Annotated in this window: 61 protein-coding genes and 1 pseudogene (2 of these 62 only partly in view); 52 read left to right on the top strand and 10 right to left on the bottom strand. The window is 45.0% G+C overall.

Annotated elements, in window-relative coordinates:
• From FQV28_RS12970 to FQV28_RS12955, 4 genes are all read left to right on the top strand, one after another.
• Positions 1-980 carry the 3' portion of an acetyl-CoA hydrolase/transferase family protein gene (locus tag FQV28_RS12970; protein ID WP_146496919.1) on the top strand. The gene continues 289 nt to the left of window position 1, outside the view, so 980 of the gene's 1,269 nt are visible here — the last part of the coding sequence; its start codon lies off the left edge, out of view; its stop codon occupies positions 978-980.
• A 336-nt stretch (positions 981-1,316) separates the two neighbouring features.
• The gene (locus FQV28_RS12965; RefSeq protein ID WP_146496918.1) at positions 1,317-1,748 is read left to right on the top strand and encodes a MarR family winged helix-turn-helix transcriptional regulator; all 432 of its coding nucleotides are present in this window, start codon (positions 1,317-1,319) and stop codon (positions 1,746-1,748) included.
• On the top strand, positions 1,741-2,919 hold the full coding sequence (locus FQV28_RS12960) for an MFS transporter (protein WP_146496917.1): 1,179 nt from the start codon (positions 1,741-1,743) through the stop codon (positions 2,917-2,919). The genes FQV28_RS12965 and FQV28_RS12960 overlap by 8 nt, the downstream gene beginning before the upstream one ends.
• A 111-nt stretch (positions 2,920-3,030) precedes the next feature.
• Positions 3,031-3,867 carry an STAS domain-containing protein gene (locus FQV28_RS12955; RefSeq protein WP_146496916.1) on the top strand — a complete coding sequence of 279 codons (837 nt, stop codon included), beginning with the start codon at positions 3,031-3,033 and terminating at the stop codon, positions 3,865-3,867.
• Positions 3,868-3,985: 118 nt separating this feature from the next.
• Here FQV28_RS12955 and trhA read toward each other — a convergent pair whose 3' ends face one another.
• The gene (trhA, locus tag FQV28_RS12950) at positions 3,986-4,633 is read right to left on the bottom strand and encodes a PAQR family membrane homeostasis protein TrhA (RefSeq protein ID WP_146496915.1); all 648 of its coding nucleotides are present in this window, start codon (positions 4,631-4,633) and stop codon (positions 3,986-3,988) included.
• 138 nt (positions 4,634-4,771) lie between these two features.
• Here trhA and FQV28_RS12945 point away from each other — a divergent pair, with 138 nt between their 5' ends.
• The 8 genes from FQV28_RS12945 (at position 4,772) to FQV28_RS12910 (ending at position 11,060) form a co-directional block, all read left to right on the top strand.
• On the top strand, positions 4,772-5,344 hold the full coding sequence (locus tag FQV28_RS12945; RefSeq protein ID WP_146496914.1) for a DUF1836 domain-containing protein: 573 nt from the start codon (positions 4,772-4,774) through the stop codon (positions 5,342-5,344).
• Positions 5,344-5,796 (top strand): YaiI/YqxD family protein, encoded by a 453-nt coding sequence (locus FQV28_RS12940; protein WP_146496913.1) that lies wholly within the window; start codon positions 5,344-5,346, stop codon positions 5,794-5,796. Before FQV28_RS12945 ends, FQV28_RS12940 begins: the two co-directional genes overlap by 1 nt.
• A gap of 134 nt (positions 5,797-5,930) precedes the next feature.
• On the top strand, positions 5,931-6,623 hold the full coding sequence (locus FQV28_RS12935; protein ID WP_146496912.1) for a type 1 glutamine amidotransferase domain-containing protein: 693 nt from the start codon (positions 5,931-5,933) through the stop codon (positions 6,621-6,623).
• 138 nt (positions 6,624-6,761) lie between these two features.
• Positions 6,762-7,832, top strand: coding sequence for a type III polyketide synthase (locus FQV28_RS12930; RefSeq protein ID WP_146496911.1), 1,071 nt, complete (start codon positions 6,762-6,764; stop codon positions 7,830-7,832).
• Positions 7,829-8,341 (top strand): isoprenylcysteine carboxyl methyltransferase family protein, encoded by a 513-nt coding sequence (locus FQV28_RS12925; RefSeq protein ID WP_146496910.1) that lies wholly within the window; start codon positions 7,829-7,831, stop codon positions 8,339-8,341. The genes FQV28_RS12930 and FQV28_RS12925 overlap by 4 nt, the downstream gene beginning before the upstream one ends.
• Before the next feature lie 99 nt (positions 8,342-8,440).
• Entirely contained in the window at positions 8,441-8,722 is a 282-nt protein-coding gene (locus FQV28_RS12920) for a hypothetical protein (RefSeq protein ID WP_146496909.1), read from the top strand.
• A gap of 91 nt (positions 8,723-8,813) precedes the next feature.
• A complete protein-coding gene (locus tag FQV28_RS12915; protein WP_146496908.1) occupies positions 8,814-9,911 on the top strand; it encodes an AI-2E family transporter in 1,098 nt (365 codons plus the stop codon).
• Positions 9,912-10,232: 321 nt separating this feature from the next.
• Positions 10,233-11,060, top strand: a complete 828-nt coding sequence (locus FQV28_RS12910) for a transporter substrate-binding domain-containing protein (RefSeq protein WP_146496907.1) — start codon at positions 10,233-10,235, stop codon at positions 11,058-11,060.
• A 171-nt stretch (positions 11,061-11,231) separates the two neighbouring features.
• Here the strand turns inward: FQV28_RS12910 and FQV28_RS12905 are convergent, their stop codons facing one another.
• Both FQV28_RS12905 and FQV28_RS12900 read right to left on the bottom strand, forming a co-directional pair.
• Entirely contained in the window at positions 11,232-11,672 is a 441-nt protein-coding gene (locus FQV28_RS12905; RefSeq protein ID WP_146496906.1) for a peptidylprolyl isomerase, read from the bottom strand.
• 74 nt (positions 11,673-11,746) lie between these two features.
• On the bottom strand, positions 11,747-12,538 hold the full coding sequence (locus FQV28_RS12900) for an SDR family oxidoreductase (RefSeq protein WP_146497118.1): 792 nt from the start codon (positions 12,536-12,538) through the stop codon (positions 11,747-11,749).
• Between the two features lie 178 nt (positions 12,539-12,716).
• Here FQV28_RS12900 and FQV28_RS12895 point away from each other — a divergent pair, with 178 nt between their 5' ends.
• Together FQV28_RS12895 and FQV28_RS12890 are read left to right on the top strand one after the other, a co-directional pair.
• Positions 12,717-13,703 (top strand): NAD(P)/FAD-dependent oxidoreductase, encoded by a 987-nt coding sequence (locus FQV28_RS12895; RefSeq protein WP_146496905.1) that lies wholly within the window; start codon positions 12,717-12,719, stop codon positions 13,701-13,703.
• A gap of 282 nt (positions 13,704-13,985) precedes the next feature.
• Complete coding sequence (locus FQV28_RS12890; RefSeq protein ID WP_146496904.1) at positions 13,986-14,786, top strand: LysM peptidoglycan-binding and 3D domain-containing protein; 801 nt, start codon at positions 13,986-13,988, stop codon at positions 14,784-14,786.
• Positions 14,787-14,892: 106 nt separating this feature from the next.
• On the opposite strand, the gene FQV28_RS12885 is transcribed toward FQV28_RS12890, so the two are convergent.
• Positions 14,893-15,498, bottom strand: coding sequence for a hypothetical protein (locus FQV28_RS12885; protein WP_146496903.1), 606 nt, complete (start codon positions 15,496-15,498; stop codon positions 14,893-14,895).
• Positions 15,499-15,620: 122 nt separating this feature from the next.
• On the opposite strand from FQV28_RS12885, the gene FQV28_RS12880 reads away from it, so the two are divergent.
• From FQV28_RS12880 to FQV28_RS12835, 12 genes are all read left to right on the top strand, one after another.
• A complete protein-coding gene (locus tag FQV28_RS12880; RefSeq protein ID WP_146496902.1) occupies positions 15,621-16,373 on the top strand; it encodes a gluconate 2-dehydrogenase subunit 3 family protein in 753 nt (250 codons plus the stop codon).
• Positions 16,374-16,397: 24 nt separating this feature from the next.
• Entirely contained in the window at positions 16,398-18,110 is a 1,713-nt protein-coding gene (locus FQV28_RS12875; protein WP_146496901.1) for a GMC family oxidoreductase, read from the top strand.
• Positions 18,111-18,127: 17 nt separating this feature from the next.
• Positions 18,128-18,388 (top strand): twin-arginine translocase TatA/TatE family subunit, encoded by a 261-nt coding sequence (gene tatA, locus FQV28_RS19575; RefSeq protein WP_255472939.1) that lies wholly within the window; start codon positions 18,128-18,130, stop codon positions 18,386-18,388.
• Between the two features lie 10 nt (positions 18,389-18,398).
• Positions 18,399-19,259: a twin-arginine translocase subunit TatC gene (gene tatC, locus FQV28_RS12865; protein WP_146496900.1), complete on the top strand. Its 861-nt coding sequence runs from the start codon at positions 18,399-18,401 to the stop codon at positions 19,257-19,259.
• A 156-nt stretch (positions 19,260-19,415) separates the two neighbouring features.
• Entirely contained in the window at positions 19,416-19,889 is a 474-nt protein-coding gene (locus FQV28_RS12860; protein ID WP_146496899.1) for a GNAT family N-acetyltransferase, read from the top strand.
• A 527-nt stretch (positions 19,890-20,416) separates the two neighbouring features.
• Positions 20,417-20,923: a GrpB family protein gene (locus FQV28_RS12855; protein ID WP_146496898.1), complete on the top strand. Its 507-nt coding sequence runs from the start codon at positions 20,417-20,419 to the stop codon at positions 20,921-20,923.
• 5 nt (positions 20,924-20,928) lie between these two features.
• Positions 20,929-21,336, top strand: a complete 408-nt coding sequence (locus FQV28_RS12850; protein ID WP_146497117.1) for an NUDIX hydrolase — start codon at positions 20,929-20,931, stop codon at positions 21,334-21,336.
• An 88-nt stretch (positions 21,337-21,424) separates the two neighbouring features.
• On the top strand, positions 21,425-21,601 hold the full coding sequence (locus FQV28_RS19270; RefSeq protein ID WP_186763872.1) for a hypothetical protein: 177 nt from the start codon (positions 21,425-21,427) through the stop codon (positions 21,599-21,601).
• 63 nt (positions 21,602-21,664) lie between these two features.
• Positions 21,665-22,618: a magnesium transporter CorA family protein gene (locus FQV28_RS12845; RefSeq protein WP_146496897.1), complete on the top strand. Its 954-nt coding sequence runs from the start codon at positions 21,665-21,667 to the stop codon at positions 22,616-22,618.
• Between the two features lie 112 nt (positions 22,619-22,730).
• The gene (locus tag FQV28_RS19265; RefSeq protein ID WP_186763871.1) at positions 22,731-22,868 is read left to right on the top strand and encodes a hypothetical protein; all 138 of its coding nucleotides are present in this window, start codon (positions 22,731-22,733) and stop codon (positions 22,866-22,868) included.
• Between the two features lie 96 nt (positions 22,869-22,964).
• On the top strand, positions 22,965-24,599 hold the full coding sequence (gene abc-f / locus FQV28_RS12840) for a ribosomal protection-like ABC-F family protein (protein ID WP_146496896.1): 1,635 nt from the start codon (positions 22,965-22,967) through the stop codon (positions 24,597-24,599).
• Between the two features lie 157 nt (positions 24,600-24,756).
• Positions 24,757-25,533: a PAS domain-containing protein gene (locus FQV28_RS12835; protein ID WP_146496895.1), complete on the top strand. Its 777-nt coding sequence runs from the start codon at positions 24,757-24,759 to the stop codon at positions 25,531-25,533.
• A 13-nt stretch (positions 25,534-25,546) separates the two neighbouring features.
• On the opposite strand, the gene FQV28_RS12830 is transcribed toward FQV28_RS12835, so the two are convergent.
• Positions 25,547-25,870 (bottom strand): winged helix-turn-helix transcriptional regulator, encoded by a 324-nt coding sequence (locus FQV28_RS12830; protein ID WP_146496894.1) that lies wholly within the window; start codon positions 25,868-25,870, stop codon positions 25,547-25,549.
• A 127-nt stretch (positions 25,871-25,997) separates the two neighbouring features.
• Between FQV28_RS12830 and FQV28_RS12825 the strand changes: the two genes are divergently transcribed.
• A complete protein-coding gene (locus tag FQV28_RS12825) occupies positions 25,998-26,849 on the top strand; it encodes a VOC family protein (RefSeq protein ID WP_146496893.1) in 852 nt (283 codons plus the stop codon).
• A 175-nt stretch (positions 26,850-27,024) separates the two neighbouring features.
• Here the strand turns inward: FQV28_RS12825 and FQV28_RS12820 are convergent, their stop codons facing one another.
• Positions 27,025-27,267 carry a hypothetical protein gene (locus FQV28_RS12820; protein WP_255472938.1) on the bottom strand — a complete coding sequence of 81 codons (243 nt, stop codon included), beginning with the start codon at positions 27,265-27,267 and terminating at the stop codon, positions 27,025-27,027.
• A gap of 153 nt (positions 27,268-27,420) precedes the next feature.
• Here FQV28_RS12820 and FQV28_RS12815 point away from each other — a divergent pair, with 153 nt between their 5' ends.
• From FQV28_RS12815 to FQV28_RS12770, 10 genes are all read left to right on the top strand, one after another.
• Positions 27,421-28,497 carry an NAD(P)H-dependent flavin oxidoreductase gene (locus FQV28_RS12815; RefSeq protein WP_146496891.1) on the top strand — a complete coding sequence of 359 codons (1,077 nt, stop codon included), beginning with the start codon at positions 27,421-27,423 and terminating at the stop codon, positions 28,495-28,497.
• Positions 28,498-28,657: 160 nt separating this feature from the next.
• Positions 28,658-30,349: a hypothetical protein gene (locus tag FQV28_RS12810; RefSeq protein WP_146496890.1), complete on the top strand. Its 1,692-nt coding sequence runs from the start codon at positions 28,658-28,660 to the stop codon at positions 30,347-30,349.
• 114 nt (positions 30,350-30,463) lie between these two features.
• The gene (locus FQV28_RS12805) at positions 30,464-31,591 is read left to right on the top strand and encodes a CAP domain-containing protein (RefSeq protein WP_146496889.1); all 1,128 of its coding nucleotides are present in this window, start codon (positions 30,464-30,466) and stop codon (positions 31,589-31,591) included.
• A gap of 146 nt (positions 31,592-31,737) precedes the next feature.
• Positions 31,738-32,820 (top strand): AI-2E family transporter, encoded by a 1,083-nt coding sequence (locus tag FQV28_RS12800; protein WP_146496888.1) that lies wholly within the window; start codon positions 31,738-31,740, stop codon positions 32,818-32,820.
• Positions 32,821-32,927: 107 nt separating this feature from the next.
• Positions 32,928-33,371: a MarR family winged helix-turn-helix transcriptional regulator gene (locus tag FQV28_RS12795; protein WP_146496887.1), complete on the top strand. Its 444-nt coding sequence runs from the start codon at positions 32,928-32,930 to the stop codon at positions 33,369-33,371.
• 3 nt (positions 33,372-33,374) lie between these two features.
• On the top strand, positions 33,375-36,002 hold the full coding sequence (locus FQV28_RS12790; RefSeq protein WP_146496886.1) for an MMPL family transporter: 2,628 nt from the start codon (positions 33,375-33,377) through the stop codon (positions 36,000-36,002).
• 240 nt (positions 36,003-36,242) lie between these two features.
• Positions 36,243-36,695, top strand: coding sequence for a hypothetical protein (locus FQV28_RS12785; protein WP_146496885.1), 453 nt, complete (start codon positions 36,243-36,245; stop codon positions 36,693-36,695).
• Positions 36,695-37,162: a GNAT family N-acetyltransferase gene (locus FQV28_RS12780; RefSeq protein ID WP_146496884.1), complete on the top strand. Its 468-nt coding sequence runs from the start codon at positions 36,695-36,697 to the stop codon at positions 37,160-37,162. The genes FQV28_RS12785 and FQV28_RS12780 overlap by 1 nt, the downstream gene beginning before the upstream one ends.
• A 107-nt stretch (positions 37,163-37,269) precedes the next feature.
• Positions 37,270-38,298, top strand: coding sequence for a F0F1 ATP synthase subunit beta (locus tag FQV28_RS12775; protein ID WP_146496883.1), 1,029 nt, complete (start codon positions 37,270-37,272; stop codon positions 38,296-38,298).
• A gap of 87 nt (positions 38,299-38,385) precedes the next feature.
• Complete coding sequence (locus FQV28_RS12770) at positions 38,386-40,044, top strand: serine hydrolase (RefSeq protein ID WP_146496882.1); 1,659 nt, start codon at positions 38,386-38,388, stop codon at positions 40,042-40,044.
• A 251-nt stretch (positions 40,045-40,295) separates the two neighbouring features.
• On the opposite strand, the gene FQV28_RS12765 is transcribed toward FQV28_RS12770, so the two are convergent.
• Entirely contained in the window at positions 40,296-40,496 is a 201-nt protein-coding gene (locus FQV28_RS12765) for a cold-shock protein (protein ID WP_106533237.1), read from the bottom strand.
• Positions 40,497-40,733: 237 nt separating this feature from the next.
• Between FQV28_RS12765 and FQV28_RS12760 the strand changes: the two genes are divergently transcribed.
• The 12 genes and pseudogenes from FQV28_RS12760 (at position 40,734) to FQV28_RS12710 (ending at position 52,464) form a co-directional block, all read left to right on the top strand.
• On the top strand, positions 40,734-41,243 hold the full coding sequence (locus FQV28_RS12760) for a P-loop NTPase family protein (protein WP_146496881.1): 510 nt from the start codon (positions 40,734-40,736) through the stop codon (positions 41,241-41,243).
• A 218-nt stretch (positions 41,244-41,461) separates the two neighbouring features.
• On the top strand, positions 41,462-42,175 hold the full coding sequence (locus FQV28_RS12755) for a hypothetical protein (protein ID WP_146496880.1): 714 nt from the start codon (positions 41,462-41,464) through the stop codon (positions 42,173-42,175).
• 249 nt (positions 42,176-42,424) lie between these two features.
• Positions 42,425-42,964 (top strand): NfeD family membrane protein, encoded by a 540-nt coding sequence (locus tag FQV28_RS12750; RefSeq protein ID WP_146496879.1) that lies wholly within the window; start codon positions 42,425-42,427, stop codon positions 42,962-42,964.
• Positions 42,965-42,972: 8 nt separating this feature from the next.
• Positions 42,973-44,499: a flotillin lipid rafts scaffold protein FloT gene (locus FQV28_RS12745; protein WP_146497116.1), complete on the top strand. Its 1,527-nt coding sequence runs from the start codon at positions 42,973-42,975 to the stop codon at positions 44,497-44,499.
• A gap of 316 nt (positions 44,500-44,815) precedes the next feature.
• The gene (locus tag FQV28_RS12740) at positions 44,816-46,306 is read left to right on the top strand and encodes a UDP-N-acetylmuramoyl-L-alanyl-D-glutamate--2,6-diaminopimelate ligase (protein WP_146496878.1); all 1,491 of its coding nucleotides are present in this window, start codon (positions 44,816-44,818) and stop codon (positions 46,304-46,306) included.
• A gap of 94 nt (positions 46,307-46,400) precedes the next feature.
• Positions 46,401-47,783, top strand: a complete 1,383-nt coding sequence (gene fumC, locus FQV28_RS12735) for a class II fumarate hydratase (protein WP_146496877.1) — start codon at positions 46,401-46,403, stop codon at positions 47,781-47,783.
• Positions 47,784-47,982: 199 nt separating this feature from the next.
• On the top strand, positions 47,983-48,645 hold the full coding sequence (locus FQV28_RS12730; RefSeq protein WP_146496876.1) for a Dph6-related ATP pyrophosphatase: 663 nt from the start codon (positions 47,983-47,985) through the stop codon (positions 48,643-48,645).
• Positions 48,646-48,651: 6 nt separating this feature from the next.
• Entirely contained in the window at positions 48,652-49,647 is a 996-nt protein-coding gene (locus tag FQV28_RS12725) for a GNAT family N-acetyltransferase (RefSeq protein ID WP_146496875.1), read from the top strand.
• A gap of 121 nt (positions 49,648-49,768) precedes the next feature.
• Positions 49,769-50,220 (top strand): annotated as a pseudogene (locus tag FQV28_RS12720) (MFS transporter); the annotation flags it as partial.
• Positions 50,210-50,365 carry a hypothetical protein gene (locus tag FQV28_RS19260; RefSeq protein ID WP_186763870.1) on the top strand — a complete coding sequence of 52 codons (156 nt, stop codon included), beginning with the start codon at positions 50,210-50,212 and terminating at the stop codon, positions 50,363-50,365. The pseudogene FQV28_RS12720 and the gene FQV28_RS19260, both read left to right, overlap by 11 nt.
• Positions 50,366-50,504: 139 nt before the next feature.
• Positions 50,505-51,203 carry an ABC transporter ATP-binding protein gene (locus FQV28_RS12715; RefSeq protein WP_146496874.1) on the top strand — a complete coding sequence of 233 codons (699 nt, stop codon included), beginning with the start codon at positions 50,505-50,507 and terminating at the stop codon, positions 51,201-51,203.
• Complete coding sequence (locus tag FQV28_RS12710) at positions 51,193-52,464, top strand: ABC transporter permease (RefSeq protein ID WP_146496873.1); 1,272 nt, start codon at positions 51,193-51,195, stop codon at positions 52,462-52,464. Before FQV28_RS12715 ends, FQV28_RS12710 begins: the two co-directional genes overlap by 11 nt.
• Positions 52,465-52,551: 87 nt before the next feature.
• Here FQV28_RS12710 and FQV28_RS12705 read toward each other — a convergent pair whose 3' ends face one another.
• A complete protein-coding gene (locus FQV28_RS12705; protein WP_146496872.1) occupies positions 52,552-53,106 on the bottom strand; it encodes a M15 family metallopeptidase in 555 nt (184 codons plus the stop codon).
• A gap of 106 nt (positions 53,107-53,212) precedes the next feature.
• On the opposite strand from FQV28_RS12705, the gene nfsA reads away from it, so the two are divergent.
• From nfsA to FQV28_RS12690, 3 genes are all read left to right on the top strand, one after another.
• Complete coding sequence (nfsA, locus tag FQV28_RS12700) at positions 53,213-53,944, top strand: oxygen-insensitive NADPH nitroreductase (RefSeq protein ID WP_146496871.1); 732 nt, start codon at positions 53,213-53,215, stop codon at positions 53,942-53,944.
• A gap of 191 nt (positions 53,945-54,135) precedes the next feature.
• Entirely contained in the window at positions 54,136-54,750 is a 615-nt protein-coding gene (locus FQV28_RS12695) for an NAD(P)-dependent oxidoreductase (protein ID WP_146496870.1), read from the top strand.
• A gap of 27 nt (positions 54,751-54,777) precedes the next feature.
• Positions 54,778-55,500, top strand: coding sequence for an alpha/beta hydrolase (locus FQV28_RS12690; RefSeq protein WP_146496869.1), 723 nt, complete (start codon positions 54,778-54,780; stop codon positions 55,498-55,500).
• Positions 55,501-55,542: 42 nt separating this feature from the next.
• Here FQV28_RS12690 and FQV28_RS12685 read toward each other — a convergent pair whose 3' ends face one another.
• Both FQV28_RS12685 and FQV28_RS12680 read right to left on the bottom strand, forming a co-directional pair.
• Positions 55,543-56,496: an ABC transporter permease subunit gene (locus FQV28_RS12685; RefSeq protein ID WP_255472936.1), complete on the bottom strand. Its 954-nt coding sequence runs from the start codon at positions 56,494-56,496 to the stop codon at positions 55,543-55,545.
• A protein-coding gene (locus tag FQV28_RS12680; protein WP_146496867.1) for an ABC transporter ATP-binding protein crosses the window boundary here: on the bottom strand, positions 56,465-56,802 show its 3' portion. Its footprint extends 586 nt past the window's final position; only the last 338 of its 924 coding nucleotides appear in the window; the start codon falls outside the window, past its right edge — the gene reads right to left on this strand; its stop codon occupies positions 56,465-56,467. Before FQV28_RS12680 ends, FQV28_RS12685 begins: the two co-directional genes overlap by 32 nt.

Below are 56,802 nucleotides of genomic sequence, written 5' to 3'. Positions count from 1 at the left end.
TCCCGAGAATGCTAAAGAAAATAACGAAAATGTCGATGATCATGACTGTCGCTTCCCCGATGGATGAGCATGGCTATTTCACGTTGGGGACACAGGCGGATTACGTAGCGGAATTTATCGGCAAAGTTCCCTTTGTGCTGGAAGTGAACAACCAAATGCCAAAAACCTATGGCCGCAACCAAATTCATGTCAGCCAAGTTGCGGGCTTTGTTGAACACAATGCGACGCTAATCGAAGAGAAATCCTCTGAAATTGGAGAAAAGGACATCCGTATTGCATCTTCCGTGACCGCAGATATTGAAAATGGCGATACGCTGCAAATCGGCATCGGTTCAGTGCCGAATGCAGTCATTAGCATGTTGAAAGACCATCGCCATTTAGGGATACACACGGAAATGCTGCCGGATGGCATTGTCGATCTGGTAAATGCCGGGGCAGTGGATGGAACGCGTAAATTTACGCATCCTGGGAAGATTATTGCGACATTCGCTTATGGAACGAAAAAATTATACGTTTTTATCGATAACAACCCAGGGGTCGAATTTCTGCCGGTCAGCCTAGTCAATGATCCGCGCGAAATTGCTAAAGAAAAAAATATCGTGTCAATCAATGCGACAACAGAAGTGGATTTGTTTGGCCAGTGCGCTTCAGAAACAGTAGGCGGCAAATACTATTCATCAAGCGGCGGCCAAATCGATTTCGCAAGAGGCGTCCGGTTTGCTGAAAACGGCAAAGGATATATTTGCTTGCAGTCGACCGCAAAAAATGATTCCATCTCGCGCATCAAACTCGATTTGGCTCCGGGCTCAGTCGTTACAACGGGAAAGAATGATGTCGACAATATTGTGACGGAATACGGCATTGCGCGTCTTCACGGTGTATCGCTTTCTGAGCGCGCAAAACGTTTAATCGGTATTGCGCATCCAAACTTTCGTGAAGAACTGCTGTTTGAAGCGAAAAAACGCGGCATCCTGATTTAGCAATAAAATTTGTGTGCTTCTCCAAGTAGCCGTAGAGGACGCTTTCGGTCTCACAGCATGGAAAGTGTGACGCAGCTTAGTGGAAGGCTTTTCTATTTATACGGAAAAGCCTTTCAGCTTGTTAAGGATTATTATCGCCAATCGCCTTGGACTTATGTCGCCCGATTGGATTTCGGCAATTCAATATCCCGCAAGCGTTCGCCTGAAACCAAATGAAAAAAAGCTTTCGAGAGTTTCTCGAAAGCTTTTTTATTTTATCTATCAAAATAATATCTTTACTTGCCTATTGCCAGACGATATACTTACTTAGGTAAATAATTTGAGGGTAGGATATTTATGCGGAATTTATTGTTTCATGAGATCCATCAAACATCGCGGTTGTCTGTAAAAGAAGTGAATGAAGTATTAAAGGAGTTCGACTTGTACAGCTCGCAATGGTCGGTTCTTTTTTGTTTAAAGCAATTCGGGGCTATGACGCAAAAAGAGATTTGGCAGTATTTGAATGTCGAAGCGCCGACAGTAACGCGCACTATTGCCCGGCTTGAAGAAAGCAGATGGGTGATGCGGCGGGAAGGGGAAGACAAGCGGGCACGAATTGTCGTCTTGTCGGACCGGGCGGAACGGCTGATGCCGCAAATCGAACAACGGATTACGGAACTAGAAGAGCGGCTGCTGGCTCGCCTGACAGATGAAGAGCAGCGGCAACTGATTGAGTTATTGCGGAAAATTGGAGTAGAACCAGAAGAAAAGGATGTAAGGAATGACTGAAAAAAGACCGATTTGGACAAAGAGTTTTATCAATATATCAATTAGTACATTTTTTATTTTTGCCGTATTTTATGCATTGCTGACATTGGTGCCGATTTATGTATTGGACAAAGACGGATTGGGCGGCACAGCGGCAGAGAGCGGAATTGCTGTTTCGATATTCCTGGTATCTGCAATCATCATGCGGTTTTTTGCCGGATTGATTTTAGAGAAGTTTGGCAAGCGAAAAATCTTGGTGCTCAGTGTCTTGCTATTTGCTATCAGTACCTTTTTGTATATGTTTGCGACAGGATTGCCGGCGCTTTTAATGCTGCGCTTTTTTCAAGGCATTTGGTTTAGTTTGGTGACGACTGTCGCCGGAGCTATTGCGGCTGATCTGGTTCCGCCCGAACGGCGGGGGGAAGGGCTTGGCTATTACGGTATTGCAATGAACTTGGCTGTCGTTGCGGGGCCATTCCTTGCCTTGACGCTTCAGCCTTTTGTGGCGTATCGGACAATTTTCCTGATTTTTGGAATTATCATGGCCGTCGGCTTCTTGTGTGCCTTGTCCGTTCGAGTAGAGGAAAAACCTGCCATCAAATCGGAAAAACGCAGATTGGCATTCAGTGATTTTATAGAAATCAAGTCATTGCCAGTTGCCAGTGTCGGTTTCTTAATTTCCTTTGTTTATGCCAGCATCATCACGTTTATCTCGGTTTATGCCGAATCGCTCGGGCTGCTTCAGACAGCAAGCTTTTTCTTTGTGGTTTACGCGGTGGCAATGTTGTTGGTACGGCCGTTTACCGGCCGGTTGTTTGATATGAGAGGACCGGACATTGTAATCATCCCATCGTGTATTATTTTTGCAATCGGGCTTCTCTCGTTAAGTTTTACTCATACCTGGTGGATGCTTTTATTGTCCGGTGCATTGGTGGGATTGGGATATGGAACGCTTTTGCCGAGTTTCCAAACATTAGCGATTCAAGCGGCCGATAAACATAGAAGCGGTTATGCGACTGGCACATTTTTCGCTTTATTCGATAGCGGAATGGCGGTAGGCGCGGTTTCGCTTGGCGTTATTGCCGGGTTTTTAGGATATTCGAACCTTTATCTGGCACTTGCAGCTGCCTTGGTTGCTATCATTTTTTATTACAAATGGATAATGACTAAGCATAAGAATTCCGTAAATTAAATGAGAGAAAATGTCTTCTGTTAATGCAGAAGGCTTTTTTTAGTAATAAGTGGCTAATCGCCCTCTTTTCTTATAATATGAAAGTACAATGAAAAAGGGGATTTACAAACAATGAGCCAAATCAGCAAAGATTTATACGAATTTATAATTCAAAATGAATGCAGTCTGACGGATGAGTGGCTCAGCAAGCGCATAAAAGTGGATGGCTCCACTTATTCGAAAAATGCGGCGCTTGAAATCGAAAAGCAGCTGAGGTTGCAGAACACGAAATTCATCGAAGCGGTTTCTTTGGTTTTTATACAAGAACGGGGAGAATACGGCAACTTTATTGAAGATTGGGTGGCAACAGTCGCCAAGGAGCGCGTTCAACAAGCCGTCCCGCTTCATGAAGTGATCACACAGCTGCGGATCTTCAGAGAAATTTATTGGGGATTTGTCCGGAAGTTTTTTGAGGAAAACCCCGATGCTACGAGTGAAGACGCACTGCGCTGGAGTGAGGCGATCAACCATGCTTTTGACTATATCATTGAAAGATTTGCTATCCATCATCATGAAGCGACCCAGAGAATTTTGGCCAGCCAGCAAGCAGTGATCAACGAACTGAGCAGTCCGGTCATTCCTATAAAAAAGGGGGTAGGGATTTTGCCGCTTGTCGGCGATATTGATACCCACCGGGCTAAAGTCATTTTGGAGACGGCGCTTGAGCAAAGCGTCAAACGGCAGTTGCATACCCTATATATCGACTTGTCAGCAGTGGCAATTATCGATACGATGGTTGCCCAGCAATTGTTCCAATTAATGGCATCATTAAAAATAATTGGAGTCCAGTCGGTGCTTTCTGGCATCCGCCCAGAAATTGCTCAAACGGCCGTAACACTTGGCATCAATTTCAAAGACATTAAAATTCAAGCCAATCTAATGAGGGCGTTGGAAACATACGAAAGCTAACAACCAAAAAAGCCTGTTCTTCTTTGAATGAGAAGAACAGGCTTTTTTATATTAAATGTCTATTTGCTGAAAAGCATAGATCCTGTCTCCGCCAAAGCATGCGGAAAATGCACTTGATTTATAAAACATAAAAATAAACCGAAATGAAGTGGCATAAGCTCCCGAACAAAATGAAAATGTGGAAAATTTCATGGAAACCCAAGTGTTTGGTTGATAAAAAATCAGGTTTCAAACCATATATTATTCCGCCCACTGTATAGAAGAGCCCGCCGGCGACCAGCCACAGCAATCCGCTAAGCGACATGCTGTCAATAAGCGGCACAATGGCAAAAATGATGATCCAACCCATAGCAATATAGAGAGCAGTTGAAAGCCAGCGCGGAGAATGGAACCAGACCATTTTAAACAAGATCCCGCTGATGCCAATGACCGCCACAAAGAAAAACAACACCCAGCCAAGTTTTCCAGAAAGAGCAATCAAGCAAAACGGTGCATATGACCCTGCAATAAGCGCAAAAATCATGGAATGGTCAAGCTTCCGGAGAAAAGCAATGGTCTTGGGTGTGGCTATCGCTGAATGGTAAATGGCTGATGCAGAGTAAAGGCACATCAAACTAATGCCGAAAATCATAACAGCAGCGACGTGCAGACCTGGCGCATTGGCATAGGCTGCTTTTAATACCATGGCGCAAAATGCAATAAACGAAAGGGCCGCCCCTGCTAAATGAGACAATGCATTGAAAGGTTCCCGTATGTAAGGGGTCATATAATACGCTCCTCTTCTTATGTAGTTTTTAAAACTACTTTTAATGATATACGCATTAATTTCACTAGTCAAGCTTGGAGAATGCTTAATGATAAGGTAATATAATGACTAACAAGCAACAGGCAAGGAGGCAGGCAGTTGGAAAATCCAAAAAAACTAATTGATAAGCGGGATTTTTTAAATCAAATTCAAGTGGAGGATATCCCGAAAATTGATTTATACATCGATCAAGTGATCCAATTGTTTGAAACGGGCTTTGCTGATTCGAAGCGAAACGACGAAGAAAAAATCCTGACCAAGACCATGATCAACAATTATGCCAAAGGAAAACTTTTCTACCCGCTGCACAATAAAAAATATTCCCGCAACCACATCATGTTAATCTCTTTGATCTACCAAATGAAAAGTGTGCTGTCGATCAATGACATCAAACATGTACTCGATGGCATTAATGAAAAAGCCATACAGCAGGATTTGAATCTGCAGCCTTTCTACGAGAGTTACTTGCATCTTCAAAAGGGCAATATCGAGAGTTTTGCAGGAGAGATGGATCGCCAGGAAAAAGAAGTGGACAAGCAAATGAAAGAAGCTGGAGAAATGGCGGAATTTGAGCGTGTGCTGCTGATTGCTTCATTGGTGCATACAAGTAATTTGTATAAGCGGGCAGCGGAAAAGCTATTGGACGAGATGAATGAAAGGGTGGACAGCTAATGGCGAAAATACTTATTGATGCTGATGGATGCCCTGTAGTGGATCTGACTATTGCGGCGGCGAAACGCTATCAGCTGCCTGTCCTGTTATTATGTGATACTGCCCATAATATGCAGCGGGAAGGGGCAGAAACGATTACGGTATCGAAAGGGGCAGACGCAGTCGACTTTGTTTTGGTCAACCGAGTCCATAAAGGGGATGTGGTGGTCACTCAAGATTACGGATTAGCGGCGATGGTTTTAGCGAAACAAGGCTATCCCATCGATCAAAACGGGCGCATCTATTCAGCGGAAAATATTGACCAGCTGCTCTACGGGCGCCATGTAGCCAAGAAAATACGCCAAGCGGGAGGGCGCATGAAAGGGCCGAAAAAACGCCGTCCGGAAGACAACGAGAAATTTGAAAAAAATCTAGTGGATTTGCTGGAAGAAATCACCGCATTCGAAAGATAGAGTCGGCATTAGCCCATCGACTCTATCTTTTTTCTTTGAAGCAATCTTTCATCAGGATTAGGCGGATAATGACTAAACTCCGTTTTAAGGGGAATACGAAGGGAAAAGATGACTTCGGCTGAAAGGGGATTCGCATGAAGAAAATTTTAATAGTGGCAACAAATAATGCCTCATTAGGAGTGCCAGGAAAAATGACCGGGCTATGGCTAAGGGAACTGACTGATTTTTACCATGAAGTAAAAAATGATTTCGCTGTCGATATCGTCAGCACGGCCCCGACACGGGTACCGATCGATCCAAGAAGCCTCTTGGCTGTTTTGACCAATAAAAAAACCCGTCATTATTACATGGATGATAGTTTGATGGACAAGTTGAAAAAGCCCATGGTGCCAAGCCAAGTCGATGGCAATGACTATGAGGCTATTTACTTTACCGGCGGCCACGGCACCATGTGGGATTTTCCGGGTCATAAAGGCTTGCAGGACTTGACTAGAACCATTTTCAAAAAAGGCGGAATTGTATCGGCGGTCTGCCACGGGCCAAGCGGCTTGCTGAATGTCTATTTAACAGAGGAACACCATCTTCTTTCCGGGCATGTTGTTACCGGATTTACCGATCGAGAAGAAAAAGTGATGGGGTTATACAACTACATTCCTTTCTCGCTCGAGCAAGCAATGAAAGCACAAGGAGTGCTTTTTAAGCAAGCGTCGCTTCCTTTGACAGAATGTGTCGTAGTATCCGGAAAAATCATCACCGGCCAAAATCCTGCATCGGTTAGAGGGGTTGCCCTTAAACTGATTGAACAGCTTAAAACCGAAACGGCCTAAGCGTTTAGCTCTCCTAAGAGTAGGGTATTTTTGGGGTAACTCATTCATGCGGGGAAGCTGTCTTGATAAAGTGAACCGGCAAGCTGTCCTTCTTGAGAGGATGGCTTTTTATACCGAAAAGAAAAAGGAGGAAAGCTGATGTCATTTATCCGGAATGTAGTCATTGAAAACGCACCTTATTATGTCGACCAAAAAGAGATTGTCGGGGTCGTACGGAACCTTTTTGGCGGGCATTATGATGACATTGAAAGGCTGCTGCGGGTATTTGGCAACGGTCAGATCGAGGGCCGGTATTTTGCGGCTCCGCTCGATTGGTTTGAGAAAGAGCATGGACTTGAGGAAAAAAATCAGCGTTATGTTGAAGAAGCGGTGCGAATGGGCAGCCGCGCCGTTGCTCGCTGCCTGGAAGAATCGGGCGTGGAAAAAGAAGAGATTGATGCTTTTGTCTTTGTATCGAGTTCCGGCATGTCGACGCCGACCATTGATGCACGGATCATGAACGAACTGCGGCTGCCACCTCATATTAAACGGATTCCATTATGGGGGCTAGGCTGTGCTGGCGGGGCATCCGGAATCAGCCGTGCCCATGATTACTGCCGCGCTTATCCTGAAGCGAAAGTTCTCGTGCTGTGCATCGAATTATGCAGTTTGACATTTCAGCGTACCGATACCTCGAAAAGCAACTTGATCGGAACTTCGCTATTCGCCGACGGTGCAGCATGCGCTCTTGTAACTGGCGAGAAGGCACAAGTTGCAGGAGCCGGTTTTTTCATCAAAGACACCCAGTCAACGCTGATGCAGGATTCGGAAGACGTTATGGGATGGGATGTAAAGGACCAAGGCCTGCATGTTGTTTTTTCCAGGGATATCCCCAAAATAATCGAGAAATGGCTCAAACCGAATGTGGAGCTCTTCTTGGAAAAGCTCGGCAAGACTTCTTCGGATATTATCCATTTCGTTGCTCATCCCGGCGGCAAAAAAGTGCTCACTGCTTATGAAAAGTCACTTGGCATTTCCAACGAAAAAACGGATATCTCCAGAAACGTGTTAGTGAATTATGGAAATATGTCTTCGCCCACGGTACTTTATGTCTTAAAAGAATTTATAGAAACACAGCCGAAACGAGGGGAAGAAGGGCTGTTGACCGCTCTTGGGCCCGGGTTCAGCTCTGAAATGCTGTGGCTTGAATGGGGAGAAGTGGGCCGATGACTTTTTTTTGGATCGTATTCGGCTTTGTCATAGTCCAGCGCTTGCTAGAAATCATGTATGCGAAATCCAATGAACGGCGGATGAAGCAGCAAGGCGCCATTGAAGCGGGAGCTTCCCATTATAAGTGGATCGTCTTGCTTCACGTCCTTTTTTTCGTTTCGTTGCTTCTGGAAGTCCTGTATATGGAAGTTATTAGAGACGGTGCTTGGTTCTTTTTCTTGCTTCTCTTCATCGTGGCGCAAATTTTGCGTGTGTGGGCTTTGGCTTCCTTGGGGCAGTTCTGGAACACCAAAATCCTAGTCTTGCCAGGAGCAGAAAAAGTGAAAAGCGGTCCTTATCGATGGATCCCCCACCCGAATTATGTGGTTGTCGCGTTGGAAATCGCTTCATTGCCCATGATTTTCGGGGCTTGGCGAACTGCATTAGTTTTCACGATAGCCAATGCTTTGCTGCTGCTATTGGTCCGGATTCCAGCGGAAAAAAAAGCGTTGCAGCAATTGAAAGGGTGACGAAAAACGAAAATCTTTTGTTTTCGTAATTAAGAACGAACTTTTAGGGTATACAAATAACAGAAGAGCTATTAAGTTTCTATACGTGGAGGGATTCTGATGAAAAATTCAACAATGAATACAGTAATAGGAAGTACATTAGCTGCAGCAGCCGGCTTTTTTGTTTTTCGGGCTGTCCAATCAAAAAAACAAGTGCAGGTTGAAGAAGACGTAGACATGCGCAACAGCCAAGAAGTCGATAAGCGTGAAAGCCCTGATGCGGATGTGGATCCTGCAGAACAAGGATTGACAGAATTGGACAGTGCTTACCGCGACGAATGGCAAGCGAACGGTTTTCCTCAAACGCACCGGGAAATGCGCGAACTAGAAGAAGACAAATAAGCAAAGTCAAAAGAGCGGAAGCGAGGATACCTTGCTTCCGCTCTTTTTTGTGAATTTTAAAAATCAAGCCAGACAAAAAGGGGCAGACGGAATGTGGATTAGAAAACCTTTCTTTGAATACGCAACAGGAATTCTACTTGCAGTTATTATCTTATTTTTTCTTGGGCGAATTGATTATGTATGGATGCCCTTCAAAATTATCATTGCGACAATCTTTGCTCCGATTTTGATTGCCGGCCTTTTATATTATATGATTCGGCCATTTCTCAAGTTATTAATGCGTTATATGCCGAAAAACGCAGGAATCACCGTGTTATTCTTGCTGATTGTGCTTGTCTTTGCAACATTGGTTTATTATTTTGGACCGTTAATAAAGAGCCAGATTGAAGGGTTAGCGGAACTTGCGCCGGAACGGGTGGAGGAAGTGACGGAGGAATCGGGAGCAGCCCTTTCAGAAATTCAATTTGGCGGAGTTTCAGGAATAGAGTTGAAAAATCAGGCACTTGGCCACATTGAAAACTTATCAGACGGATTAATGGAAAATGTTATGGGAATCTTTGCAATGGTCATGAATGTGGCTCTGATTTTAATCATAGTCCCATTTATCTTGTTCTTCCTATTAAGAGATGACGAGAAGCTGGTTCCTCATTTAATGAAATATCTTTCGGAAGACCGGAGGCCAGAAGGCAGGAAAGTTTTAAAAGATGCTGACCACGCGCTTTCTGCTTATATTGTCAGCCAAGTTATTGTAGCGGTTGTGGTAGGTGTATTAATGTATATAGGTTATGTGATCATTGGGCTTGATTATGCCTTAACATTGGCGGTATTTGCGATGTTTCTTAACATTGTCCCGTTTCTTGGACCAATGATCGGCGTCGTGCCGGCTCTTTTCGTCGCATTGATCAGCCCGGAACCTTTCATGGCTCTAAAGGTGCTTTTCGTGCTCTTTATTGTGCAACAGCTTGAAGGGAATTTGGTGACGCCTAATATCATGGGCAGCCGCTTGAACATCCATCCGTTGACTATTATTTTCTTATTGTTGGTATCGGCGGCTCTTTATGGATTTATCGGTATCTTAATCGCGATTCCATCCTATGCAGTGCTGAAAACGCTGGTCCATAATTTTCGGATCTTTATGAGGCTTCGGAGAAAAAGGGAAATTGCAAATGGGGTAAATTCAAAGAGTTAGATTTGTTTCGAACTTATTGATTAAAAACCAGCCATATGGCAATTGGTTTAAAGGAAATATTCAATCCGAGAAATGCCCGCATCACTAAGGCACTGTAAAAAAAAAAAGCCGCAGGTGCTCTATGGCATCGGGCTGAAGGCAATATATGTTATTGGAATGCGTATTTTTCTTATTGAAACAGATGACGGTCAAGAAGTAAAAAATTAATAGCAAACTTACAATTTATAGAACCTAATATAATTATTTAGGTCAAAAGAATAACAAAATCTAAATATTGTGTTATATTTAATAGAGGTAATTTAACTACAAGGGGTGAGAAAGGTGAAAAAGTTCAGTTTCTTATTGCTGCTTTTGACCTTGATTCTAATTGTAGTTGCGTGCGGACCAGAGAGTGGACAGACCCAACAAGAAGGAGGTGAAAACAAAGCAAGCGAAGGCACTGGAGAAAGCGGAGGCGGCAATGGTGGAGGAGCATATTTGGTAGGGATTGATACGACTTATCCACCATTTGAATTTCAAGTAGGAGGCGAATATACAGGTATTGATATTGATATCATCAATGCTATTGCTGAAAGCCAAGACTTGGATATCGAACTGCGGCCAATGGATTTCGTTGGAATTATTCCAGCACTAGAGAATGGCGAATTGGATTTGGCTATTGCCGGAATGAGCATTACGGATGAAAGGAAAGAAATTCTGGATTTCTCTGAACCGTATTTCGATGCAGGTTTGACGCTGGTAGTCAACGCGGATAACACAGAAGTGACTTCTTTGGAGGATTTGGATGGAAAAGTTGTCGCTGTCAAAAACGGAACTACAGGATCAAAATTTGCTCGTGACAATCAAGAAGAATACGGCTACAGAATTGCTGATTTCGATGATAGCCCGTCGATGTTCCTGGATGTTGCAAACGGTCATGCGGATGTTTTATTGGAAGATTATCCGGTAATTGCTTACGCAATTACCCGAAGAGACCTTGAGTTGAAAACGGTAGGAGAGCGTTTGACGAATGATCAATACGGTATCGCAGTGTTAAAAGGGCAAAATAGCGATTTGCTTGAGAAAATCAATACAGGACTTCAGGAGCTGCAGGATAGTGGCGAATACGATGAAATCTTGCGTAAGTACATTGATGACTCAGGCTTATGACAGCTGGTTTGGTTCCTTTATGAAGTTGCTTCAGATAAGCAACTGAGACCATTTTCTCTAGGACTTTTCAGTTTAAAACCGAATTCCAGCCTTAACTATGCTCATACTCCCTTGCCTTAAAAATCACTATAAAAAAACCAGCTTGGAAAAACCAAGCTGGTTTTTTTATTCTTATTCTTCGTCAAAAACGTGGACTTTCGTCATTTTGTCGCCATTTTTCATAGCTTTAGCTGTTTCAAGTCCAGAAGTCACTTGTCCGAACACTGTATGCACGCCGTTGAGGTGCGGTTGTGGTTCATGGACGATAAAGAATTGGCTTGAGCCAGTGTCTTTTCCAGCATGAGCCATTGATAGGCTGCCTGCTTGGTGTTTATGCGGGTTGCCTTGGGTTTCACATTTGATGGTTTTGCCGCTGCCGCCAGCTCCAGTTCCAGTTGGGTCGCCGCCTTGGGAAACGAAACCAGGAATAACACGGTGGAACGTAACACCGTCATAGAAACCAGAGTTTGCAAGCTCCTCAAAGTTCTTTACTGTGTTTGGTGCTTCGTTCGGGAAAAGTTCAAATTCGATCTTTTCGCCATTTTCCATATGAATGTGGCCTTTTTTCGCCATTTACAACATCTCCTTTTTAATTGGTTCATTTTCAGTATATCGATTTTTCGCTTTTGTGTATAATCTTACGTTTACTACAGCGCTTTAAGCAGGCCGCCGTCAACAACAAGTGATTGCCCCGTCAAATATGAATTCGCGGAAGAGGCGAGGAAAACCACAATTTTGGCGAATTCTTCAGGATCACCGAATCGGCCGGCCGGTATTTCAGATTCGCTTTTTTGAATGATTTTTTCAATCGGCACTTGCTGCTTGTCTGCCGCAATTTGGTTTAGCTCCGCTACACGATCCGTGGCAATGCGTCCAGGGCCAACCGTATTGACCATGATATTATCGCCTGCAACTTCACGCGCCAGTGTTTTTGAGAAGCCAACCATTCCTGCCCGAAATGTATTGGATAAGATCAATCCATCAATCACTTCTTTTGTAGAAGAAGAAGAGATATTGATGATGCGCCCGAATCGCTGCTTTTTCATATGAGGAAGCACGGCGCGGGCGGTTCGGATATAGCTTAGGAGATTCCGGTCGAATGCGTTGTACCAATCGGCATCGTCCACCGCACTGAACCCGCCGGCTTTCGGCCCGCCGGTGTTATTGATCAGCACATCAACCCGGCCAAACTTTTGAATGACGAATTCGAACAACGAAGTGATATCGTGTTCTTTAGACATATCGCAAACGCGCAGGTGAATCTCACTATTGCCGGTTCGCTCCTGGATTTCCTTTTTTGTCTCTTCAAGTGCCACTTGGCTGCGGCTTGAGATGATGACGGTCGCCTGCTCTTTCGCAAATTCCATCGCTGACGCTTTCCCCAACCCTTTACTAGAAGCCATGACCACTACTATTTTTCCTTTCAACCCTAAGTCCATCCTGCTCATCCTTCCCTTCCTTCTATTACTATTAGTGTACCGAAAGCCAGCGCAACTTGCAGACATAAGATGGCCATATAAATTTTTAATTTTCCGCTTTCCGCCATAAGTCCAATAGCGAGAAATAGGGGGAATTGTGATAGGATATAGGTATTGATTAAAAATAGGAGTGTTATAAATGGAAGAACGTGAAATTTTCGATATTACAATTATCGGGGGCGGACCAACCGGCTTGTTTGCCTCCTTTTACGGCGGTATGCGCAAAATGAAAGTGAAAATTTTGGATAGCTTGCCACAGCTTGGCGGCCAATTGTCGGAGTTATACCCTGATAAGTTCATTTACGACATCGGCGGGTTTCAAAAGATTTTAGCGAAAGACCTTGTTGATAATTTAGTGGCTCAGGCAAACTACGGGGATCCTGCTATTTGCCTGGAAGAAACAGTGTCTAACGTTGAGCGCAACGACGATATTTTCGTTATTGAAACAGACAAAGGGCTGCACTATACAAAATCGATTCTCCTTACGGCTGGAGTCGGTGCATTTCAACCGCGTAAACTCGGTGTTGACGGATCTGAGCAGTTTGAGGGCAAGACTCTCCATTACGGCGTAAAGGACTTGACATTGTTCCACGGCAAGAAAGTTGTTGTTTTAGGCGGAGGAGATTCTGCTGTAGACTGGGCGATGATGTTAGAGGATGTAGCAGAGCATGTAACACTTAGCCACCGCCGTGACAAGATGACGGCACACGAAGCGAACATTGATGTGCTAATGCAGTCAAAAGTAGAAATTAAAAAACCTTACGGGGTAAAAGAGCTGGTCGGTGAAAATGGCCAAGTCCGTGAATTGGTCCTCATTGACAAAGAAGGCAACGAAGAGCGCCTAGAAGTGGATCACGTTATCGTCAATTATGGCAACATTACCTCTCTCGGCCCAATCAAAGACTGGGGCCTTGAAATGGAAAAGAACTCGGTAGTGGTGAATTCCAAAATGGAAACAAGCATTGAAGGCATTTACGCAGCTGGTGATATTGCAACATATGAAGGGAAAGTTAAGTTGATCGCTGTCGGCTTTGGCGAAGCGCCAACTGCTATCAATAACGCGAAAGCTTATCTGGATCCGAAGTCTAAACTTCAGCCCCTTCACAGCACAAGCGTGTTCAAATAACCTCAAATTTGAAGCTCCCTCATTTTCAGAAGGGAGCTTTTTTATTTTGCTGCTTTTTGTTTTGACCATCTTTTCAAGAGAAATTAGTTCTATATGTTTATTGAAAAATAAAAAAGGATTTTATTAAATTATAAAGCAAGTATTTCCAACTATATTACAAAACGTAATATATGCTACTTTCACGTAACGTAATTGATAACTTTAAACCGTCGTTCTGTCATCTTCTTGCAATGTCTGGATGTTATGATGCTTTCAGACAGTGAGAAGGAGGAATTTCATTTTATGAAAAAACAAATTATCACGTTCACGGCAGTAGCGGCATTAAGTGTAGGACTAGCGAGTCAAGCTAGCGCTAATTCATCTTATACAGTTGAATCCGGGGACACGCTTTGGAGCATCTCCCAGGAGCAGAACGTTTCAGTAGATCAGTTAAAAGGATGGAATGGATTGTCATCGGACATCATCTATCCAAAGCAAGAGATTCAAGTGGAAGTGAAAGAACAGAAAGAACAACCATCAGCGGAAAAGTCCATGTACATAGTACAAAGTGGAGATACGCTATTTAAAATTGCTCAAGCCCATGGTATTTCATTGGACGCGATAATGAGCTGGAACGGCATTACGGGCCACTGGATTTATCCTGGAGACAAGTTGGTAGTTAAAGGCGGATCGCCAATTTCAGTACCAAAACCAGTTGAATCAGCAAAAGCGGCACCGGAAAAAGTAGAAAAAGCATCAGCAGAACCGGCTAAAACAGAAGCAGTAGAAAAAGCGTCAGCAGAACCTGTATCAGGTAAAGAAATGACCGTATCAGCTACAGCTTACACAGCATTCTGTGCAGGATGTTCAGGAGTTACAGCAACAGGGCAAGATCTTCGTTCAAATCCGAACCAAAAAGTAATCGCAGTAGACCCTACTGTTATCCCGCTCGGCTCTAGAGTTTGGGTAGAAGGATATGGAGAAGCGATTGCAGGCGATACAGGCGGAGCAATCAAAGGAAACAAAATTGATGTATTTATCCCATCACAAGATGCTGCCATGAGCTGGGGCCGCAAAAACATCACTATTAAAATCCTAAATTAAGCAAACTATGCTACAAAGCCGAGGTGTCCATTCCCTTGGCCTTTTTTTATGGGAAAAAAGAGGCAGCCTTTACTACGGTCGCCTCTTTTTCTGGTATTTCTAATTTTTATTGGATATACGGTGTAATGGAGTTATCCTCTAGGTGAAAGCGTATAACGTTTTCACCGTTTTTTTTGTAATTGGACGTAGTAATGGGGGCGATCCCATTTTTTGTGACGGTTGCTGAATTTCCTCGAACGGTCAGTTCATCTGCACGGAAAGGAATGGCGGCTTTTTGGACTCTTTCCTCTAGGGCAATTTCATCCTTCAATTGTTTCTGGAATTTATTTAGATAGGCTTGGTTAAAGCATTCCACAAGAAAAAACATTAAAAGGGAAAAAAGAATGCCGAACACTAAAGCCGTTAAGCTGTCCAAAAAAAAGTACACGGCAATGCTTGGAAGTAAAATAAATAATACCAAAAACATAATGTTCGCTATCCGGTAAAAATACACATTGCGCTGAGCGTTTTCAATTTCAGTTGAATAATGTTTTTTTGCGGCCTGCACGTCCATAATGCCATAGCGTTCCAAATCTTCTTCGATTTGAGGATCAAACAAACGGGTTAACGTATAGTCCGCTGTATCCGAATCAAAACGATACCGCAAATCCAAGAGAGAATCTTTCCATTTTAAATAGGAAGGAATTTCCTTGACTGATAATTTTGTTTCCATAGTAACCATCCTTTCTTTTGGCATTAAAATTCCCTAAATTTTTAGGATTAAACCAATTTGAATAGGGTATACAGGTTAATATTCTCAATATTTTATCAAAATAGAATGAGGGGGTCAGAAAGATGGCAAAAAAAGAAAAGAATTTCTCCCGGCGGGACTTTTTAAAAACGTCAGGGATTGCTACTGGAGCCTTGATCGGCGGAGGCTTGATCGGTGGGTTAATCGGATCAAATGCTGGTGGAAATGGCACTGGAACTACAACCGCACCTCCTGCTGCAACTGATGGAGAAAGAGGGGAGACTGGCGGTGTCCTTGGGCTTCAATTTTTTAAAAATGACGCGGAATTTCAAATTCTGGCACAGGCTACGGAACGGATTTTCCCTGAAGATGATTTAGGACCAGGGGCAATCGGGTTGAATGTTCCTTATTTTATTGACCGCCAATTAGCGGGGGCTTATGGTGAAAATTCGAAAGAATACATGCAGCCTCCTTTCTATGAAGGAGAAAGCACCCAAGGTTACCAAAGCCGATTAAGAAGGAACGAAATGTTCCGACAAGGGCTTCAATTAATGCAAAGCGAAGCGCAAAGCCGGTTTAACGCCAATTTTGTGGACCTTGAAGGAGCACAGATGGATGAGATTTTAACTGCTTTCCAAGAAGACGAAATCGAAATGAAAGGTGTTTCCTCTTTGTTTTTCTTCAGGCTATTACGGCAGGCGACTCTAGAAGGAGCTTATGCAGACCCAATCTATAACGGCAATGCCAATATGGAAGGCTGGAAAATGAAAGGTTTTCCTGGCCACCAAGCAGCTTACATCAACCAAATTGAGAGCGAAGAATTCCAGGAAATCGAACCGCACTCGCTTGGTATGTAACACAACATATATGGGGGGATTTTAATGGCGACAACTTTAGATAAAGTTGATGTAGTAACAGTAGGAGTTGGCTGGACGGGTGGCATCATTGCCGCTGAATGCGCCAAAGAAGGGCTTAAAGTGGTAGGTTTGGAACGTGGACGCGAACGGAGTACAGGAGATTATTCAATCATCCATGATGAATACCGCTATGCTATCCGATATGAACTGATGCAGGATTTATCAAGGGAAACCGTCACGTTCCGCAATAATCGGCAGCAGCGCGCATTGCCGATGCGGCAAATGGGCTCTTTTTTGCTGGGTGAAGGATTAGGCGGTTCGGGCACTCACTGGAACGGCCAGAACTGGCGTTTTTTGCCGTATGATTTCCAAATTAAAACAATGACGGAAGAAAAATATGGAAACAACAAGCTTTCAGCCGATTATACCATTCAGGATTGGGGCATCACTTATGATGAGCTGGAACCATACTTCACAAGATTTGAAAAAACTGCAGGAATTTCAGGTGAAGACACGAACCCGTTCTGGGGGCAGCGGTCGGAAGATTATCCTACTCCGCCGATGAAGAAAACTCCCATTCTGCAGAAGTTTGAAACTGCTTCTACTAACTTGGGGCTTTCGCCGTTCATGATGCCATCGGCAAACTTATCGGAAGCATACGAGAATCCAGATGGTGCAAGGATCAATGCCTGCCAGTATTGCGGATTCTGCGAACGCTTCGGCTGTGAATACGGGGCAAAATCTTCGCCGGAAGTTACAGTTGTCCCGACGGCTCTCGATACAGGAAACTATGAGATCAAATTCAATGCAAACGTAGTGGAAATATTAAAAGAAGGCGATAAAGTCACGGGAGTTCGGTATGTCGATACAGTGACATTCGAAGAATTCATTCAACCGGCAGAAGTAGTTGTTTTGACGAGTTATATGATGAATAACGCGAAGCTGCTAATGGTTTCGGAAATTGGCGAACAATACGACCCGGAAACCGGGCGCGGCACTCTTGGGAAAAACTACGCTTACCAGATTCTTCCTTCAGCTTCTGGTTTCTTTGATGAACAGATGAATGTCTTTATGGGTGCGGGAGCGCTCGGGATGACTGTCGATGATTTTAATGGCGATAACTTTGACCATAGCGATCTGGACTTTATCCACGGAGCGAGTTTGTCCATCACCCAAACAGGGCAACGGCCAATCCTTCATAACCCGATTCCGCCAGACACGCCTTCTTGGGGAGCGGATTTCAAAAAAGCATCTATTCACAATTATACAAGATCTTTGAATATTGGCGGACAAGGGGCTTCAATGCCTTATAAAGAAAATTACATGTCGCTTGACGGCACGTACAAAGACATTTACGGCGTACCTTTGCTGCAGTTGACTTATAACTTTACCGACCAAGATAAAGCATTGCATGCGTATTTAACAGAACGCGCTGGAGAAATTATGCAAGAGATGGGCGCGAAAACTGTTGTCGGCGGGAATCCGATTTCCGATTATGACATTGTACCTTACCAAACAACGCACAATACCGGCGGAACGATGATGGGCAGCAGCCGGGAAGATAGTGTGGTCAACAATTATTTACAGCATTGGGATGCTGAAAACTTGTTTGTAGTAGGAGCTGGGAATTTCCCTCATAACGGCGGATACAACCCTACTGGAACAGTAGGAGCACTGGCTTACCGCTGCGCAGAAGGCATCATCAGATACAGCAGAGATGGTGGATCGCTCGTTTAAAAAAGGAGGCAACACGTATGTTTTCATCAATTGGTGTTCCAGGATTGATCATTATTTTAGTTATTGTCCTTATCTTGTTTGGGCCAAAAAAATTGCCTGAAATTGGAGGAGCCGTCGGAAAGACGTTATCAGAATTCAAACGTTCCACAAAAGGAATTATGGATGACGAAGATACACAGACGCCGCCTCAAACACCGGCACAGACAACTCTGCAACCGCCGTCGCCAACCCCTTTGCAAGCAACAGCAACAGAAGAGAAAAAATCTGAAAAATTATGAAGGTGGTTAAATGGATCCGTATGGAGAGCGAAAATTAGTAAGTCCGTTGCATAAAAAAGCGGCGCCACCAGAAAGCTCTGCAGAAAAAACACAGGCTAAGCCTCCTGATCAAGCCGAAGCGCCCACCCCGCCAAACGGGCCAGAGAAAGAACCGGATACTCATGTAGAAACACTGGTAGACCATTTAGGCGATTTGCGGAAGCAGCTGATAAAAAGTGCTATCGTTTTTCTCATCTTTTTGGTTGTGGTTTTTTCCACAATAAATTACTGGTTTCCTCATGTGGTGAAAGGGCATGACCTAGTGATTCTTGGTCCGTTGGAAGTCATTAAATTTTACACTTCCATTTCGATGACACTGGCACTTGGACTTTCTTTGCCTTTCCTTTGTTATTTCTTATGGCAATTTGTGAAACCTGGATTAAAAGAAGAAGAGACGAAATTCATTGGCCTGTACTCACCGGTCATGCTTCTTCTGTTTATTTTAGGTGTGGCATTCGGTTATTTTATAGTCAACCCATTAAGCTACCAATTTTTAGTTGGCATGGGAGCGGTCAATTTTGCAGTGATGATATCAGCGAGTGAATATATTCACTTTTTGATCATGACAACCGTCCCATTAGGCCTTTTGTTTGAATTGCCGATTGTCGCCTTATTTCTGTCTTCAATCGGATTGCTGACATCAAATTCGATGAAAAAGGTCCGTAAATACTCGTATATCGTCATTGCCATCGTATCAGCGCTTATCACGCCGCCAGACTTCATCAGCCAACTGATTGTCTTGGTTCCGATGGTCGTTTTATATGAAGCAAGCATTTACGTGATTAAAAAACTTGAAGTGAAAAAAGCAAATGTAGAATCACCTACTGTTTAATAGCCAAAGAGAAACTGTGCAACCGCTCAGTTTCTCTTTTTAGTTGATAGAAAATTCTGATTGTGCAGTGGAATTCACAAAGAAACTCCTATACACTGAATAAGAACGCGAAAGAACATGGCGAAACCATGCACACCATAATGAGGAGGCTACAATATGACCGTAAAACTAAAAAAAATTGATGATTTAACAGCGGTGGATGTCTCGAAATTAGTGGAAGAAAGCGAAGCTGAAGGGTATCGTTTTCTTAAGCGATTGGTCAGCCAGTATGAAGATGGCACCAATACATTTAACAAAGCGGGTGAAGTGCTTTATGGTGTATGGGATGGGCGGGATGAGCTTGTGGCTATCGGCGGTTTAAATCGCGACCCCTATTCGACTAAGGGGGGTGTCGGTAGGCTGCGACGGTTTTATATCTCTCAGCACGTACGGAGGCAGGGGATTGGCACAATGCTGCTAAAAGAAATTATCAATCATGGCCGTGGCCATTTTAACGAAATTGTGGTGCGGACGGATTCTGCAAATGCGGATGCTTTCTACCGGGCAAATGGATTTTCGGCAGACCTTGGACTGCCGGATGCAACCCACGGTTTAAGATTAGACGATGCTTACAGCAAAGCAGCAGAGTAAGTAAATATAGAAAAGCGGCTTGCAGCGGCAAGCCGCTTTTCAGGCTGTCGAGAAACTCTTGTTGCTCTTTTCACATTGCGCTCCAGACGGACGCTTTCCGCGGGGTGCGGCCTGAGCCTCCTCGCTCGCTGGCGCTCCCTGCGGGGTCTCAGGACTCGCACCATTCCCGCAGGAGTCGCCGCCTTCCGCTGCATGTCGCTTCTTTTCATTCGCTTTGGAGATGCTCTACACTCCTGATTGTTTGGGCTAATTTGCGACAAAGCTAGCGTAGCGATGCAGGAGCACAAGGTTTTCGAAGCGGTGGAGGAGGCTTGGCGCGCTCGCCCGCGGCATTTAAAACATATGCTCCTGCGCAAGCTCGTCGCAAAGCTATTGGCCAAAATAACTTCGGCCAATAGCTTCGCAGCTGTTTGGCGAACTATCGGTTAAGGAATGCTCGCTCATACAACGTTAACTTTTTCAACAAGCTGAAAAGCGACTTGCACTGCAAGCCGCTTTTTCTCGTAAATGCTCATAGGAGGAGAAAAATGAGAAGAGTTGTAGTCACTGAATACAACCCGGAATGGAAATGGCAATTTGACTTGGCAGCGAGCGAAATCCAAAAAGTTCTTGCTGAGGAATGCCTTGCTGTTCATCATATCGGCAGCACCTCGATTCAAGGGATGGCGGCAAAACCGGTGATAGATTTGATGCCGGTGGTAAGGGATATTGAACAAATCGATCGATTTAATAACGAACTGGAGAAATTGGGCTATGTCGCCAAGGGAGAAAATGGCTTGCCCGGCAGACGTTATTTTCAAAGGGGCGGAGATGAACGCACTCACCATGTCCATGTCTATCAAGAAGGGAGTGTGGAAATCATGCGCCACTTGGCTTTTCGTGATTATCTTCGGGAAAATCCCCGCATTGCAGAAGAATATGGTACGTTAAAAAAGAAGCTGGCAAAAGAAAATCCCTGCAATATTGAAAAATACATTGAAGGAAAAGAAGCTTTGGTACTTCAAATTGAAAAACGAGCAATGGGAGCGATTTGATGGAAATGTCGAACTGGAAAGGCGCAGCAGGAGTTTGCGTCAATGAAAAAAATGAAGTATTGCTGGTACTGCAAGGACCTCCTGGAGAAGAGAAAAAATGGGGTGTGCCATCAGGAGGCCAAGAAACCGGGGAAACGCTCCAAGAAAGCTGCGAACGGGAGTTTCTCGAGGGAACTGGTTTAAGGGTCCGGGCCATTGAAGAGTTGAAGGTGAAAAGCGGTACTTATGAAAATGCCGCGGTTTCATTTGAACTCCATTATTTCAGAGCCGAGCTAATTGGCGGGGAAATCGTTCTTCTTGATGGAGATGAATGGATTGCAGATGTTGCATGGAAACCGATCGCCGAGCTCAGGGAATTGGATTTAGCATACCCCGATGATATTCCGTTGATTGAATCGCTAGTGAACAACTAACGGCGAAAACGCACGATGCGATTATCGAGATTACTTTGATTGTAAAATGGGTATTTGGAAGATAATCATAATCTTAGGAGGAGCAACGATGAAAAAGGACGACCACGAAGGCGAAGAACTGATCCCAAGAGTTGAGCCGCACCGGGATGTTCCCCCTGCGCCTGAAAAGGATTTTGAGTTGTTGCCGGATAAAGACTTGGAGTATAAAGAAAATTCGAACGAAAAATATAGAGACACCGATCAAAACAACCAAATCGATAAGTAAAGCAAGCCTGCGGCGGCTTGCTTTTTCAATCGGATGAATAGTAGAGACAAGGAGGGATCCGTGATGCCGCAGCATTCATTTGAAAATGGGATTTGGCAAGAAGGAGATGTGGAAAACGAAAATTTCCAGAAGTTTATGCCGGAAAATACGAGGATGCATTCTTGGATACGGGAATCCAAAGACATAGCGGTCAACGTTTTACATACGGAAACCTCAATCCCAGGGCACGAGGCAATTTGGGGTTCATTGGTGTTCAGGCAAAGCCAGCAGCAAAGAAGCGCGCGCGACGTTTTTCATTTTTATCTATCCAAAGAAGCTTTAGTGACGAACGATATTGCTTTTGAAACGGATGAAGACTTGAACGAAGAAGCCATTCTCCGGCAAATGCAGAACGCATCGACTTCAATTGAACTCATGATGATTTTGCTTGGGAAAATGGCCAATGCCATCCTCCGGAAAATTGACCTTTTTGAAGAGCGCCTCCACAATCTATTATGGGCTATCGAAGAAAAAAATGATAAGAAGACATTCGAGGAAATCCAAAGTGTCCGCCATGAGATTTTTTTATGGAAACACCTTGTTATTGGCTTTTTGGAAATCAAAATGGTCATCCCTGAAGTATTTGGAAAAGCGGTGCTAGAAGAACCGGAATTTTACCGCACGTCTATGCGGATTGACCGCTGTGCCATGCTAGTGGATTCTTATGAAGATGAAATCAATAACTTGGTTGACATGGAAAACGTCATTGCTAGCTACCGTGGAAATGAAATCGCTAAAACCTTGACGGTCTTGGCAACACTGTTCACCCCGCTTATGGCTTTTGGTGGGCTGTGGGGCATGAACTTCGATAATATGCCGGAGCTGCACTGGTCATTTGGCTACCCGATGGCACTTGCACTCATTATCTTCACTACCTTAGTTTTGTATCTTTATTTGAAACGGCGCGGCTGGATAGGTGACGTTTTAAAACAGCCAGTCCGCAATCAAAATACAACGGATGATAGAACGGGAGTATAAATTCCTGTTCTTTTCTTTTTGCATAAAAATCAAAAAAGAATATTCTGATTTCTATTGACGGGTTTCTTCGCTTCGCCTATTATAAAAGAAATGAACGAAGGAGGTGGGTAAGATGAATCATACTGGTAAGCGCATGTCGGAATGTGAACAATATTTATACATCCTTCATGCCGTTTTTTTCACTGGAGTAGCTGCAAGGGACAAGTCTGTCCTTTTTCAGACAACTGCATTGAGTGGAAATAACCAGTAAGAGACATCTGCCTGCGAACGGTTTTATTCGAAAAGGCATGCGTCTGTGCATGCCTTTTTTGTATGGCTGCGTCTCTTCAACGAAAGGGAGAGAACAATGATTATTAGCCAATTTCAACAAATTATGTGCCATTTTGCGACACAAAAATTATTTAATCATATAAAAGGCGAAGTTGCAGAGGGGCAGCGAATCGGCTTGGTCGGCCGTAACGGTGAAGGGAAAACAACGCTGTTGAATGTGTTGTCCGGTAACTTACAGCCGACCGAAGGAATGGTGACGTGGAAGAAAGGGTGTGCTGTGGGGCTACTGAAGCAATCTTCGGATGAAGACGGGAAACTGACGGTTTATCAGCTGCTATCGTCTGTGTTTTCGGAATTGGCGGCGGTTCAACTGCAATTAGCCGCGATGGAAACTTCGATGGCAACAGCTTCTCCAGAAGAAATGGAACGGTTGCTGTCTCGCTACGGCAAGCTGCAAGATGACTTTATTCAACGGGGCGGCTATGAAATTGATGTCCGGATCGACCAAGTGCTGAACGGCTTGAAAATCAAGCACTTGAAGTTGGAAAAGTGGGGCCATCTTAGCGGAGGCGAACGGACAAAAGTGGGGCTTGCGAAGCTGCTGCTGCAAGAACCCGACCTGCTGCTGCTCGATGAACCGACCAACCACTTGGATCTGGAAGCCATTGAGTGGCTTGCAGGGTTTATTGCCCATTACAAAGGGACAATCGTGTTGGTTTCGCATGACCGTTATTTCCTTGATGAAACGGTAACCCATATTTGGGAACTGGATCAAGGCGATTTGACCCAGTACAAAGGGAATTATTCGGCTTATGTAAAAGAACGGGAAGCCCGGCTATTGATCGAATTCCAGCAGTACCAAGACCAGCAAAAGAAAATCCAAAAGATGAAAGAAACGATCAAGCGGTTGAAAGAGTGGGCAAACCGGGCCAATCCGCCAAATGCCGGCATGCATAGAAGAGCCAAGAGCATGGAGAAGGCATTAGCCCGAATTGACGTTTTAGAGCGTCCGGTCTTATCGAAAAAACAAATGGCGCTTGATTTTCAGGCGAAAGACCGCAGCGGGAAAGATGTGGTCCGGATGGAAGAGGTTTGGAAAGAGTTCGGCGACCGGACCCTATTCCAAGATGTTTCCATGCATGTCCGTTATGGAGAACGCGTAGCGATTGTCGGTTCCAATGGAACAGGGAAAACCACACTGCTGAATATGATTTTGGGGAAGGAGTCCGTGGATGCCGGAGAGATCCGGCTTGGCAGCGGACTGTCGATCGGCTATTTGTCCCAGCATACATTGGAAATGGACAATGACCGGACAATCATCCAGGAATTCCGTGATGTGGTGCCGGTTTCAGAATATGATGCCCGTCCGCTGTTGGCGAAATTTCTGTTTTTCGGCAATATGGTATTCCAGCCAGTCCGTCAATTGAGCGGTGGGGAGCGCATGCGGCTCCGACTGGCCCAGTTAATGCACATGAACCACAACTTGCTTGTTTTAGATGAGCCGACCAATCATTTGGACTTGGAGGCGAAAGAAGTGATGGAAGAAGCGCTCGCTGATTTTCCAGGAACCATCATTTCGGTCTCACACGACCGGTATTTCCTGGACAAGCTTTTTCCGGTCACGTATTGGCTCCGTGACGAAACAATTGAACGCTATGATGGAAACTACACCTTTGCAAGAGAAAAGAAAAAGGCGGTAGCCGTGAAGTGACGGCAGAGCCAGTCAGGTGAATTCCAGTAATCAGAAGAAGTGCACTTTTATGGTGTGCTTCTTTCTTTATTTAAATGTATAAAGCGGGCGGCAAGAATAGTCTTATGCGATAATGGGTATACAGTAAACATTAAAATGAATAATAAGGTGGAACACTATGCCAGCTATAGGAAAAATACCGGAAACGATTTCGTTATTACACGCCTTGGATTACATTGGCGAAACCATTATGATCGCTGATGATACATATACAATAAGATGGATGAACTCAGAGGCATGCAGATTGCTGACGGAGGTTGTGCCCTTATTTGGCCTGGATAATTGCCAGGAGCTGATCGGCATGAATATGGACGATTTCCATAGGCAGCCTGAACGCCAAAGACGGATCATGGAACAGTTGGATGAAACTCACCGGTCTCGAGTTGCTATCCGCAATGAGTTTGTAACGGATATTATCATCACGCCAATTAAAAATAACGAAGAAGCAATTGAAGGTTACATTGTTATGCTGATGGATGTAACGACGCAGGCAGAAGAGCAGAAACGAAGTGAAAAATTAATCAAGGAACTGTCCATTCCCATTCTTAGCATCTGGGAGAAGACAATCGCACTGCCGTTGATCGGCCAGTTTGATAAAGACCGTTCGGATCAGCTGCTGGCCACAGTCTTGGCGGAGTGTTCGAAAAAAGGTATTGAGCATGTTCTAGTCGATCTGAGCGGAACCACGGAATTTGAAAACCAGATTCGCTACCAAATCCAAATGCTGACAGATAGTCTGAAGCTTATCGGAACCGATTGCATCTTGGTTGGCATCAGCCCTAAACTGGCGATGTCTATTGTCCACCTGGGGAGCAAGACGAAAACGTTCAGCACAGCCTATGAAGGGCTAAAGTATATTATCGATCGTCAAGAAAAAAACAGCTTATCCTATTAACGGATAAGCTGTTTTATTTGGTTTCAATCGGTTCTACCCAAGTTTGGGACCAACTTTGGATTTCATCCATAACTGGTTTTAACGCGATGCCTTTTTCGGTCAACCGGTATTCAATTCGCACAGGTGTTTCCGGATAGACGGAGCGGATCACCAGTCCGTTTGCTTCCAGGTTTTTCAAACGTTCAGACAAGAGGCGGCCGCTTATTCCGATGGCTTCAGTGAGCTGGCTAAAGCGCTGCGGCCCTGCTAATAATTGATATATGATCAAGCCGGTCCAACGCTGGCTTAAAATTGAGATGGCATTTTCAAAACGCGGGCAAATAAGAGATGTATCCATGGTTCTTCACTCCTTTCTACTATAATAACAAAAAAAACTGTAAATTAAAAGAATAGGGTTACTTGACAACTCATTGTTATTAAAATAACATTAGTTACATAAAGTAACTAAATGGAGGAGGGAAAGGATGAATTTTCATCAAAAACCAGTTACCCATGTGGCTGAAGTGGGTTTAAAGGTATTGGATTTAACGGAAATGATTCGATTCTATACAGAAACGATAGGGTTGAGTGTACTGTCCCGCACAGAAAAAAAGGCAGTGCTTGGAGTGGCGGGACGGGAGTTATTAGTTTTAGAGGCGACTGAGGGGTTAACGCCGAAGCGCGGGCGCTATGCAGGCCTTTATCATTTTGCAATTTTACTTCCAAACCGCAAAGAGCTCGGGAAAATTTTGCTTCACCTTCATTACCGGGGCATTGAACTTGGATCATCGGACCATTTGGTAAGTGAAGCGCTGTATTTATCTGACCCAGAAGGAAATGGAATTGAGATTTACCGTGACCGGGACGCGTCGGAATGGAATTGGAACAATGGTGAAATTGCTATGGCTGTCGATCCGCTTGATGCGGAAGAAATCGTCAAAGTTGCAGAGGAATCTGGAGAAACGTGGCAAGGAATGCCGGCTGGCACCGTAATGGGGCACATTCACCTGCATGTGTCAGATCTTTCGCAGGCAAAAGATTTCTATGTGGATGGCCTCGGCTTTGGAGTTGTTGCTTCAATGGGGCGGCAAGCCTTATTTATCGCAGATCAGAGTTACCATCACCATATCGGCTTGAACGTTTGGAACGGCATGGGCGTCCCAATGCTTCCTGAGAAAACGGCTGGATTAGGTTATTACACCTTGAACTTTGATACCGAGGAAACACGAAGCGCTATAGCAGCTCAGCTTCGTGAAATTGGTGCAGATGTCGTAGAGCGCGAAAACTACTTGGAAACAAGAGATCCAGCCGGAAATGCGATTCGTTTAGCTGTTTGATTACCGCGTAAAACGCGGCGAGTGCTGGTAAGAAAGTCGATTCGCCCGTTTGATCGTGAAAAGTCCATATAAGAGCCCAGAAATTCATATGGAAAATTGCTGAAAAAAATTGACTGACAAAGAAGATAGGCGGCCAGGAAATCGTTAAGGAACGATGCCTGGTCGCCTATTTATATTAATCGCGGTAAGGGTTCTCGCAACTGTTATCCAAATTCATGTAAAAATTCGTTATTTTATGTGCTGTAGCAACTAGCGGCTCTAAAGAGAATTCATTTTGTGTGGCTATTTCGGCAGAATGGTGTTGGCGCGTTTCGATGTAAGCCCGCATTCTTTCGTCGCTTTTCCATTCTTCAAGAGGGTTGCCGATAAAAATCATAAGAATCAATCCAAATGCACCGACGATTAAGGTGATGCCCAAAAGTGAAAGGAACCCCTTCATAGTAATAATCCCGCCTTTTTATGTCTGCTTTTTAATAAGAACGACAAGGATTGCGAAAAAGTTCCCGTTTGAAGAAAATTGCCAGTTGCGGGATACTGAGGAAAGATGGCAAAGAATGATAGGAGGAAGGAAATGGTTTCATTAAAAACACCGATTTGTGAATTGTTTGGCATTGAATATCCGATTATCCAGGCGGGTATGGCAGGGGGGGCGACTACGGTAGAGTTGGTTTCTTCAGTCAGCGGCGCAGGAGGGCTTGGCACGCTTGGAGCCGCGTACATGGCACCCTATGAGCTCCGGACGGCAATCAATGAGATAAATTCCCGGACATCAAAGCCGTTTGGCGTCAATTTGTTTGCAGCGGAAGCGGTGGATGATTTTTCGCGGCTTGAAGACGTTCAGGAAATCTTAAATTCTTTTCGGATGGAATTAGGGATTTCCGATCCGTCTGCCCCTTTGTCATCTCCCGACTGGAACAAAGAACAATTCGAGATTTGCTTGGAATTGGGTGTTCCAATCATTAGTACAGCTTTTGGGCTTTTGTCAGCCGGACAGATGGCGCGCGCAAAAAGCAAGAACATCAAAGTTGTGGCGATGGTAACGACTGTAGCAGAAGCGGAGGCAGCGGAAAGTGCGGGTGTGGATGCCATCGTTGCGCAAGGCAGTGAAGCTGGAGGGCATCGCGGTACATTTACGCTTGATAAACATCCATTTGGGGCGCAAATTGGGACGATGTCGCTTGTGCCTCAAGTAGTGGATGCAGTCAGGGTTCCGGTGATTGCAGCAGGCGGAATTGTGGACGGCCGCGGACTTGCAGCTTCGCTTGTTCTTGGCGCCCAAGCGGTTCAGATTGGAACGCGTTTTCTTTCTTCCAAAGAATCTGGCGCACATAAAGTGTACAAACAGGCATTGTTCGATAGCACGGAGGAAAGCACCGTCATCACTAAAAGTTTTTCCGGCCGGCCGGCGCGCGGCATCAAGAACCGTTTTATCGAAGAGTTTGAGCTGGCAAAAGTTGAGCCGCTGCCCTTTCCTTCGCAAAATACCCTCACCAAAGATATCCGTGCAGCGGCAGGGAAGGCGGCGAACCCTGAATTTATGTCCCTGTGGGCAGGCCAGACGACGCGCATGCTGACGCACGAAATGCCAGCCGCCGATATCGTGCGTACAATTAAGCAAGAAGCGGACCGGCTGTTCAAAGGGGGATGAGTTTGAAAAGGTGGGCTCCGAGCTTCTTCGGAGCCTGCTTTTTATGTATCAGTGTAAGGCGGCTCAGCGAATCGGCAGGAGATCAAGATGAAACTTCTCTCTCCTTTATCCGTATATAGTAAGTGTAGAGAATCATTCGGAAATAGAGGGGAATTTAATTATGGGAAGTATTATCTTGTTCGCGGCTATTGCCGCTTTAGCCGCTGCGCTTGTCGCTTCGCCGTTGACAGAAGGCAAACCGTCAAAGCGCGGTAAAGAAAAAGGCACTCTAGCGGCACGGCTTGTAGGGGTTGTGGTTATGTTGGTGTTTTTCACGGCATTGATTACAGCGTACTATTATTTTACGAATCTGGACCTCAATTTATTGTCGCTATGGCCATTGTTTATAGTGGTGGCAGCGCTCGGATTTTTCGCTTCCAGCGGCATTGAACAAAAAGTGAAAGGTCTGCTGTTTGTGGCTTCGCTGGTTTTAGGCGCCTATGTCTTATCCGCTCCATTGTTCAATGCGACGGAAAAGTTCAACGCGGTCGAAATGGATGAGGAAATGGAAATTACAGCGTTTGACGAAACGCAAACGCCGGCAAGTGTGCCGCCTCAATTTGCCCGCAATAAAATGAAAAAAGCATTCGGGCAAGTACCTGACACAAGCTATTATGAATTGGGAAATCTACAGATCCAAAAAGTGGACGGGGAATATGTTTATATCGCGCCAGTTGAATTCTCTGGATTTTTCAAATGGCGAAACGCGGATGTTACGCCGGGTTATTTTACGATGAGCGCAACCGATGCAGCAGCCAACCCAAAATTCATGGCTGCTGAAATGGCGTATACGCCTTCTTCTTATTTCAATAAAAACATCGAACGCCATATGCGCATAGAAAACCCGGAAGCGGTTTTCTATGGAGATCCGCAGCTTGAAATAGATGATAGCGGCAAACCGTTTTACATCCGGTCGTATGGGGAATTCATTTCAGCTCGCAATGGATTTAAAGTAAAAGGGATCGTCGCGGTCGACCCAGCTTCCGGAGCGGTTGAAACATATCCATTAGCTGAAGTGCCAGCGTTTATCGATGGAGCCGTTTCTCCTGAATCGGTCAGTTTGGAGAATGATTATTACGGGGAATATGTCCACGGATTCTGGAACAGTGTTTTTGGCAAGAAAGACGTAAAACTGCCTTCAAATGAAGGAACGGAGGCTAACGTCAGCCCGATATTTGACGCAGCAGGAGACATGTTCTATTTTACGGACTTTACCAGCCCGAAAGAAGGCGTAGATTCGATGCTAGGCTATTCCTTAACGAATGCACGGACAGGCGAATCGACATACTTCACCGGCAATATGGAAGATTCTTATATGGATTCTCGAGGCAATTTGCAAATTATTGAAAAGCAGTTTATCGAGAAAGAATGGTCTGGAGCCATGCCGGTGCTATATAACTTTTACGGTGAAACAAGCTGGTTGACGCCGGTGCTTGATTCTAATGGCTTCTTGCAAAACTATTTCATTGTTTCTGCGGCGAATCCGGAGATATCGGTTTACGCAGCTACGCCAAATGATGCATTGCGTTCATATAAAACGGCTCTTCAGCGTGGCGGAAGCACAGTCAACGGAACCTCGGATTCGGAAGACGCGAAAACTACGGGTATTGTCGAACGTGTCTTTAAGGAAAAAGCGGGAGACTTTACAGTGGTGTCATTCTTGCTTAAGGATGGAACCAATTACATTGTCTCTTCTGAAAATGCGCCTTTGGCTATTTATTTGGAAGAAGGCGATGATGTCTCCTTAACTTACTCGCAGACAGGAGAATTGTTCCTGCCGGTAAAAGAACTGGGAATCAAAGAAATCGAATAAGCAAAGTGAAGGCCCTGCCGCTACTATGCACAGGGCTTTCTTTTTCAGAGCTGAGCGTTATTGCTTTATAGTTTTGGCACCGGCAATTAAAATGAGGGGAAAGAGGTGATGCACTTGCGGAAAATATTTTGGCTATTGGTCATACTGGTGCTTGCATATGCAGCGCGTCCATTATGGGAAGAAAAAGCCAATGAATATGTGGATTTGAGTTTTTTGGATCCAATTGATCAAGCCATTGAAAATATAGCGGAAAGTGCGGAAGTGGCAAAAGCGCTGGATGGCGCCAAGAATCTCACTGTCCGCCTCGGAGGAGAACTTCAGTCGTTGGTTACCGATAATTCGCTTGAGGCTCCAGAAGCCGTGGCAAAACCGGACATTGCAGAAACAGATTCTCTTTTTGCGGTCCATAATGTCACCCTTGGCATGACAAAAGAAGAAGCACAGGCGAAAGTTGGCTTGCCGCTGCGCTTGATGCGCAATGAGTATGGCGCAGACTGGCACAGCTACCATAAAAACTATCAAAATTACGTCTTGCTTTCCTATGACAAAGAAGGCAAGGTCAATGGCATGTACACCAACCAAGCCCTCATTTCATCGACCGAAAACCTGTCGATGGATTCGACGAAAGAGGAAGTGCGCAAAGCGCTAGGGGCACCACTCCAACATCTTCAAAAAGGAAATGTCCAGTATATTTTGGATACTCGGGATGAATATGATATGTACAAAATCGATGATGTGTATGTTACGGTTTTCTACGACATCCATGAAGAGAATACCGTTTCGGCCATTCAAGTGATTCGCGAAGATCTGGAAGAACAGCGGTCAGGCATTTATGCAGAGCCGAGCGATGAGCTGCGGAAAGGATCGGAATTTCTGTTGTTTGAGCTGACCAATTCAACACGCGTCCAGCGAGGTCTGCCAATTTTAAAATGGGATGATGAAGTCGCAGAAACCGCCCGAAAACATAGCGAGGACATGGCAGCCAATCACTATTTCAGCCATACAAACCAGCAAGGGCAATCGCCTTTCGACCGGATGGAAGAAGACGGAATCCAATTTTTTGTAGCCGGTGAAAATCTGGCTTATGGCCAATACAGCAGCATCTTCGCGCATGAAGGCTTGATGAATTCCATGGGCCATCGGGAAAACATTGTCAAAGCCGACTATGGGTATTTAGGGATTGGAGCGGCATTCAATAAGGAAAATCAGCCTTATTTCACGGAAAACTTCTTTAACCGGTAACAGGCATCTGCATATTATGCGGATGCCTTTTTTTGTTTGGGATAGATTTCTGATTCGAATAGAAATAGAATACTTCGAATCAAGTTAGAAAAAAGAGCTTTCGTGGTAAACTACCTTTATATTCAAATAGAAGGGATGTGCATTAGTTGACGAGTAAGCTTTGGTTTCAAGCGGGTATCGGAATTATACTTGCTTTAGTTATTATCCGTTTATTCATAGAAGTTCAAGCAATATTCGATCCGCTGTTTATCATTGCGCAAACAATTTTTGTGCCATTGTTGCTTGGGGGAGTTCTGTTTTATTTAACAAGGCCAATTCTTTATTTTTTGGAGAAAAGAAAGTTTCCGAAATGGTCGGCAATATTAATTATTATATTTCTCATCATTCTTGTTTTTTGGTTGCTCTATAGAATGGTTGGCCCCATCGTGACAGATCAGGTTAATGCATTGGCCGAAAATGCTCCGGAAATCATTGAAAATACCGAAAGCTATATCCAGTATCTGCTGGATCAGCGGGACCGGCTTCCGGCTTCGGTAGAAGAGCAGCTGACCGGGGTAACGGAACAGTTTGGCGCAAGAGCGGCAGGCATCGGAACATGGGTATTGTCGTTCCTGACAAGTTTTGTTTCAGGCTTGTTTACGCTCGTTCTCGTGCCGTTCTTCCTTATCTACTTACTGATCGATCACCGTAAATTCGTGCCGTTCATTTCCGGATTCTTCTCAGGCGCACGATGCAGATGGATCCGCAAGACGATGCACGACATTGACCATACGCTGCAAGCATATATCCAAGGACAATTGTTCGTCAGCTTTTTAGTCGGCGTTATGCTGTTGATCGGTTACCTGATTATCGGTCTCGAGTATGCATTGCTGCTCGCTCTTATCGGTATGGCAACAAACGTCATCCCGTTTTTGGGGCCTTACATCGCCGTTGTTCCGGCAATTATTATTGCGCTAGTGCAAGAACCAATTATGGCAGTGTATGTCCTCGTCGTGATGCTTGTTGCCCAGCAGATCGAAAGCAACTTCATCACGCCGAACGTCATGGGCAATGCGTTGGATGTCCATCCGCTGACCGTTATCACGCTTATCTTAGCAGCTGGTAACATTGCTGGTTTATGGGGAATCATCCTGGCCATCCCGGTTTATGCTGTGATTAAAGCGATTGCCAAAAACGTCTATGCACGGCGCCAAGAAATCGGCCATACCGTTGTTAAAGATGTAGAGTAAGAAAACCTGTGGACTTGATCCACAGGTTTTTTTTCTGTAAAAAGTGTATCGCTTGACGTCATAAAGTTTACCCCCTAAACTATTAATTAGTTTAGGGGGTAAACTTTATGGATGCAAGAATAAAAGAAGCGGTGGATTTGTTTCAAGAAGTGATGTTTTACGGAACAGAACGTGTCATACGAGCGGTGGATAACCCGTTGTGGAACGAGTATTCACCTGAGCAAATACAGACATTAAAGCTTATCAGCAAAGAAGGGAAAATTACTTCAAGCCGCTTGGCCCTTTTACAGTCTGTCCATAAAAGTGCCATTTCAAGCCGTATCAAGAAGTTGCTTCAAAAAGATTTGATTCAAATTGTTCAAACGGAAGACCGAAGAGAGAAATTGCTGGAATTGACAGAGACGGGAAAAGAAGTGCTTGAGCAATCCGATAAAGTATTGACGGATTATCTCGGGAAGCTTTTGTCCGATCAAGTCAACGACGAAGAAATCGAGCAGTTTTTAACAATTTTCCGCAAGTTGAAAGAAATCATAAAAATGGATGGAGTGTAAGGAATGCGTACAGTATTAAAGTTAAAATGGCCGATTACCATCGGTTTGCTCGTTATTACAGTCGCTTTGTTTTTACTGGCGCCAAATCTAGCGGAACAAGCGGAACAGGCTGGATCATTCCAGCTGTCCGATGAAGCATCTTCCCAAGTTGCGGCCACAATCTTAAGTGAGGCCGATGCAGCCGAACAAACCATTTCACTCGTCATTCCCCTTGAAGACGGAATCGACAGTTCAATGCGTGAAACACTCGAACAAATGGTTGGGGAAATTGAAGAGTTAGGCGATCCGGTTACAAGCGTCTTGAATCCGGTCGAAAGCAAGGAGCTTGAAGAACAACTGATTTCAGAAGACCAAAAAACGGTACTGATGCCGATTATGGTAGATGGAACAGATGAAGAAGTAAATGCGGTAGCCGATGAAATTCGGGATACCATTATTCCAGAAGATGTGACAGCTTACATAACTGGAGAAGCCATTATTAATAACGATGTCAATATTAGTGCGCAAGAAGGGTTAAAGCGTACCGAGATCATTACGGTAGTGTTGATATTCGCTTTGCTTTTAGCGGTATTCCGCTCGATCGTTACGCCGTTCATTCCGCTTGTTGCAGTCGGAATTTCGTATTTGTTGAGCCAATCGATCGTAGCATATTTCATTGATTGGTTTGGCTTCCCGGTTTCAAATTACACGCAGATCTTCCTCGTAGCGATTCTTTTCGGAATTGGGACTGATTATTGCATCTTATTGTTAAGCCGCTATAAAGAAGAATTGTCGGCTGGACACGATACGGTGGAAGCCATTGTCAACACCTATAAAACAGCAGGCAGAACGCTTCTGATCAGCGGAATTGCTGTATTCATCGGATTTTTTGCCATCGGCTTTGCCGAATTCCCGATTTTTAAATCGGCGGTGGCAGTCGCAGTCGGAATTTTCGTATTGCTGCTTGTCTTGTTTACAGTCGTGCCATTCTTCATGGCATTGCTGAAAGAAAAACTTTTCTGGCCGGCAAAAAAATCGGCTTCACACAATGACAGCAAACTATGGATTTCAATGAGCAAATTGTCCATCAACCGCCCATTATTGTCCATGCTGGTAGTGGCCATCATTACCGTGCCTCTTCTTTTCACGTATGACAATTCATTGTCTTTCAATACAGTCGATGAAATCGGTTCGGAATATGAATCGGTCAAAGGGCTTCGCGCCATTGAAGCAGGCTTTGGCAAAGGCGATTCCTTGCCGGTCCAAGTGATTGTAAAATCCGATGATTCACTGACTGAAGAAGAGATTGTTCCTTATTTCGAATCGCTCAGCCGCGAAATTGAAAAAATTGATGGAGTTGAAGCGGTTCGTACTGTGACTCGTCCAACCGGCGAGGTCATTGAAGACTTGTACGTCGACAATCAAATCGGTTTACTGGCCGATGGGATTTCAGAAGCGCGCAATGGTCTTGGTGAAGTCCAAACTGGTTTGAGCGAAATTGAAACCAGCCTCTCCGGAATCAGCGCCCAAACCAATGGCGCTGGGGGTCTTGGCGAAGCAGCGGCAAGTCTTTCCCAAATCAACGAACAGCTTGCTTTGACAAACCAAGGCTTGCAGCAAACTGGCAACATCCAACAAACTGCAGGTGCATTGTCGGGCATCAGCGGCGGGCTTACGCAAATTCAACAAGGGTTGGCGGGTGCAGCCGGCCAGACAGGGGAACTCGGCACCGGCCTTTCCCAGCTTGCTGATGGGGTAGGTGCTTCAAACGAAGGAATTATCCAAATCCAGGACGGTTTGACAGAAGCAACGGACATGATGCAGGAAATGAGTGACAGCCAAGCGGCAAGCGACACGGGGCTTTTCATTCCTGATGGCACGCTTGAAGATGAAGAGTTTGCTCAAGTGCTTGACCGTTATGCGTTTGCAGACGGTACAGGCATGAAGCTGGAGGTTGTGTTGGCGGAAGATCCTTATTCGCCGGCAGCGATTGATATCACGGCAGATGTGAAAGATGCAGTGGAGCGTACTGTGATGTCCACGCCTTTGGAAGGTGCGGACATTGCCTACAGCGGCATTTCAAGCATCAACAATGATTTGCAGGAAGTATCTTCTAGCGACTTCTCTAAAACAGTAACAATCATGTTAGTCAGTTTGTTCATCGTGCTGGCAATTCTATTCCGTTCATTGATCATGCCGCTTTACATGATCGGTTCACTGTTGTTGACGTATTATACGTCGATTTCGATAGCGGAACTGATTTTCGTGAATGGGCTTGGTTATGACGGCATCAGCTGGGCAGTTCCATTCTTCGGTTTTGTCATGCTGGTCGCGCTCGGCGTCGACTATTCGATTTTCCTTCTCGATCGCTTCCGCGAAGAAGCGCATCGGGGAATCAGTGTCCGTGAAGCAATGGCCATTTCCATGGCGAAAATGGGCACCGTCATCATTACAGCCGCCATTATTTTGGCGGGGACATTTGGTGCCATGATGCCATCCGGCGTCTTGAGCCTTGTGCAGATTGCGACAATCGTCATTACGGGATTGCTGCTTTACGGGTTGATCGTCTTGCCGTTATTGATTCCAGCAATTTCGGTATCGTTCGACCGCGGCGTCTGGTGGCCGTTTGTGGGTAAAAAAGCGAAGAATTGACGAAAAAGCTGCGTCCGCGCAGCTTTTTTTGTTTGGATGGTGATTTCCAGAATTTGCTTCATGAAGTTTTGGGGCGTCAACATGAACTCATGGAAGATTAACATGAACTGTTAGCCTTTCAACAGGCGCTCCGGCCGTTTGATCATTACGAATTGCGCTTCTTACAGCAATCCACCCAAAAAAGCCCCTTTTTCATGCTATAATGTTCAAAGAATGAACCATAAGAAACGGGGTAAACAGATGCTGACTTTTGAACAAAAACTAGAAATTATAGAATCATTCCCGGAATTGACACGTAAAGATGTGTCGATGAAGCGCGTGAATTTTCATTTTGAAGAAAGCCTATATGACAAAAAAATAGTAGTGTACCACCTTCACCCGAACGGCAATGGGTTTGTTTATGTAGGAGACTTGCCGCATTATGAAGCGGATGACAAAGGCTTCGTGAATATCCGGGAGTTTAATGAGAGGGAACTGCGTACGGTCATTGCCGATGCCCTCGATTATTTGTCGCTTGAACCCGAACCGCCATATGAAAAAACATGGACAAACCGTGAGAATGTCAAATTGCTCCTGGCGTATGAAGAACCGTTCTGGAACATTTATACAGGAAAAAACCTGGAAGAAAGTTTCGGCACATTTGACGATGCGAAAGATTACCTTTTAGACCAAGGATTCCGGGAGAAAAACTAATGAACATCCGGCAGCTGCGCGAAAACGAACCATTGCCAATGGAATTGCTGCTCGAGGCGGATCCGTCTGAAGAGCTGGTGCTTGCATATGCAAGCACCGGTTTTTGTTATATCGCAGAGGATCAAGGCTGGAAAATTGGCGCGTATATCCTTTTGCCGCTTACTAAAACCGCAATCGAAATAAAAAATATAGTCCTCCAAACTTCTGAAAGAGGCAAAGGTTCCGGAAAAGAGCTGATAAAGCATGCGCTTTCCGAAGCGCAGCGTATGGGCTATGAAACAGTGGAAATCGGCACGGGAAATTCAAGCATTGACCAGATTGCCTTCTATCAAAAATGCGGCTTCCGCATCGTTTCGATCGACCGGAATTTCTTTGTCCGCCATTACCCGGAGCCGATTTTTGAAAATGGCATCCAATGCCGTGATATGATCCGCCTGGAATATAAAATAGAAGCTTCCTTCATCTGAAGGAAGTTTTTTTATTCGAACGTAATTTTTATTACTCTTTAGCGAATTGATGATTGCCTTTTAAAGTAATTTAAATTACGATATAAAGTAAGGAAGGGGTGGTGGTAATGGAAGATATACGCTTGAACGTCTCGCTGCTCAGGAGGAAAGTGCCGAATTTGACGGCTGCTGCTAAAGCTGCCGGCATCCGTCCGGCAACCGTATCGAATTTATGTACCGGAAAAATTGATTTAGGAAAAGCGGAAGTAAGAACTTTGGTCGGTTTGGCAGAACTTGCCCACTGTACAGTAGATGAATTGATCCTTCGGGGGGAGAAGATGAAAATGATTGAAACTCGCATTAAAGCATTCGATTTTTTTGCGCCGCTTGTCAAAGGCGGAACAACCGGAGTTGTCGCGCGCCCTGGAATGGGGCAGCTTGTCATTGTCGCTGAATTGCTGCATCGCTTTAAGGAACAAGAGCTGAAAACAATTTTTTTGGCTCCATCAAAAGTTCATGCCGAACTGGAAGGCACAACTGAACTGGCAGATCACGTAGCGAATTCAATCCAAGAAACTCTATCACTGCTAAAAGCCTATGAAGAAAAAGCGGTGTTGATCACCGATAAAAGCCGGGTCGACTCAGGCGAATTGTTCGAATTGCAAGAAGCACTCGGCCGTGTGTCCGTGACGACGCTTTTAGTGGATCTGTCCGGCGAAGTGGTCGACGATGATTTTCCTTTTGGCCCGCTTGAAACGGTGTGGCAATTGGATGCCGACTTGGCAGCGCGCCATCAATATCCGGCACTGAGCCCTCTCCATTCGGCATCCTCCTTAATGGAAGAAGCCGAACTCGATGAACGGCACCTCCAGCTCCGGCAGCGTACCCAAAAAACGCTGCGCCGCTACCGGGAATTGCGCTCAATCGTCCAAGCACGCGGCTTTGACCGACTGCAGCCAGCCGAAATTGATATGTACCGCAAAGGCGAACGGCTGGAAGCTTACTTTACCCAGCCCTTCTATGTAGCTGAAGAATTCACGAAGACGCAGGGAGCAGCAGTTCCGCTTGAACAAACATTGTCAGACGTCGAAGCCATACTGCAAGGCCAGACAGACAACCGCAAAGTGGAAGAACTGCAATTTATAGGAGCGTTATAAAGGGGCCATGCGCTCCTTTTTCTTTTTGCCGTGAAAAAGAGGAAAATCCCTCTCATTTTCGGTATGCTTGTCATAAGGGGTGAGGACATGTTTAAAAAAGTGACCTTATATACAAATCGTTTAGAAGAACTGAAAGGCTTTTATGAATACCAATTAGGCTTCCGCATTGTAGAAGAGGATGAGGTGGGCTTTACACTTTCAATCGGAGAGTCGCAGCTGGTCTTCAAAAAATCGGAACGGAAAGCATTTTATCATTTTGCTTTTAATATTCCCGGCAACCAATTCACGCTCGCCAAAAGCTGGGCGAACTCGCGCGTAACGTTAAACCGGCAAGACGGCATGGACGAAATTTATTACGCCAATTTCAATGCCGATGCGTTTTATTTTCAAGATCCGGCAGGCAATGTCATCGAATTTATTGCGAGGCGAAACGTTGACCGTATGGGTGACTTTACCGTTGACTCCCTATTAAACATTAGTGAAGTCAGCATTACGACACCGCACGTAAAAGAAATCGGCCATCGTTTAGAAGAAATGGACATCCCGGTCCGCGGCAATAAAGGAATAGAACCCCACACGTTAAACTTTCTTGGAAGAGACGATACTTTTCTGCTTCTAGTACCGCCAAAGCGCGTGTGGTATTTTTCGAAGCAGAAAAGCGAAACTCACCCTTTATCAGTTGAACTGATGGATGGACGGCAAATCGACATTACCGATGACGGTGAATTCAAAAAAACTGATGCTGGAAATCCCATATCCGATAAATTGGAGGAAATGGAGTTCTCCGGAGTCGCTTTATTAAAGCAAAAAGAAACGTGGTCGACCGCAAAGGGGCTGGCAGATCGGGCGAATGAACGGCCAAATGCTATAGATACACGCTTTGGCATCGCTTCGGGATGCAAGATCTTCACTGCGGTCATCATCTGCCAGTTGGTGGAAGAAGGGCACTTGTCTTTTGAAGCCAAACTGTCCGAATTGCTTCCAGGCCAATTCCCTGATTTTCCTGTAACCATCCATCAACTGCTGACCCATACTTCCGGAATCCCGGATTATTTTGATGAAGAAACAATGGACGATTTTGAAGAATTATGGCGAGAACGCCCTATGTACACGATGAAAACCGGCAGCGACTTTTTGCCGTTCTTTCAAAACAAGCCGATGATATCCGCGCCTGGTGATCGTTTCCAGTACAACAATGCCGGTTTTATCACACTCGGTCTTGTTGTGGAGAAATTAACGGGCCAGCCGTTTATAGAAGCTGTGGAGGAGCGAGTTTTTGCACGTGCCGAAATGGCGGGATCCGGCTATTTCTCATTGGACCAATTGCCGGCACAAACAGCTTTTGGCTATATCGAGGAAAAAAACGCATGGCGGACAAACCAATATGCAATTCCGATTATTGGAGGAGCTGATGGAGGAGCTTTTGTTACGGCGAATGATATGGTACGTTTTTGGGAGCGGTTAATGGATTATACCTTGCTTTCGGAAAACATGACCGATCGAATGCTCTCTTCCCATGTTACCGGAGAGAGTGGCAATTACGGCTATGGTGTTTGGATTGAGCAGCAAAACGGAACTGCTACCAAATACCACGTCATGGGCTATGACCCAGGAGTGAGTTTCCATTCGGGGTATTACCCGGAGGATGGCAGTGTGTTGACCGTATTATCGAATAAAAGCAACGGTGCTTTTGACGCGATGAAATTGATCGAAAGTGCATTGGCCAGCAAAGCAGAACAGATTTAAAGAAAAGGAGTGAGGGCATGAATGGAAAGAAGTTGGCATTGGGCATTGCCATCGGGACTCTTGCTTTATGTGCTTTGATTTATTTGGTATTCCAATTGTATTTCACGATGAATCCTCAACAATAAAGCAAGATCCGCAATAGAAACAGAGAAAAGCGCAGCCAAGTAAAGCTGCGCTTTTTCTGTGAAAAGAAAAAAGGGCAAAAAAAATGAGTTCCTCCGAAGAGGAACTCATAAATAGTTGGGTTTAGATTAAGCTTTAACTACGTTAGTAGCTTGAAGACCGCGTTGGCCTTGCTCGATGTCAAAAGTAACTTCTTGACCTTCGTCTAGAGATTTGAAGCCTTCGCTTTGGATTGCAGAGAAATGTACGAATACATCGTCGCCGCCTTCGCGTTCGATGAAGCCAAATCCTTTTTCTGAGTTAAACCATTTTACTTTACCGTGTTCCATGTGTGTTTCCTCCTCGTATGCGTGAGCATACATTGTATTACTATCCTTGCTCAAATCTTGCAGATATAAATCTGGCACTTTTAAAAAAGTTATCCGAACAAAAATAATTCTTCCTTAGAATATCATGGGCTCACAGAAAATGCAACCCATATCCTTAGATTGTCTAAATTTTTTATAGATTGCATTTTATATTTAATAGTAAAATGGAAAGCAAGGGCAGAAAAGGAGCGGTGGAATGTGGAAAAAATCATTGTAATGGGTGTGTCTGCAGGAGTGGGGAAATCGACCTTCGCCGCTAAACTTGGAGAGAAGCTCTCTTTGCCGGTTTACCATCTCGACGCATATTATTGGAGACCGGGCTGGGTGGAAGCAGAAGCCGAAGAGTTTAAAGCAGCTCAAGAAAAGATTGTAAAAACCGACAAGTGGATTATTGACGGAAATTACACTGCAACGGCTGAACTCCGTTTAGCGGAAGCAGATACAATGATTTACTTGGAATTGCCATTGGGTGTCTGTTTGTATCGGGTTTTAAAACGCTGGCTGGCGAATATCGGAAGAACCCGGGCTGATCTTGGAGAGGGCTGCCCAGAAAAAATGGAGTTGTCTTTTTTAAAATTCATCATAACTACGTATTCTGCGCGAAAAATAAAGATGAGGGAACGAATGCGGGCATTCCAGAATGCCCGGCCTGGAAATACCGTTATCTTCCTTTCTTCAAAAAAACAAATCGACGGTTTTTTTGATTAGTCGATGCAATTTTCTCTTCTTAGGTTTTCAAACCCGGGAATATTGAAAATCTCGTTCGGTCAGATGTTGAAATAAGCTTAGAGGAAAAGCTTTTAAACTTCTGCTTATAAAAAAATAGAAAATTGCATAAATATTTGGTGGAAATGCAGACGGGTTCTTTTGCAAGTGGTATGCTAACTTACAAAAGCTACATAAACTAACCATTAGGAGAATGTGCAATGGGGTTCTTGTATGAAGGGACGATACACAACCAAGTGCTTCATGAAAAGCAGCCAATGTATATAAAACGTTTGTCTCTGGAAGACTTGCCGATGATAGAGCATGTCCAGGAAACTGTAATCGAATCGCTTACTGAAAAAGAATCTCTCCAACCGCTGTCGACGGAAGAATTTCTTTTTATCTTAAATGAGCGGGGAGTGGTGATCGGTGCATTTGCTGATAGCCAGCTGATCGGATTCCGGGCGTTGTTGATACCGGAAATCGACGAAGACCACCTAGGGTACGATATCGGACTCGCTGAAGACGAGCTTTCTAAAGTCATCTACCAGGAAATTTCTGTAGTGCTTCCTGAATACAGAGGAAATCGGCTCCAGCAGACGCTGGCAGAAGTGGTGATGAAAGAGCTTCCTCATTTAAAGGAGCAGTTCCGCTATGTTTGCTGTACGGTAGCGCCGATGAATATCCCCAGTCTGAAAGATAAGTTTTCTCAGCATATGTATATTAAAGCGCTAAAGAGCAAGTACAACAATTTGGAACGCTACATTTTTATGAAAGACCTAAAGAATCCGCCGCTTCGCTTTACTGATTACACCAGCGTGAAACTAGATGACTTCGAGACACAGCGGAAATTGCTGGAAGAGGGCTATGTCGGCCTCGGCTTTCAGCTTGTTAAAGGCTTTCACGAACTTCAATTCGCAAAACCCGTTCTATAATATCAAAAGTTACTTTCAAGCTGCCAAGAAATTCTTGGCAGCTTGTTCCATTTTGCTGCAATGTAGTTTCCTATCACGGGGAAAGCAGGCAGAAAAGGAGGAGCGGGAGAGTTTCCCGCTTCTTCCATTTCACTTGCAATCTCGTTAAAAAATAGATTTTCGAGTGAAAATGTATTTTTATGAAACTTTATTCACAATTCTCCGTATATTAGTTATGGAAATAAAATAACTGGAATGGGAGGTTTTGGAATGGAACTGTTGGGGCTGGCCATGGAGCAACTGTATATGTACACCCTGATTATCGCTGGGGCTTTGACAGTGCTTTACGTGTTTTTTGGCGACGTTGCTGACGGAGGAGATGCGCTTCCTTTTTTAAATCCGACAGTCATCTTGACATTCTTCACCTTGGCAGCTGCGACAGGATATTTGCTCGAAATCGGAACAGAATTGAGCAGCTTAGCCATACTTGGCGTTTCTTTAGCAGCGGCGGCACTCTTGGACTTTTTGCTTTATTTCTTTGTTTTATTGCCGCTGTCTTCTGCTGAATCATCCATCGCATATACAGAAGAGTCGCTTTTGGGCCAGGTTGCGCGGGTAATTATTCCGATACCGGAAAATGGGTATGGGGAAGTCGTCATGGAAACTTATGGCGGCATGATCGCCAAGCGGGCAGCAGGTTATGACAACGAAGCCATCGGCCAAGACGAGCAAGTGCTAATCATAGACGTCAAGGACAATACCCTTTATGTAAGGGCTTATATCCCGGTTAGTTTTGGGGAGAAAAAATGATTGGGGGAATGGAAATGGAGATCGGAATGGGTTTGATTGCAGTGGGAATAGCAGCGTTTGTGTTATTGGCGATTATCGGCGTCTATATTACAAAATACAAGACGGTGGGACCGGATGAAGCATTGATTGTGACAGGAAGTTATTTAGGCTCCAAAAATGTCCATACCGACGATTCCGGAAACCGCATTAAAATTATTAGAGGAGGCGGGACATTCTTGCTTCCAATCTTCCAGCAGGCGGCACCGCTCAGTTTACTGTCGAGCAAGCTGGAAGTGACAACGCCTGAAGTGTACACGGAACAAGGGGTTCCCGTCATGGCGGATGGCACGGCCATCATCAAAATCGGCGGTTCCATCACTGAAATTGCCACTGCGGCGGAGCAATTTTTAGGCAAATCCAAACAAGACCGCGAAAATGAAGCGAAAGAAGTGCTTGAAGGCCATTTGCGCTCCATTTTAGGCTCCATGACTGTCGAAGAAATTTACAAAAACCGCGACAAGTTTTCTCAAGAAGTGCAGCGCGTTGCTTCGCATGATTTAGCGAAAATGGGATTGAACATTGTTTCCTTTACCATCAAAGACGTGCGCGACAAAAATGGCTACTTGGATTCGCTTGGTAAAGCGCGCATTGCGCAAGTGAAACGGGATGCCGATATCGCGACGGCCGAATCGGAAATGCAGACACGCATCAAACGGGCGGAAGCAGGCAAAGATGCGCAGCGCGCCGAAATTCAGCGTGCAACCGAAATTGCGGAAGCGGAGAAAGAGAATTTGCTGAAAGTCGCAGAGTACCGGCGCGAGCAGGACAGCGCGAAAGCCCGTGCCGATCAGGCATATGAGCTTGAAACAGCCCGTTCGAAACAGGAAGTTATCGAGCAGGAAATGCAGATCCGCATCATTGAGCGCCAGAAGCAGATTGAATTGGAAGAAAAAGAAATTCAGCGCCGTGAGCGCCAGTATGATTCCGAAGTGAAGAAAAAAGCGGATGCCGACCGTTATGCTGTTGAACAAGCTGCGCAAGCAGAAAAATCAAAACAACTGACAGTAGCCGATGCACAGAAATATCGTGTGGAAGCAATGGCAAAAGCGGATGCAGAGAAAGTGCGCCTCGATGGTTTGGCGAAAGCCGACTCCTTGCGCGCCCAAGGTGAATCGGAAGCGGATATCATCCGCATGAAAGGTTTGGCTGAAGCGGAAGCAAAACGCAAAATTGCGGAAGCGTTTGAAATGTATGGACAGGCTGCAACTCTCGACATGATTGTTAAAATGTTGCCAGAATACGCAAGAGAAATTGCAAGCCCGCTTTCTAATATCGACAAAATCACTGTGGTTGATACGGGCGGTGGAGAAGGCGGCGGAGCCAATAAAGTGACGGCTTATGCCACCAATTTGATGTCGTCGCTGCAAGAAACGCTAAAAGAATCCTCAGGCATTGATGTCCGCGATATGCTGGAAAGCTTGACGGGTAAATCCGATTACGCCGAGACAATCAAGCAGCTGCAGTATGAAACAGCTAATAAGCAGGCAGAAAAGTAAAAAGGCAGTTAAATTATTTCTCAAAAGGCGCAAAAGCTAAACAGCTTTTGCGCCTTTTTGGTTCAATTTTACTTGATTATTAGAGAGGCGCTTCCATGAATAGGAGTGTTTTTCCATATGCCGGCAGTTAAAGGCTGTACTTTATCCAAAAAGCGTTATGAAAAATGGTTATCCTAGTCGAATAGTACGAAAATACAGTATATAAGCAAATGGATTCCAGAAACGGTTCTCTGGCTCCTGTTAAAATGATAGAATAATGGTAATCAAAGGATAAATTTATCTATTCAATGAGTTATTTTGTTAAAAGGAGCAGCTAATGAATATACAATTCAACAGAATTCCAGAATTTTCGCTTATCGCCTGCTATGGCCCCGAAACACAGGAAATTAGTTCCATTGTATATAACTCGCAGGAAGTTGCCGACGGTTCCGCATTCTTTTGTGTGTCTGGAGAAAATACAGACGGGCACCTCTATATAGAAGAAGCCATTCAAAGAGGGGCTACTGCGATTATCGGAACGGACCGCCAAATATTAGAAACCTATGCAAAAGCCCACCATATGCTGACTTTTGCAGTAGTGGAAGATTCCCGCACCGCATTGGCTTATGCTTCTGCCCAGTTTTATAACAAGGTACAAGATCAATTCATTAAAATTGGCGTCACAGGAACAAATGGAAAAACAACAACGGCCACTTACGTCTATCATTTATTTAATCTGCTTGGAATCCCTTGCGGTTTTCTCGGGACGACTGGTATTTGGAATTCGGCCGGTAAGATCGAGTATAAAAAAAGCACGCCGACTACCCCCATGTCTTCGGATATCCATAATATTTTTTCGCAACTGGACGCTTTTGGAGACCAAGCCGCATCGATGGAAGTTTCTTCTATTGCACTAGACCAAAAAAGGGTGGAAGGCATTCTTTTTGATGTCGCAATCCATACAAATATTTCAGAAGAGCATATGGAATACCATAAAGTATTCGAACATTATTTACAGTGTAAGCTTCAATTGTTTTCTCAGGCAAAAAATGCGGTCATTAATTTTGATGATAAAGGAATGGCGCAGGAAATTTTAGATGTTGTGAATTATCCTTTACTTACCTACAGCCGCTATCCGGAGTCCGGTGCTGATTTAGTATGGGCGAATTGCAAGAGCCAAAAAGACGGATTGGTGTTTGATTTGCTTTATAAAGGGCAGTCCTATCCAATTCATGTCCCGCTTTACGGCGAGTATAACGCCGCCAATCTGACAGCAGCAATTGGCGCAGCGCTGCTGGCTGGCGCTTCGATCGACAAGATTGTTCAGGTGCTTCCCAAAATGCCGCAAGTTGAAGGGCGCTTTCAAGTGATCAAGGGGCCGGAAGACCGAAAGATCATCCTCGACTATGCGCATACACCGGTAGCTTTGGACTTGGTGCTGAAGGAAGTGAGGAAATTGCCGCATAATCGGCTTATCGCTTTGATAGCTGGAGTAGGAATCCGTGATTTCGGAAAAATGCCGAAAATGGGCAGAATTGCAGAAGGAAAGGCCGATGTATTGGTAGTGACAGTGGATCATCCCGGATTCCACAATCCGGAGGACATTATAAATGAAGTGCTGAAAGGCCTGTCGGTTCCCTACAAGCAAAAAGTGCGGACAGCTCCTTCCCGCCGTGAAGGGGTTATCGAAGCTTTAAAAGAAAGCGGGCCAAATGATATTATTCTGCTGTCCAGCGGAAATATTAACGGGGCGCAAATTGTTAAAGGCGAATCTATCCCGCATTCGGACGAAGAAGTTATCGAAGGTTTTTTCATGCAGCAAAATTAGGGGCTTTTTTAACTGGAAAGGTCGCTTTTTTCGGGCCGCTTGTGTTTAATAGAAGAGAAGGCTACATAACGACATATGAATTGGAGTGAATGGAATGCAATATCGTATAGAGAAAGACACGATGGGCGAAATTCAAGTAGAAGCAGACAAAATGTGGGCAGCACAAACGCAGCGCAGCCTCCAAAACTTTGCGATCGGTACAGAACGCATGCCGCATGAAGTAGTCATGGCGTTTGCCCAATTGAAAAAAGCGGCTGCAAAAGCAAACCATAAACTTGGCAAATTAGCTGAAGCGAAAATGAAAGCGATCGAAACAGCTGCAAACGAAGTGATCGAAGGCAAATGGAACGACCATTTCCCATTAGTCGTTTGGCAAACTGGCAGCGGCACACAATCGAATATGAACATGAACGAAGTACTGGCACGCCGAGGCAACGAAATTTTGGCAGAGCAAGGATCGGAAGAAAAACTGCATCCGAATGATGACGTCAATATGTCGCAAAGCTCAAACGATACATATCCGACAGCGATGCACGTGGCAGGCGTTTTGGCAGTGACGGAGAACTTGCTTCCGGCTATCCAAAAATTAAAAGCAACGCTTGATGAAAAATCGAAGCGCTTCGATGACATTATCAAAATCGGGCGTACGCACCTTCAAGATGCGACGCCATTGACACTCGGCCAGGAAATCAGCGGCTGGAGACATATGCTCGAGAAAAGCGAGCGCATGATCCGTGCGAGCGTTGAAGAAATGCGCGAACTCGCAATCGGCGGTACAGCGGTCGGAACAGGCATCAACGCAGATCCGACATTCGGCCCTTCTGTTGCAGAATTTATCTCAGAAGCGGTCGGTGCAGCATTTACATCTGCTGAAAACAAATTCCATGCGCTGACAAGCCATGACGAAATGGTTTACACGCACGGTGCCATCAAAGCACTTGCGGCCGACGCCATGAAAATCGCCAACGATGTTCGCTGGCTGGCAAGCGGCCCGCGCAGCGGAATCGGCGAAATTACAATTCCAGAAAACGAGCCGGGCAGCTCTATCATGCCAGGGAAAGTCAATCCGACTCAAAGTGAAGCATTGACGATGGTAGCGGTCCAAGTAATGGGCAATGACGCAGCAATCGGATTTGCAGCGAGCCAAGGAAACTTCGAGTTGAACGTCTTTAAACCGGTGATTGCGTATAACTTCCTGCAATCGGTACGCTTGCTGACGGACAGCTTGATCAGCTTTGATGACAATTGTGCAGTGGGAATCGAAGCAAATCTTGATGTGATCCAGAACCATGTGAGCAATTCATTGATGCTGGTAACGTCGTTGAATCCGCATATCGGCTATGAAAAAGCGGCAGCAATCGCAAAACAGGCCCACAAAGAAGGTACGACATTGAAAGAATCTGCAGTGAAAAGTGGGCATTTAACAGCAGAACAATTCGACGAATGGGTACGCCCTGAAAACATGGTCGGAAAATAATTAATGAAAAGAGAACGGCCAAGACCTGTCTTGGCCGTTCTCTTTATGTCTGGAAAAGTAAGCGCGCAAGTCAATGCTGATAAATTGAAGCAGCTTTCGTGCTTGGTTCCTCTCATTTGAAACGTCCAAGGACAAAGGAATTTACTCGTCGGCTGTCGAATTTTATAAAATAAGAACCATTAAATAAAAGAGGTGCCAAATGCAAAAATCATTTTTTATGTCATGGAGCGGCGGGAAAGATTCTGCGCTTGCATATTACCGGGCAGTCCTGGAAGGGCATGTTCCTGTTGCGTTGTTTACGATGTTTGAAAAGGACGGATCCAAATCACGGTCGCATGGGCTGCCGTTGGATGTAATGGAAGCGCAAGCAGAACGTATGGGACTTCCACTCGTTATTGGCAAAGCCGACTGGGCAGGATATGAAAAGGAATTTATTGAGCAGTTAAAGAGCTTTCGGCAAGAAGGGGTTCAAATGGGCGTTTACGGTGATATCGACTTGGAAGACCACTTGAAATGGATAGAAAAAGTGAGTGCTGAAGCGGGAATGAAACTTTTCCATCCGTTATGGCAGGAGCCAAGAAAATCCTTATTGCAAGAATTGGTCGATGAAGGCTTCAAGGCAGTGATTACAGTAGTCGATGTGGAACGCATGGATGAACGGTTTTTAGGACGGGAATTTAGCTCAGAATTGATCGAGGAGCTTGAAGCCCTCGGCATTGATGCCTGTGGGGAAGAAGGGGAATTCCATACGGTTATTATTGATGGGCCAATTTTTGTTGAGCCGGTTCCGGTGGTTTTTGGAGAAAGAGTGGAAGCTGGCCAGTATCGGATTTTAGAAGTGAAACTTCAGTCAGAGGAGTGAGGGGCCATGATTCAATTTATAGGGGTCGAAGAAACTCATATCCGCCAAATGGCGACGTTATTGGCAAAACGGCACGAGCGGGAGCGGAAAAGCTTTACGTTTCTGCCTGAGAGTTTCGAAGAAATCGACGAAGCAGAAAACGTCATCCGAAAAATGTTGGAACGCCCATACATCAGCGGCATTGTAGCGGTCAGAGGAATTGAAGTGATCGGATATTTGCTTTATGAGTTTAAAGAAGACCCAGAGCGCGGACGGTATGTGTGGATGGATTACGAAGCGATTGCCATCAGTGAAAAAGAAAATCCAAGTTTATTGCGCCTTCTATATGCGGATGCAGGAGCGGAATGGATCAAGCATGGCTATTTCCGGCATGTGCTGATGGTGCCGCTTGGCAATCCGGCGATCGTGGAACAATGGCTCAACCAATCATTTTATTATGAACAAAAATACGCAGTTTTGCCGCTTGACGATTTTGAACCGAAACAGCCTGCACAAAAGCCGAACTTGGCATTCCGGCGTGGCGGCAAAGAAGATGCGCCGCTCCTGAAGAAAATGGCGCTTTGGAACAGCATCCACCAAGCGGCGGCACCTTCTTGGCTGCCGATCACAAAAGAAACAATGCATGATATCAAAAATGCATACGAGGCCTTATCAGAAGACCAGTCAGCTTATTTATGGCTCGCTGAACAAGGAGAGCGGGTTGCGGGGTTCCATGTGTATTTTCAGAAAGAAAATCCGCTTAGCATGGTGGCACCTGTTAATTGCGCAGAACTTCCGGCGGCTTCTACGAATCCGGACCTGCGCGGAAGAGGAATCGGCCGTGCGCTCGCCAATCATTGTTTTACAGCACTGAAAAACGAAGGATTCAACTTTGTTTTTGCTGATTGGCACACCCCCAATCATTTGGCTTCGTCATTTTGGCCGCGGCTAGGCTTTAAGCCCGTAATGGTGCGCATGTCGAGACAAATCGATCCGCGCATTGCTTGGGCACGCGGCCAATGAAACAATAAAAGAGCACCTGTGAATTTCTTTAAACATATCCATTTGCTTTAAGCATAGGCGATTTGCCTATGCTTTTTCTTGCTATAAACCAAAGCGAGGCCAGAGTAAGGGGTAAAGCAAAATGAAAACATTTGCTAAAGCTTTTGACGAGAAATGGAAAAAGAATATCACACTGTTTGGCTCTTCATTGGTGCAATATGCCATTATCTGGCATATCACATTAACAACCCAATGAGGAGTCATGATGACAATTTCTGTTATCTGCGGATTTCTGCCTACCTTCTTTTTGTCTCCAGTTGCAGGGGTATGGGCAGACCGCTATAGCCGAAAAATGCTGATTATCTTGTCTGATGCACTGGTTGCAATTTTCACATTGATATTGGCCATACTTTTCTTGATAGGCTTTGATGACCTGTGGCTATTATTTGTGGTGTCCGCCGTTCGTGCTGTCGGACAGGGATTCAAACGCCGGCAGTTGGGGCGATTCTTCCGCAAATTGTGCCCGAAGACCAACTGACAAGGGTGAATGGCACAAACAGCACCATTCAAGCCTTGCTGATGATTGTCTCACCTGCTGCTCAGAATTGAATGGCTGCTGATTGGCACCGGCTTTTTGATGTTGGCACAAGGATTGTTTTTGATGCGCAATAAAGTGTTGGTAGAAGCGGGGAAGCCGGCGATCAAGAATACGGTTGATCCGGTGGATGAATTGAAATAGCACGGGAAAATAAAGAAAGGGCTCATAGCGGGCTCTTTCTTTTTATTGTTTATTCTTAAGATTTTCTTCAGAAAAGGCCTACTTATTTATTAAGATTTGCCCTCTATACTAAAGTCATGAAGCAGAGAGGGGCAGTAAAATGATTGAGATTCAAAATTTGCAGCATACATTTGCAATTGGGAAAAAAGGAAAAGAGCGCCGTGTTCCGGTTCTGAAAGGTGTGACGCTAAACGTGGGCAAAGGCGAGATAGTCGCAATTCTTGGGAAAAGCGGATCGGGGAAATCGACGCTATTGAATGTGCTGGCCGGTTTCATGCCGCCGGAATCTGGTTCGGTAAAAGTGAATAAACAAGAAACCGCAACGCTAAACGAAGCGGAAATGGCCGATTTCCGGCTGGCAAACTTCGGTTTCATCTTTCAGAATTTCCAGTTGATGCCGGGATTGACCGCTTTTGAGAACGTTGAACTGCCGCTGAAAATCAAAGGAGTGGCTAAAGGCGAAAGACGGAAGAAAGTACAGCAATTATTAGAAAAGGTGGGGCTTGCGGCGGTAGCCGACCATTATCCGAACGAATTATCAGGTGGTCAGCAGCAACGCGTCAGTATCGCCCGCGCTCTGGTCACAGACCCGCCGATTCTGCTTGCTGATGAGCCGACAGGCAGTTTGGATTCCGAAACGGAAGAAGATATCTTAAAATTGATTCAATCTTTAAACCGATCACTTGAATTGACATTCGTCATTATTACGCATGATGAAGAAGTGGCCAATGTGGCGCACCGGCAATACCGGCTCCACGACGGTGAATTGGTGAAAGGGGATAAACGTCATGCAATTTAAAGACCAAATCGATTTTATCCGCCAGCATATGAAACGCAATAAGCTCCGGGTGGCGACGACTATACTTGCAGCAATGATGGGGTGTGCGTTTTTGATTGTCTTGGCCTCAGTCGGTTTCGGCTTGCATAAAACAATCACGGACGATGTGCTGAATAACCAGAAGGTGACGGAAATTCAAGTAGCGGGAAAAGAGGATTCTGAAGAAAAAATCAGTGAAAAAGAAATTCAGGCGATGCGGGAAATCGATCACGTGATAGCAACCGTCAAACGCAGCAGCCCGGAAGCGGAAGCGACTGCAGTACTTGCTGAAAGAAAAGGATTTGTTCCACCGGTCCTAGTGGATTTTGAAGAAGAACGGAAAGCTGGTCTCGTGCTGTCGGAAGGCGAAATGCCGAAATCGAATGATGAAGTTTTGGTTGGCTATCATTTTGCACAGACTTTGCTAACGGAAGAAGAGCAGGAGAAAGTAGACAACGGAGAAGAGGCGAAAGGGTTCGCAGGCAGTGTCATCGGCCAGACGTTTGAACTTGAACTGACCCCATATGAAGAAGGCGCAGAATCTGGAACTTGGAAATTCACGGTTTCAGGCATCATGGATGAGCCCGGAAAGGATTGGATTATTAACAATAAAGTATACATTGATGACTCGTATGGAGCGGAATTCAACAGCAAACTGTCTCTTGCCGAAAGCTTTAATGAAATTCTAGTCTATGCGGATGATCTTCAAAATGTCGGGACCATCACAAAGACATTAAAAGACAAAGAGTACTATGTGTATTCTGTCACTGAGGAACTGAGCTCGATGGATATGTTCTTCACGGCATTGAAAGCAGGTTTGATTTTCGTCGGTACCATAGCGGTGTTGATTGCTTCCATCGGAATTTTTAACACAATGACGATGGCAGTCACCGAACGGACACGTGAAATCGGCGTCATGAAGGCTATCGGTGCACAGCCAAAGTTGATCCAAAAGCTTTTTCTGATGGAAAGTGCCGCTATCGGCATCATCGGCACCGTATTTGCTGTCGTCATTTCGTACGGCCTCAGCTTTTTGGCGAATTGGCTTGTTCCAATCATTATCAGAAGTTCCATGGGTGATGAAGAAATGGGCGACTTCACGATTCTGATTTCGGTAATCCCGTGGCAGCTAGTGCTTATTGCGTCACTGATCAGTATCGGCGTCGCGATGGTATCCGGATGGCGGCCGGCACGGAAAGCGACGAAAATCGACGTTATCCAGGCATTGCGGCAGGAGTTGTAGACAGAAATTGAAGATTACGCAAGTTCGGCGAGAAATATGCAGGTTCGCCATAAAAGTGAAAGAGCACCCAAAAAGGGTGCTCTTTTCCTATTCCATGACGTCTTCAGGCCGCCAGCCTTTTTGCAGGTCGTCGATCGATAAGCCGAAAGTCATTTCCAAATGAGGATAGTCTTTAAAGTTCCGCCAGTCGCCGCCCCACGAAAATCCGAGTTCTTTGGCGATGTCTGCAACTTCCAGCCAATCGGCTTTTCCGTTTCCATTGCCGTCGCGCTTTGTATCCCATACAACATCTCCATCTGGCAAGCGAAGCGCAAAATCGATTGCCAGGCCGTAATTGTGGTAGGACTCGCCGCCTTTGGCATGCGTTACGATCCTCCCAGGTTCGCTGCGTCCTTGGCGATGTAAATTGTTTTGCGCATCGATGGAGCGGAAATCATCTGTGATGAGGATCTCAATTCCGCGGTCTGCGGCTTTCTCGATCAATTCATCTTTCTTTTCCTCAACAATTGGGTGGAGGCTTGACGGGGCGGGCCGTTCTTTGATTTCTTCCCGGAACGCCACTTCGTTGCGTAGCCAAATAAACAAAAAACCGCCGAGTACCAGCAAGAAAAGGGCGGAAAAAGCGATTTTCACATGCTTCAAATCGATTCACCTCTATAATGACTATTGTAGCAAAAAACGTTGAAAGAGTATCGATGCAAAGTTTTTGATAGGATAGAAGAAAGCATCGAAAGGGGAATAAAGTAAAATGGTCATCAATCTTATGAAGTCTCACGCATCAGTGCGTGATTATCAAGAAAAACAATTATCTCGTGAAGAAGTCAGTGAATTGATCGAAGCAGCTCAACACGCAGCAAGTTCGCATTTTGTACAAGCTTATTCCATCGTTTGGGTAACCGATCCGGAAAAACGGAGAAAGTTAGGGGAGCTGTCCCGCAATCCTAAACAAATGGAAGGTGCTGGTGCTGTACTTCTGATGTGTGCCGATTACAATCGCTTAAAGCATGCATCAGCTATGCAAGGGGAACCTGTCGTTTTTGATCATGCTGAAAATTTGATCGTGGCAGTTACAGATGTCGGTCTGCTAGCGCAGAACTTGGCGCTTGCAGCGGAATCCAAAGGTTATGGCATCTGCTATATTGGTGGAGTCCGGAATAATATGGAAGCAATCAGTGAACTGGTCGGATTGCCGGAAGGTGTTTTTCCGGTTTACGGTCTGACCGTCGGTGTGCCGAATGAAGCGAATGAAGTAAAACCGCGTTTGCCGGTAGAAGCGATTTTGCACGAAAACGAATACGATGAAGTGAAATATCAAACGTTATTGCCGGAATATGACAACACCATTTCCGCTTACTATCAAAATCGTACATCCAACCAAAAAGCAATCACATGGACACAGCAAATGGCTCATTTCCTTAACAAGCCGCACCGCACGGACCTGCGAAAATTTCTGGCAAAAAAGGGTTTTCTTTTCAAGTAAAAAAGTTATTAGCAATCTTTTTATTAGGAAATTAAATTTCTTTCCTATAGGTTAGACTTACTAGTTGACAGAAAATTCTTTATACTTTTTAATTAGGCTACACCACTTTTTGCCTATAGTTTTGTTTCGTTTTACTAAGCCATTAGACTGCTGCCAGTTTTTAGTTGATTTAAATTCAAGGAGGGAAGAACATGAAAATTGCGTTGTTCGGAGCTACGGGACGAGTTGGGGAAAACATTTTGCGGTATGCATTGGATGATGGGCACCATCTAAAGGTACTGGTCCGGTCAAAATCGCATTTTGATCATCCAAACTTAGAAACGATTGTCGGCGATATCCGGAATGCGCAAGATGTCGAAAAGACAATCGATGGGACAGAGGCGGTCTTCAGTGCGATTGGGACAGACCGTACTACTACATTATCAGAATCCATACCGCTTATTATCAATGCGATGAAAGCGAAAAGAATACGGCGAATTATCACTATTGGGACAGCTGGCATTTTGAACAGCCGGCTTTCGCCGGGTTCTATGCGGTTTCAAGGAGGCGATTCAAACCGCAAGTTGACGTTTGCGGCAGAAGAGCACGCCGCAGTTTTTCATTTGCTGGAAAAAACCAATCTTGATTGGACGATTGTCTGTCCAACGTATTTGCCGGATGGAAAAGCGTACGGCAATTACCGGATTGAACGCGATTACTTGCCGGAAGGCGGAAAACAAATCACGGTGGGTGACACGGCTGAATTTACTTATAAACAATTAGAGAACCCTGAGTTTATTGGCAGCAGAGTGGGCATTGCTTATTAACTTGGCCTTTATAGGAGCAAAAATCGTATGAAAAAATGGAGCATCCGAGTTTTTATAGCGCTTGCGCTGCTTGTTGGGTCAAGCGCAAGTGCTTTTTTAATTTATACGCAATTCCAATACTCCCCGAGCGGCATTTTAAAAGAGCAAGTAAATACAGCAGAGATTGAAACGGGAGAAGAAGGGCTTCTTTTTCGTCCGGAAACAGCGAATGGAAAAGGGGTCATTTTCTATCAGGGAGCTAAAGTACAGGAAGCGGCCTACGCTTATTTAGCGGAAAAGCTGAGTGAGCAAGGATTTTTGGTCATAATCCCGCGAATGCCGTTAAACTTTGCGATTTTCGGCGTTGACAAAGCCAATCTGGCCATCAATAACCATCCGGAAATCGATCAGTGGTTTATCGGCGGCCATTCTTTAGGAGGTGTCGCGGCTTCGATGTATGCCAAAAAGCATCAAGAGGAATTGAGCGGCCTCTATTTTCTCGGTTCGTATCCCGCTTCGGATTTTTCGGCAAGTTCGCTGCCGATGCTTTCTGTCTATGCTGAAAATGACGGGTTGTCAACAACAGCGGATATTGAAGAAAATCGCGGCCTGTTTTCGCCGAAAAGCACTTTTATAGAAATAGCAGGGGGAAATCATGCTCAATTCGGGTTGTATGGAAAACAAAAAGGCGATAATGCAGCGAGCATCACGCCACTTGACCAGCAAAAACAAGTGGCAGAAGCATTGTCATCTTGGTTGAGCGGCCACTAAAAAAACCGCCTGCGCGAATTTCGCACAGGCGGTTTTTTCGTTCTAAGCCGTAATATCGCGCTTAGAGAAGGTCCAATAACTGATGCCAAGAAAAAGAAGAAAGTAAACGAATAGTACAATCAGCGACATGGTCATTGTAATATCCGGAACCGGCATGAAGCCGCTGTAAAACTGCGTCAAATCGGTATGCGTGAACAAATAATACTTGATGATCTCATAATTGCTCAGCAAGAAGACGGCTTGAATGCCGGTGAACATCAAGAAGATCGATAATCCGATTGCAAGCGAGCTAGAGCGGAAAACAGTGCCTAGCATAAAAGCGAAAGTGCCAATGATCCAGACACTTGCGAAACTGAGGACAGATAATTTAATGGCTTCCCGCCAGTAAGAACCTTCCATCACTTCAGAGCCGGTCCATACAAGAAATGTTCCTTCGCCGATACCGAAAAAGACCAGACCAGCCAGTGCTGCGGCCAGCAGTGTAATAACCGATAATAAACCGGCAAAAACCATAGTAGTTAAATATTTGGAAGTCAGTACTTTCCATCTTCTTACAGGCCGAGTCAACAGCATTTTAATGGTGCCTTGGGAAAATTCAGAAGCCGTAATGCCTGCAGCGATCACAACAGTAAATAACGTGACGAGGGAAAGCATTTCATGCGCATCAAGGACACTTTGCTGCATGCTGGTAAATTCAAAAGGCTGAACATCGTTTTCCAGGCGATATTCCGCGATGGCAATTTGCCCTGTGTAATAATCTTTTTGGGCCTCGTTCATATTTGGATCCATGAGCATCGCTTGATTAGCTTCTTGTTGCGCGGCGACAACATTCTGCCAAGATTCTTCGATGCCTTCATTCGCTGTTGAATTCACGTATTTGGTGATGGCGGCTGAAGCAAATAATATGACGACCAACAGGAAGACCATCATCCAACTTGCTTTTTTGCTCCACAATTTCATCCATTCATTTTGCATGAGCTTGAGCAAATTGGCCACCTCCTGTCATTTCAAGGAATTGATCTTCAAGCGTTGCGCGGTGAGGCTGCACAGTGTAGATTTTGGCTCCCGCTGAAACGAGCATTTGAACGGCCCCTGGAATATGCTGTTCGTCGCTATCAATGACCAGGCCTTTATCGTGCTTTGCTAGAGGGAATCCGATGCCGGAAAGCACTTCTTCTGCGAGCTCTAACGGTTCAGCATGGATGTAATATTGGGGATGATGTAATTCATTGACGTTTTTAATGCCGATCAATTCGCCGTTTTGGATGATGGCAATCCGGTCGCACAATAATTCGATTTCAG

Source organism: Planomicrobium sp. CPCC 101079, from assembly GCF_007859275.1.
Classification (GTDB): Bacteria; Bacillota; Bacilli; order Bacillales_A; family Planococcaceae; genus Planococcus.
Note: the sequence above shows the minus strand (reverse complement) of the source record. Positions and strands in the feature narration are given on the sequence as shown.

Coding starts and splice junctions, on each gene's coding strand:
- FQV28_RS12830 (WP_146496894.1), bottom strand. CDS start 25,870: ATGGATACATCTCTTATTTGCCCGCGTTTTGAAAATGCCATCTCAATT.
- FQV28_RS12770 (WP_146496882.1), top strand. CDS start 38,386: ATGTTTAAAAAAGTGACCTTATATACAAATCGTTTAGAAGAACTGAAA.
- FQV28_RS12940 (WP_146496913.1), top strand. CDS start 5,344: ATGGCGAAAATACTTATTGATGCTGATGGATGCCCTGTAGTGGATCTG.
- FQV28_RS12810 (WP_146496890.1), top strand. CDS start 28,658: ATGGGAAGTATTATCTTGTTCGCGGCTATTGCCGCTTTAGCCGCTGCG.
- FQV28_RS12965 (WP_146496918.1), top strand. CDS start 1,317: ATGCGGAATTTATTGTTTCATGAGATCCATCAAACATCGCGGTTGTCT.
- FQV28_RS12920 (WP_146496909.1), top strand. CDS start 8,441: ATGAAAAATTCAACAATGAATACAGTAATAGGAAGTACATTAGCTGCA.
- FQV28_RS12715 (WP_146496874.1), top strand. CDS start 50,505: ATGATTGAGATTCAAAATTTGCAGCATACATTTGCAATTGGGAAAAAA.
- FQV28_RS12745 (WP_146497116.1), top strand. CDS start 42,973: ATGGAAATGGAGATCGGAATGGGTTTGATTGCAGTGGGAATAGCAGCG.
- FQV28_RS12860 (WP_146496899.1), top strand. CDS start 19,416: ATGACCGTAAAACTAAAAAAAATTGATGATTTAACAGCGGTGGATGTC.
- FQV28_RS12690 (WP_146496869.1), top strand. CDS start 54,778: ATGAAAAAATGGAGCATCCGAGTTTTTATAGCGCTTGCGCTGCTTGTT.
- FQV28_RS12895 (WP_146496905.1), top strand. CDS start 12,717: ATGGAAGAACGTGAAATTTTCGATATTACAATTATCGGGGGCGGACCA.
- FQV28_RS12885 (WP_146496903.1), bottom strand. CDS start 15,498: ATGGAAACAAAATTATCAGTCAAGGAAATTCCTTCCTATTTAAAATGG.
- FQV28_RS12845 (WP_146496897.1), top strand. CDS start 21,665: ATGCCGCAGCATTCATTTGAAAATGGGATTTGGCAAGAAGGAGATGTG.
- FQV28_RS12835 (WP_146496895.1), top strand. CDS start 24,757: ATGCCAGCTATAGGAAAAATACCGGAAACGATTTCGTTATTACACGCC.
- FQV28_RS12915 (WP_146496908.1), top strand. CDS start 8,814: ATGTGGATTAGAAAACCTTTCTTTGAATACGCAACAGGAATTCTACTT.
- FQV28_RS12775 (WP_146496883.1), top strand. CDS start 37,270: ATGGAAGATATACGCTTGAACGTCTCGCTGCTCAGGAGGAAAGTGCCG.
- FQV28_RS12710 (WP_146496873.1), top strand. CDS start 51,193: ATGCAATTTAAAGACCAAATCGATTTTATCCGCCAGCATATGAAACGC.
- FQV28_RS12785 (WP_146496885.1), top strand. CDS start 36,243: ATGCTGACTTTTGAACAAAAACTAGAAATTATAGAATCATTCCCGGAA.
- FQV28_RS12955 (WP_146496916.1), top strand. CDS start 3,031: ATGAGCCAAATCAGCAAAGATTTATACGAATTTATAATTCAAAATGAA.
- tatA (WP_255472939.1), top strand. CDS start 18,128: ATGTTTTCATCAATTGGTGTTCCAGGATTGATCATTATTTTAGTTATT.
- FQV28_RS12740 (WP_146496878.1), top strand. CDS start 44,816: ATGAATATACAATTCAACAGAATTCCAGAATTTTCGCTTATCGCCTGC.
- FQV28_RS12890 (WP_146496904.1), top strand. CDS start 13,986: ATGAAAAAACAAATTATCACGTTCACGGCAGTAGCGGCATTAAGTGTA.
- FQV28_RS12825 (WP_146496893.1), top strand. CDS start 25,998: ATGAATTTTCATCAAAAACCAGTTACCCATGTGGCTGAAGTGGGTTTA.
- FQV28_RS12905 (WP_146496906.1), bottom strand. CDS start 11,672: ATGGCGAAAAAAGGCCACATTCATATGGAAAATGGCGAAAAGATCGAA.
- tatC (WP_146496900.1), top strand. CDS start 18,399: ATGGATCCGTATGGAGAGCGAAAATTAGTAAGTCCGTTGCATAAAAAA.
- nfsA (WP_146496871.1), top strand. CDS start 53,213: ATGGTCATCAATCTTATGAAGTCTCACGCATCAGTGCGTGATTATCAA.
- FQV28_RS19265 (WP_186763871.1), top strand. CDS start 22,731: ATGAATCATACTGGTAAGCGCATGTCGGAATGTGAACAATATTTATAC.
- FQV28_RS12755 (WP_146496880.1), top strand. CDS start 41,462: ATGGGGTTCTTGTATGAAGGGACGATACACAACCAAGTGCTTCATGAA.
- FQV28_RS12765 (WP_106533237.1), bottom strand. CDS start 40,496: ATGGAACACGGTAAAGTAAAATGGTTTAACTCAGAAAAAGGATTTGGC.
- FQV28_RS19270 (WP_186763872.1), top strand. CDS start 21,425: ATGAAAAAGGACGACCACGAAGGCGAAGAACTGATCCCAAGAGTTGAG.
- FQV28_RS12930 (WP_146496911.1), top strand. CDS start 6,762: ATGTCATTTATCCGGAATGTAGTCATTGAAAACGCACCTTATTATGTC.
- FQV28_RS12850 (WP_146497117.1), top strand. CDS start 20,929: ATGTCGAACTGGAAAGGCGCAGCAGGAGTTTGCGTCAATGAAAAAAAT.
- FQV28_RS12855 (WP_146496898.1), top strand. CDS start 20,417: ATGAGAAGAGTTGTAGTCACTGAATACAACCCGGAATGGAAATGGCAA.
- FQV28_RS12695 (WP_146496870.1), top strand. CDS start 54,136: ATGAAAATTGCGTTGTTCGGAGCTACGGGACGAGTTGGGGAAAACATT.
- fumC (WP_146496877.1), top strand. CDS start 46,401: ATGCAATATCGTATAGAGAAAGACACGATGGGCGAAATTCAAGTAGAA.
- FQV28_RS12730 (WP_146496876.1), top strand. CDS start 47,983: ATGCAAAAATCATTTTTTATGTCATGGAGCGGCGGGAAAGATTCTGCG.
- FQV28_RS12815 (WP_146496891.1), top strand. CDS start 27,421: ATGGTTTCATTAAAAACACCGATTTGTGAATTGTTTGGCATTGAATAT.
- FQV28_RS12795 (WP_146496887.1), top strand. CDS start 32,928: ATGGATGCAAGAATAAAAGAAGCGGTGGATTTGTTTCAAGAAGTGATG.
- FQV28_RS12790 (WP_146496886.1), top strand. CDS start 33,375: ATGCGTACAGTATTAAAGTTAAAATGGCCGATTACCATCGGTTTGCTC.
- trhA (WP_146496915.1), bottom strand. CDS start 4,633: ATGACCCCTTACATACGGGAACCTTTCAATGCATTGTCTCATTTAGCA.
- FQV28_RS12780 (WP_146496884.1), top strand. CDS start 36,695: ATGAACATCCGGCAGCTGCGCGAAAACGAACCATTGCCAATGGAATTG.
- FQV28_RS12880 (WP_146496902.1), top strand. CDS start 15,621: ATGGCAAAAAAAGAAAAGAATTTCTCCCGGCGGGACTTTTTAAAAACG.
- abc-f (WP_146496896.1), top strand. CDS start 22,965: ATGATTATTAGCCAATTTCAACAAATTATGTGCCATTTTGCGACACAA.
- FQV28_RS12900 (WP_146497118.1), bottom strand. CDS start 12,538: ATGGACTTAGGGTTGAAAGGAAAAATAGTAGTGGTCATGGCTTCTAGT.
- FQV28_RS12925 (WP_146496910.1), top strand. CDS start 7,829: ATGACTTTTTTTTGGATCGTATTCGGCTTTGTCATAGTCCAGCGCTTG.
- FQV28_RS12725 (WP_146496875.1), top strand. CDS start 48,652: ATGATTCAATTTATAGGGGTCGAAGAAACTCATATCCGCCAAATGGCG.
- FQV28_RS12750 (WP_146496879.1), top strand. CDS start 42,425: ATGGAACTGTTGGGGCTGGCCATGGAGCAACTGTATATGTACACCCTG.
- FQV28_RS12875 (WP_146496901.1), top strand. CDS start 16,398: ATGGCGACAACTTTAGATAAAGTTGATGTAGTAACAGTAGGAGTTGGC.
- FQV28_RS12935 (WP_146496912.1), top strand. CDS start 5,931: ATGAAGAAAATTTTAATAGTGGCAACAAATAATGCCTCATTAGGAGTG.
- FQV28_RS12960 (WP_146496917.1), top strand. CDS start 1,741: ATGACTGAAAAAAGACCGATTTGGACAAAGAGTTTTATCAATATATCA.